Source organism: Micromonospora parva, assembly GCF_040649675.1.
Lineage (GTDB): Bacteria > Actinomycetota > Actinomycetes > Mycobacteriales > Micromonosporaceae > Micromonospora > Micromonospora parva.
Genome location: NZ_JBEZFX010000011.1, coordinates 166,659 through 222,665 on the forward strand (window position 1 = coordinate 166,659; position 56,007 = coordinate 222,665).

Sequence of the window (56,007 nt, forward strand, 5' to 3'; positions counted from 1 at the left end):
CGGTCCCGGCCGTGATCGAGCGGTCCCGGCCGTGATCGACTCGCTTTTCAGGAAGTCGCGGTGTCCGGGAGGCAGGGACAGCGCGGTTTCCAGGAAGCCGAGTCGATCACGACGGGGCGCGCACGGCGCGAGGGCCCGCGCCGGCGGGACCGCCGCACGCGGGGTCAGCGGCCGAGGACCAGCAGCAGCACGGTGGTCAGCAGACCGGCACCGAGGACCACGGTGATCGGCCGGGGACCGAGCACCGCGTGCCGGCGGTCGGCCAGCACCCGCGCCGGCACCAGACCCACCAGCGGGCCGAGCAGCGTCACCACCAGCGCCAGCACCGGCAGACCGACCGCCAGGTCGCCGCCGTAGCCGACACCGAGCGCGCGGGCACCGGCACCCAGCGCGTACGCCAGCACCCCGCCGGCCACCCCGCACAGCACCAGCAGCGGGTTGACCGAGCCCGGCAACTCGCCCGGCTGACCGGCCCGGTCCATCAGGTCACGGGCCTTGGCGAGCAGCGGCACCGGGTCGGTGGCCCCGACGCCGTTCGCCGGGGCGGGCGGGCCGCCGAGGCGACGGGCGCCGAGGCGCGAACGGACCAGCTGCCACAGGTGGGCCACCTCGGCGTCGACCCGTTCCTGCAGCTCACGGGCGGCGACCAGCTCCTCCTCGGCGCTGCGGAGCTGCTCGGCCGCGTCGGCGACGGCCCGCTCGGCGGCGGCGCACTGCCGCTCGTGCCAGGTGTGCGCCTCGGCGCGCTGTTCGCGCACCCGCGCGGTGAGGTCGGCCAGCCGCCGCAGCTGCGCCGCGTACGTCTCGCTGGTCACCGGTTCGTTCATCGCGTCGGTCCATACGGGATGATCACCTGTCCGGTGCGGTGGACCGCCCGGTCGAAGAAGAGGCCCCGCCACGGGCGGGGATACCAGTCCGGGCCGCCGGTGCCCGGGTAGAGCGAGGAACCCAGCTCCCCGCCGTGCGCGTCCAGGGCCACCCACGCGCCGATCTGGTCCGTGCGGGCGGCCGGCCCACCCAGGTCGGCGCGCATCCGGGCGACACCCCGCCACCAGGCCAGCACGTGCGTGCGCCGCTCCGGCCCGTCGTGCAGGATCCGGCGCAGCTGCTCCAGACCGGTCCGCCGACCCGCCCGGACGGCCAGCGCGCCCGCTGCCGCGTCGACTGCGAACAACAGCAGGTAGTGCGGGCTCCCCGGGCCGCCGCTGAGCCCGTCGGCCGTCTCGGCCATCAGCTCGCCGACGGTCTCCTCGTCGTACCAGGCGGCGTCGTCGGCCAGGTCGTCGTAGAGGGCGCGGGCGACCGGGTCGGCGTCCGCGTCGAGGCAGGCGATGGAGAACCGGGCGGTGCCCGGCGGGTGCTGGCGGGCCAGCGACCGGGCCGCCGCGTCCAGCACCGCGCACGCCTCGTCGACCCGGGTGCCGAGCACCGCGAGGTTGCGGCCCGGGGCGCGCGGCAGCCGCAGCGCCGCTGAGCGGGACTGCACGTCGATGATCTCGCCGAGCAGCGCCACCGGGTTACGCGGCGCGCTGCCGTCCGGCGGCGCGGCCAGCGCCCGGAAGTCCGGGGCGTCGGTCAGCCGGGGGATCGCGTCGCCGTCGAAGAGCCGGGCGGGCGCCGCGTCGGGGGCGCGCATCCGCCACAGCCGGTGCTGCAACCCGCTCCAGGTCTCCCAGTCGCTGGCCGACGGGATGCGGGCGACCTCGTTGCCCTCCACCATGCCCGACTCCGCGTTGACCACCGCGTGCCAACGCGGCAGGGACTGCGCGGCGTCGTTGCGCTCGGCCAGGATCCGCAACGCCTTGGGCAGCGCGATCCGCAACGTGAACTGGGCGACCAGCGCCGGACGGCCCCACAGCGCCTCGATGCCCCGCACGTCCTGCGAGGCGAGCACCAGGTGGATGCCCTGGGACCGGCCGCGGCGAGCCAGGTCCTCCAACAGGTCGGCCGCCTCCCGGGCGACCACGTCCCGGCCGGCCAGCAGCATCTGGAACTCGTCGACGACGGCGACGATCCGGGGCCAGTGCCCGGTCGGGTCGACCGCGCGCAGCTCGGCCAGCTTGGTCACCTCGTGCTTCTTGGCCGCGTCGGCGCGTCGGCGCAACTCCTCGGCGAGGAAGCGCAGCAGCGCCAGCCCGAACTCCCGGTCGGTGTTGACGTTGATGCCGACCAGGCGCATGTGCGGCAACCAGCTCGGGTCGCGCCGGCCCTGCGCGAACCGCGCGAAGGAGACCCCCTCCTTGAAATCCAGCAGGTAGAACTCCAGCTCGGCGGGGGAGTAGCGGGCCGCCAGGGCGCCGATCCAGGCGAAGATCAGGTTGGTCTTGCCGGTGCCGGACGGCCCACCGATCAGCGCGTGCGGTGGATAGTCGCCCAGCGTCACCCGCACCGGCCGGCCGTGCGGGCCCTCACCGATCGGCGCGGTCAACCCGTCGGCGGAGTCCTCCCGCCACATCAGCTCGGGCGGGGGCAGCAGGTCGGTGAAGGGGGTCGGCGGCGGGCCCGCGTTCACCCGGGCGGCCACGTCCCGGCAGGTCTCGGTGACCAGCGTCGCCGGTGGCGGTGGGTCCAGCCGGACCGGCAGCCCGGCCGAACCGCCGATCCGCGCGCCGGACGCTTCGGCCACCACCCGGGTCACCGTCGGGTCCTCCGGCAACGGCGCACCGTGCACCACCAGGTGTACGCCGCAGGCGGCGCCGGCACGCACCACCCGGTCCAGTTGCCCGCGCTCGTGCCGGTTCAGCTCCTCCCCGCCGAGCAGCACCGCCACCCGCCACGGTTCGGGTCGTCGGCCGGTCGCCGCCGCCAGTTCGCGCAGCGACGCGTACTCCCCGGCGAGGACCGTCTCGTTGATCCGGCGGATCTGCTCCACCAGGTCGTCCAGCAGCGGACCCAACCCGCCCGGGCCGACGAAGGTGAGCAGCCCCGCCGTGCCCAACGGGGCGAACCCGGCCAGACCACCGCCGAGCTGGTCCGGGTCGTACCCGATCAGTCGTACCGCCCCGGGGTCGGCGCGACCGACGGCCCGCAGCAGCAACGCGGCCACCACCGCGTCGCAGCCGGCGCGGTCGTTTCCGGAGAGGTGGACGTGCCCGGCGTCGAGCAGCGGCACCAGCGCGGGCACCGGGTCGACGCCGTCGATCCCGACCGTGCCGACCCGCAGCGCGCCGGGCGGCTCGGCCCGGCGGGCGGGCGTCGGCGCCCACCCGGCCCAGTCGGCCCCCGCGCAGCCGGGGGCCTCCTGCCGGGCCGCGTCGGCGGCCCGCCGGGCCAGCTCCGCGATCCGGGCCGAGTAGCGGGCGTCGATCTCGGCGATGCGGCGGTCGCGTTGGGCGCCCACCCGCTGCGGTACGGCGGCGGCCGCCCGCTGGACCCGGGCCAGTCGTTCCCTGCCGGCGGTCAGCTCGGCGTGGGCGGCGGACAGCCGGGTACGGGTGGCGCCGAGCGCCTCGGCGAGGGTGTCCCGGACCCGGCTGGCCAGCTGACCGCGCCGGTCAGCCATCAGAGCCCCGACGCGTCGGCGCGTCCCGCCACGGGCTGCCCGAGCGCGGGGGTGGCCCGCCGGGGCGCGGCGACAGCCCGTCCGGGCGCGGCGGCAGGCCACCGGAGCGCTGCGCGGCGGGCGTGCCCGGCCGCTGCACCGCACCGCCGGGGCGGGGAACCCCGACCGCTGGCCGTCCGGTCCCACCCGGTCGCTGCGCGCCCGCCGGTTGCCCGGTGCGCGCCGGTTGTCCCGCGTCGCCTCGCGGACCCGCGCCCGCCGGTTCTCTCGCGCCGCCGGCTTCTCTCGCGCCGCCGGCCGGCAGGTCCCGGCCGAGGCGGGCGAGCAGCAGCCCGGTCGCCACCCCGGCGGTCACCGCGGAGTCGGCGGCGTGCGGTGGCTCGCCTGAGGAGCGCGGCGGCGGCATCCGGCACACCCGGGTCAGCAGCGTCTCCAGCACCGGCGCCGGCAGCCCGGGCAGCAGGTCACGGACGCGCCCGTCCAACTCGCCGCGCAGCCGACCGAGGTCGCTGGCGCGGGGCGGGTGACCGAGCAGCTCACCGGCCAGCTCGCGCAGCAGCGGTGGCGCCAGCGCCGCCATGCCCAGCCCCACGTCGGCGGAGGCCCGGCGCAGCTCCGTGCGGAGCCGGTCCCGGTCGCCGGAGCGGACCCCACCCGCCACCCGGCGCAGCAACTCCTGGGAGTCGCCCACCCGCTCGTCGGGTTCGTCGTCGGTGCCCTCGCGCCCGCCGGTCAGCTCGGCCACCCGCACCGACCACCAGCGGCGCATGCGCACCTGCTCGGCCGACTCCGGTGCCACGGCGGTCGGCCCGGCCGCCGGTGGCGTGTCGTGTCGGGGAGCGCGTTGCTCGGGTCGGGGGGCCGGGCCGCCGTCCGCGCCGAGCCCGATCGCCGTCAGGTAGGCCGACAGCTGCTCCTGCGCCACCCGCAGCGCGTAGCCGGCGCTCTCGGCGTGCTCGGTGGCGGCGGACAGCTCGGGCACCCCCATCGGGTTGGCCGACTCCTGTCGTACCCAGCGCAGCCGCTCCGCGGCCAGGCCGAACTTCTCCAGCGCCTGCCCGAGCAGGGCGTGCGGGAACTCCTCGGTGGCGGCACGGACCTGCCCGCCGACATCCTCGATGATGGACATGACGGCCTACAGGGTGGAGACGTAGAGCTGCGCCTGCTCCACCGCGACAAGTGTCGCGGCGAGACACTCCTCCAGCTCCTGGCTGGCCTGGGTCAGCGAGGCCTGGGCCGCCTCGACGGTCTCGTGCCCGCTGCCCTCCAGCGCCCCGGCCAGGGTCTGCTGGGCCTCGGACAGTTTCTCGCCGGCCGCCTGCACGGCTGTCTGTCCGTCTCCGATCTGTTGGAGGGCGACATCGATGGCAGCCTTCAGCTCGGCGACGCTCGCCACGGCGAAACCTCCTGGGGGCGGGGAGATCTCCATTAGAGCCTATCGGCGGTCGGGAAAGAACATCCGCCCTGTCGGTGTTCCTGCCCGCCTGTCCGGAAGGCCCTCGGAAGTGCCGGGAGTCCGATCTGTGGGAGTCCCAGTGCGAGAATTTCTCAGTTGCTGGTCGGGTTCTCGCGAAGCCAGCGCGGCCCGTACACCTCCGCGCCCAGCGCCGTCACCCGCCCGCGCAACTCCCGGTCGGCGGTGACCACCAACCGACGACGCCGCGGCTCCGCCTCCACCAGCTCGACCACCGTGTCGTCGCCGGAGCCGGCCGCGGAGACCACCCGTACGCCCTCGGTGCCCGGCACGTCCCGCGCGGCCCCCTCGACCACCAGGACCACCTCCACCGGGGCGGTCAGCCGGGCCGGTAACCCGACGGTCGCCACCGGGGCGAGCGAGTCGCGCAAGCGGGCCGCGGCACCGGCACGGTCACGCCACCACCCGTTCGGGCGGGAGCCGACCACGTTGGCGCCATCCACGATCAGCAGCGGGGTCTCATCCATCCCGCCAGCCTGCCACCACCCGGCGGCAGTGGCCCGACGCCACTCCCGGAATGCCGGTGCACCGCCACCTGCGGCGTTTGTCGGGGCGCGCGCCGGGTAGCCCCTGCCGACCGTGCCGAGCCCTACCGCGGAGGACAGACATGATGGGACCCGGTGACATCGGCTCCGACCCGTGGGACGAATTCCTGGCCAGGTACTTCGGCCGGGGCGAGGGAGGGCGCCGACCGCCGCACCGGGTCGACATCACCCGACTGATGACGGCCGACGCCCGGGAGATGCTGGCCGACGCCGCCCGACGGGCCGCGCAACGGCACAGCAGCGACCTGGACACCGACCACCTGCTCTGGGCGGCGCTGCAACGCGAACCGCTGCGCGACCTGGTACGCCGGGCCGGGGCCGACCCGGACACCCTGCTCAACGCCCTCGGCGGAAAGGGTGACGGCGCGCCGCGCGGGGAGGTGCCGCCCAACCTGTCGTTGACCCCAGCCGCCAAGCGGGCGCTGCTCGACGCCCACCAGCTGTCCCGGGCGATGGGCGCCAACTACATCGGCCCGGAGCACATCCTGATGGCGCTGCCGCTCAACCCGGAGTCACCCGCCGGGCGGATGCTGGCCGCCGGCCGGATCCAACCCGAGTCGTTGCAGGCCGCCAACGCCGAGCGCGGGCCGATGGCCGGGCCGAAGCCGGACCGCGGCACCCCCACCCTGGACCAGTACGGGCAGGACCTCACCGACCTGGCCCGCAACGACCAGATCGACCCGGTGATCGGGCGCGCCGACGAGATCGAGCAGGCGGTAGAGATCCTGTCCCGGCGTACCAAGAACAACCCGGTGCTGATCGGCGAGGCCGGCGTCGGCAAGACCGCCATCGTCGAGGGGCTGGCCGAACGGATCTGCGACGGCGACGTACCGCAGACCCTGCTCGGCAAGCGGGTCGTCCAACTCGACCTGGCCGGCCTGGTCGCCGGCACCCGCTACCGGGGCGACTTCGAGGAGCGGCTGAAGAAGGTGATCGACGAGATCCGGGCGCACCGGGACGAGCTGATCATCTTCATGGACGAGATCCACACCCTGGTCGGTGCCGGCGGCGCCGGCAGCGAGGGCGGGATGGACGCGTCCAACATGCTCAAACCCGCCCTCGCCCGCGGTGAGTTGCGGGTGATCGGCGCGACGACGCTGGACGAGTACCGCAAGAGCATCGAGAAGGACGCCGCCCTGGCCCGACGCTTCCAGCCGGTGCTGGTGCCCGAGCCCAGCGTCGACGACACCATCGCCATCCTGCGGGGGCTGCGCGACCGGTACGAGGCCCACCACCAGGTGCGCTTCACCGACGAGGCGCTGGTCGCCGCCGCCGAGCTGTCCGACCGGTACGTCACCGACCGGTTCCTGCCGGACAAGGCGATCGACCTGATCGACCAGGCCGGCGCCCGGGTGCGGTTGCGCACCCGTACCCCCGCGTCCGACGTGCGGGAGCTGGAACAGGAGCTCGACGAGGTACGCCGGGACAAGGAACAGGCGGTCACCGACGAGCAGTACGAGCGGGCCTCCGCGCTGCGTGACCGGATCGCCGAGCTGGAACAGCAGATCCGCCAGGCCAACGGCGAGGACGGGATGTCCTCCTCGCAGGTGCCCGAGGTGGGCCCGCAGGAGATCGCCGAGGTGGTCTCCCGGGCCACCGGCATCCCGGTCAGCCAGCTCACCGAGGAGGAACGCGACCGGCTGCTGCGCCTGGAGGGTCACCTGCACCAGAAGGTCGTCGGTCAGGACGACGCGGTCACCGCGGTCGCCGAGGCCGTCCGCCGCTCCCGGGCCGGGCTGGCCGACCCGGAGCGGCCGATGGGCAGTTTCCTGTTCCTCGGCCCGACCGGTGTCGGCAAGACCGAGTTGGCGCGGGCGCTGGCCGAGGCGTTGTTCGGCGAGGCGGACCGGATGGTCCGGGTGGACATGAGCGAGTTCCAGGAACGGCACACGGTCAGTCGGCTGGTCGGCGCGCCGCCCGGATACGTCGGCTACGAGGAGGCCGGCCAGCTCACCGAGGCGGTGCGTCGCCGCCCGTACGCGGTGGTGCTGCTCGACGAGATCGAGAAGGCCCACCCGGACGTGTTCAACATCCTGCTCCAGGTGCTCGACGACGGGCGGCTCACCGACAGCCAGGGTCGCACCGTGAACTTCAAGAACACCGTACTGATCATGACGAGCAACCTCGGCTCCGAGCTGATCACCGGCGCCCAACGCTCGGTCGGCTTCGGCACCGGGGACGTGGGCAGCGAGCAGGAGAGCAACGAGCTGCGGGAGCGGCTCATGCGCCGGCTGCAGGAGAACTTCCGCCCGGAGTTCCTCAACCGCATCGACGAGGTCATCATCTTCCGCCGGCTGGAGGCCGAGCAGCTGCGCGACATCACCGCGCTGCTGCTGGAGGAGACCCGCCGCCGCATGCACGCCCAGGACCTCCAGGTGGAGTTCACCACCGCCGGCATCGACTGGCTCGCCGAGCACGGCTACCAGCCGGAGTTCGGCGCCCGCCCGCTGCGCCGGGTGATCCAGCGGGAGGTGGACAACCACCTGTCCCGGATGCTGCTGGAGTCGGCGATCTCGCCCGGGCAGAAGGTCACCGTGGACGTCCGCGACGGCGCGCTCACCTTCGACGTGACAGCGGGCGAGCGGGGGTACACCGCCGCCACGACCACCCACCCGCGATGAGCGGGCCGGCGCGAAGGGACGACCACGAGGACCCGCACGAGCCCGCGGAGGCCGCGAAACCCCGGGACGAGGACGACGAGCATCCCGACCCGATCCTGGCGCCGCCCACCGCCAATCCCCGCCGGACACGGGTGCCCGCGGAGGGCCTGCATCCGAAGACCGACCAGGACGACCCGGAGACGTCCGGGCCGCCACCCGAAGAGGAGACCTGATGGTACGCGAAGCGCGGCTCGACCCCGAGGTGGAAGTGCTCTGGGAGGACTTCCACGCCGAGGTCAACGTCCCGTCGGAGCAGCTGCGGACCTGGCTGCTGACCCGGGGTTCGGGGGAGGACTCGTTCGGCCCGAACCCGAACCTCGACCTGCCCCAACCGGGCCGGGAGATCCTCAAGGTGCTCAACAAGCGCAAGGTGGACCTCACCCCGGAGGACATCGAGGTGATGCGGGAGGCGGTCGAGCGCATCCGCGAGCTGATGGACGCCAAGCCCTCGCGCGGCAACGCCGACGACACCTGGCGGCACTCCCTGCTCGACCTGGGGCACGACCCGCTCGTCGAACGCTGAACGAAGCTCACCCACGACGGTGCCGTCCCGAGCCGGGGACGGCACCGTCGCGGTGGTGCTACTGACCCTTGTCGGACTCCAGGCTGCCGATGGTCAGGCCCGCCGCGTCGGCGGCGGCGTCCCGGTCACCGCGGGTCTGGTCCTCCCGGGTGAGCAGGTTCGCGTACTCGGTCACGTCGGCCGGGTCGGGCACCGTCGGCAGGCGGCGCAGGAACGCCTCCACCGCACGGGTGGCGGCGGTGTGCGCGGCAGCCGCCTGGCGCAGCAGTTCGCGGTCGTCGGCGGGCGGGTAGAGGTCGGTCATGTCCGCCAGATACCCGGCCCACGGCGGTTCGCACCGCCAGCGGCCGGGAATACCGGCAGCTCAGCCCGGTCGGACCCCGGTGGGTTGCCGTACGCCGAACCCCGGGTTGCGCGGCAGCCAGGCCAGGTACGCCGGATGCGGCGCCAACGAGTCGACGTACGCCGCCTTCGCCGTCTCCAGCACCAGCTCCGCGCCCTGGGCGGCGGGGGAGTCCGGATGCCAGCCGAGCAGCAGCCGCCACCGCAGCGGCGTCCCGGCGAGTTGTCGGGTGACCAGGCCGCTCACCGGGCGGAACGTCGCCTGGCACAGGGCCACCGCCACGCCGGCCTCCACCAGGTCGACGCAGCCGCGGATGTCGGTCTCGTACACCTTGCGGGGGGTGAAGCCGGCGCGGGCGCAGGCGGCGGCGAAGCAGTCGGCGAAGCAGCCGTCGCCCGGCGCGGCGACCCACTGCTCGTGGCGCAGGTCCGCCAGGCGTACCTCGTCCTGCGCCGCGAGGGGATGGGTCTCCGGCAGCAGCACCAGCACCGGGTCGACGGCCACCTCCTGCCAGCTCAACCCGAACCCGGCCGACGGGCTGGCGTCGCCACACACGCCGGCCAGCGCGAAGTCCAGTCGACCGCCGGCCACCAGCTGCGCCAACTCGTCGACCGACCAGGACGCGTACGTGGTGATCTGGGCCGGCGGCTGCTCGGCGGCCAACCGGTGCACCAGCCGGCCCAGGATCGGGCTGTTCACCCCGCCGAAGCGGTAGCACGGCGGCGCGTCGCCCGCCCCGGCCAGCCGGGCGGCCTCGTCCTGCAACCCCTTCATCGCCGGCAGCAGCACCCGGGCGCGGGCCAGCACCAACTCACCGAGCGCGGTGGGCCGGGCCCCACGCCGGTCCCGGTCGAACAGCGGGCCGCCCAGCGTCCGCTCGATGCGTTGAAGCTGGGCGGTGAGCGCTGGCTGGGCCAGGCCGAGCGCCGACGCCGCCTTCGTCACACTTCCCGTCTCCGCGATCGCGCAGACCACCCGCAGGTGACGCAGCTCCAGGTTCATAGGGTGACGGTAGGACTACGGGGTCTGCTGGCGGAATAGCCCGAGCGGATCGGTGATAATGAATGCATTGCCGGCGGTCGCCGATCACTGCTCGCGCGGTGCCTCCGGCAGGTCCGCCAGGTACGTCGGGCGTCCGGTCACCGCGTCGAGGACCTTGTCCACCACCCCGACCGCCGGCTCCACGATCCGGTTCCACGGTGGGGTGGCCGGCGTGCCCGGGTGCGGTCGGGTCGGCGCGGCCTCCTCGGCGATCTCCAGCCGGTTGCCGAGCCGGATCAGCTCCTCCTCGGTGGCCACCGCGCGCAGCTCGGTGATCAACCCGCCCACCCCGTCGACGTGCCGGCGAACCCGTTCGGCGACCTCCGTCAGCGACTCGTCGGTGAGCCCCTTCAGGGCGCCGAGCAGCGCCGCATCGGCGTTGATCTCCGCGTCCACCCGCTCGGTGGCCGTCGGCAGCGCCGCCCGGACCGCCGGCAACAGGTACTGCTCCTCGGCGGACAGGTGCCGCGACAGTGCGGCGGTGAGCACCGCCAGCCCCTCCTGCGGCGTGCTGTCCGGGCCGGCCAGCTGATCCAGCAGCGCCAGCAGTTGCCGGTGCTCCCGGTCCACGATGTCGGCGATGCTGCTACCGGCGGGCCGGTAGCCCTCCTCGGGTGCGGGCGTGGGCGGCAGCGGCGGCAGGGGAACAGCGGACATGGTGCCCTCCTCGACTGGCGGGCGGAAGCTCCGGCAGGGACGTACGGTCGTCGGCGGCGGTACCCGAACGCGGCCACGGCGAAACCGACCCGTCGATGCGTCCACCCGCGCCGGCCTGTCCACCGGCTCGGGCTGGTATGAAGAGGCGATGACGAGCGATGCCGCCTCCGCCCGACCCGACCCCACCGCAGAGGTCGTGGACCTCTGCCGCGACCTGCTGCGCATCGACACCACCAACACCGGTGACAACGACACCAGCGTCGGCGAGCGCCGCGCGGCCGAGTACGTGGCGGAGAAGCTCGCCGAGGTGGGCGTGGAGTCCGTCCTGCACGAGTCCGCGCCGGGCCGGGCGAACGTGGTGGCCCGCATCCCGGGCACCGACCCCAGCCGGGGCGCGCTGCTGGTGCACGGCCACCTGGACGTGGTGCCCGCCGACGCCGACGAGTGGTCGGTGGGCCCGTTCTCCGGCGAGCTGCGCGACGGCTACCTGTGGGGCCGGGGCGCGATCGACATGAAGGACTTCGACGCGATGGTGCTCGCCGTGGTCCGCCACTGGCAGCGCACCGGCGTACGGCCCCCGCGCGACATCGTGCTCGCGTACACCGCCGACGAGGAGGCCGGCAGCGACTACGGCGCGCGCTTCCTGGTGGAGAACCACCGCGACCTCTTCGACGGCTGCACCGAGGCGATCGGTGAGGTCGGCGGCTTCTCCTACTCGGTCAACGACAACCAGCGGCTCTACCTCATCGAGACCGCCGAGAAGGGCATCGACTGGCTGCGGCTGCACGCCAAGGGCCGCCCCGGGCACGGCTCGATGGTGCACGACGACAACGCCGTCACCGCGCTCGCCGAGGCGGTCGCCCGGATCGGCCGGCACCGCTTCCCGGTGGTGGTCACCGACACCGTGCGGGCCTTCCTGACCGAGGTCTCCGACCTGCTCGGCATCGAGTTGGACCCGGACGACCCGGAGACGGCCATCGCCAAGCTCGGCCCGATCGCCAACATCATCGGCGCGACCATCCGCAACACCGCCAACCCGACCCGGTTGAGCGCCGGCTACAAGGACAACGTCATCCCCGGCCGGGCCACCGCCACCATCGACTGCCGCAGCCTTCCCGGCCAGTCCGAGCTGCTGGAGCGGCAGCTGCGCGAGCTGGTCGGCCCGGACATCGCGATCGAGTACGTCCAGCGGCAACCGGCGCTGGAGACCACCTTCGACGGTGACCTGGTCGAGGCCATGTCGGCGGCCCTGCGGGCGGAGGACCCGGGGGCGCGGCCGGTTCCGTACATGCTCTCCGGGGGCACCGACGCCAAGGCGTTCTCGCAGCTCGGCATCCGCTGCTTCGGGTTCGCCCCGCTCCGGCTCCCCGCCGACCTGAACTTCTCGGCGTTGTTCCACGGCATCGACGAGCGCGTTCCGGTGGACGGACTACAGTTCGGCGTGCGGGTTCTCGACCGGTTCCTCCGCACCTGCTAGTCGTGTCCGGCCCTGTCCGCCGGCGCGCAATCTCCCCATCGTGAAGGGACTGCCCCACATGACCGACCAGCATGGTGAGCTGGACGCCGCTCTCGAGCGGGTGATCGAAGCGGCCCGCCACCACCTGGCCGCCGTACGCGCCGCCCAGGGCCGCGTCGACGACGACGACGTCTGGCAGGCGTACGTGGCGTTGAACAACGCCTCCTTCGCGTACGACGAGCGGCTGCTCGACGCCTTCGGCGAGGTGACGCCGTGGGATGTCGACTCGATCGACCCGGACGAGGCCGACGAGCGTTTCGGCGGCGGCGAGGGCGCCGAGGCCAGCGACCCGCACCCCCGGGTGATCTCGGTTCGTCAGCGTCGCGACTACCGGGTGCCGAGCGTCTCCGCGCTGCTGCGGGCGGCCGAGGCGGCCCGTCGGGAGGGCACCCCGGAGGACGACGAGCCGGCTCCGGTGGAGGGCGTCGGCGAGGCGGTGCTGGAACTGCTGCAGAGCGGTGACGGCTCGCTCGGCGCGTTGGACGTCCCCGAGTTGGAACCGCTCGACGGGGTGGTCATGGTCAGTGAGGTCGGCACCCCGGTCGACCTGGAGTCGTTCGACGACGACGACGCTGTCGGCCCGTTCCAGCCGGCGGCCGACGACCGGCTGGTCGGTCGGCTCGACGAGCACCCGTTCCTGGAGCTCGACGACGACCACGACCACGCCGGGCACCAGCACTAGGCAGGGTGCCGCCCGGGGCCGAACCCGGCCCTGGGCGGCACCGCCCGGTCGTCAGTACGACAGGCCCGGCTGCGGCTGGTTGATCCGCCGACGGCGCAGCACCACCTGGCGCGTGCCGTCGCGGTACAGCCGCACCCGGGCCAACTCCCATCCGGAGAACTCCGCCTGGATCGCCAACTGCGCCGCGGCGGTCAACCGGTCGACGTTCGGCGGCAGCCGCAGCGGCGCGTACTCGTAGTCCATGCCATCCATGCTGCCCAGCCCAGCGGCCGTTCGCCACCCCCTCCCGAGTGACCAACGACGCCCCCGGGGCGGTTCGTGCCGCCCCGTGCCCCTCTCCCGCCGATCGAGCGGTTCCGGTTGCCGGAATGGGCGAGAAGCCCGCTGTGCCACGACAGCAAGCGCAAGATCGCCGAAGAGGGCCTCGGGGCGTTAGTTCGTGGGGAGGTTGGCGCTCAGGAGAGTGGTGAGGGCTGGCGCGGCCAGGGCTACCGCCCGGGTGCTGCCCGGGTCGACCGCCAGCCCCCAGGACGGGTCCGGCCAGTCCTCGAACAACTCGACGCACGGCAGCGCGATGAACGGCACCCCGTCGCCGGTGAACGCGGCGAGCGCCCCGGGCGAGGTGAAGACCGGCAGCAGCGGCGCGCCGGTCGCGTCGCCGATGACCGCCCACGGGAAGTCGGCATCCGGCGTCGGTTCCCCGGCCAGCGGGACGCACACCGTGGCGCCGGCCAGCACGGCGAGATAGCCGGGCAGGTCACGCCGGTCGGCCGCCGCCGCGAGCACCGCCACCACCGCCGGCTCAGCCACCCCGGCGGGTGCCGCCTCGGCGGGTGCCGCCCCGGCGGGTGCCGCCTCGGCGGGTGCCGCCTCGGCGGGTGTCGCCCCGGCGGGTGTGGCCGCAGATGGCGTCGGCCCGGCTGGCGCCGCCCCGGCTGGTGTCGCCCCGGCGGGTGCCGCCCCGGCCGGTGTCGGCTCGGAATGGATCACAGGGACCGGTGCGGACCCGACCGGTGCGGGCCGGTCGGGCGTCGATCGCGTGGCCGGGCCTGGCCGGGCGGCCGGCGGCACCGCCCGGCAGGAGAGCGCGCCGGGCTCGTTGGTCAGCACCTCGGCGGCGGTACGGGTCACGAAGACACTGAGCCGTTCCAGCTGCTCCGGGGTACGCGGCGCCTCGTACCACCAGCCCTCGTCCCCGCTCGGGCGGTGCCAGCCGAGCGCGGCCAGGCGGGCGTGGTCGGGGCCGGGGCAGACCACCCGTACCACCTGGCGGCGCACCAGCAGCCGGATCCCGCGCGGACCCGCGGTGAGCTCCAGGTCGGTGTCCCGGTCGCAGCGGGCCACGGTGTCCCGCAGCCGGGCGGCGATCTCCGGCCAGGTCGGCGACGGCGACGTCACGCCGGTGCACCCGGCAGGCGGTCGTCCAGCCGTCCGAGCCGGGCCACCGTCTCCTCCAGCCGGCCCAGCGCCGAGAAGTCTCCCGGCGTGCCGAACAGGTCGCCGAGCCCCGCGCCGAGCGCGACGTCCAACCCCTCGGTGTGCTCGTCGACGTGCGCGGAAGCGACCTCGCGAGCCCGCCGGTACGCCTCCAGCACCAGTTCGGCCACGCCCTCCGTGCCGGCGCGCAGGGCGGCGGGCGCGAGGGTGAGGCCGGTCAGCGCGCCGGTGGCGTCGACGGTCGCCGAGACCAGTCCACTCTCGTCGGCGGCGGTGCCGGACAGCTCGGCCAGATCGTCGCGGAGGCCGGCGAACCGGCGCTCGATGTCGGCGATCCGCCCGGCGAGCGCGTCGAACGCCGACGTCGGGTCCGTCATGAGATTCCTCCCCGTGGATCGTGCGACCGGGTGGTGCCCGGCGGCCGGGAGATCGTATCGTCGGTGCGCTCGACTCATGGGGGGAGGAACGGCATGGCACCGGATATCGATGTGGACGTGCTGGCGGTCCGTCGACTGGAGACAGCCGCCAAGCAGGTCGCCAGCTCGCTCGCCGCGCTGGAGGGGCAGATCGTCTCGGCCGGCGACGTGCCGTCGGACGCGTTCGGTCATCTGCCGTTCGCCAGCGACATGCTCCGCGACAAGTACACCGAGCAGGTCACCGGCGGCAAGGAGCTGTTCGCCGCCGCGAACGCCGCGTTCGGCCGGGTCGCGAAGGCGCTGGCCGACACGGTCGAGGCGTACGAGGTCAACGAACGGGACCTGGACGCCGGGTTCAAGGCCATCCAGGCGGGACTGCCCGGATGAGCGGCCCGGCTGGCAGCGCCGTTCAGCTGTGGAACGGTCTCGACAGCGCGCTCTCCGGTGTGCAGGACGCCGTCGACAGTGTCTGCCGGACCCTGGCGTGGCCGCTGATCCAGCTCGTCGACCTGGTCGACGGTGAGCCCGCCGTGTTGCGCGCGAAGGCCGCCGAGTGGGACGCGCTGGCCACCCAGGTGCGCGACCTGGCGCAGGGCCACCGCGGCACCCGGGAGTCCGCGCAGGTCGGGTGGCGCTCACCCGCCGGTGTGGCGTACGGCCAGCGGTTGGCCGATGTGGAGCAGCAGCTCCTCGACGTCGCCGAGCAGTTCGCCGCGACCGCGGAGTACCTGCGCAGTGTCGCCGACGGCCTGCAGACCGTGCACGACGTGCTCGTGGACCTCTGCGTGGAGTTCGTCAACTTCCTGCTGGTGACGCTGGTGACGGCGTTGCTGATGGCGCCGGTCACCATGGGCGCGTCCTGGGCGGCCGGGGTGGGCGTGGCCGTCACCAGGGGCCTGATCGTGGTCACCCGGATGCTGAAGGTCATCCGGCCGCTCGCGGTGCACCTGCAGAAGGTCATCCGCCTGCTCCAGCGGGTCCTGCTGTACCTGCGCAAGCTGCGGACGCACCTGGACAAGCTGGTCGACATGCAGAAGGCGCTGCGCACCGGCAAGAAGTACGCCGACAAGCGCCGCGCCGCCGGCAAGCTCGACAAGTGGCACCACAAGTTCCTCGACCCCACCAAGGGCACCTACAAGCTGGGCAAGTCCGGTTCCCCGTTCGACATGGGCGCCCTCGACCGGGCCGCCGCGTTGCGGGCGCACGGGGTCGCCGACGGCGCCCGGGTGATCGCCCGGGACTGGGCGACCAACCTGCCGTGGAACGTGCCGAACTCGGTCGTCCACGGTGTCACCTGGGGAACTGTCGCGTTGACCAGCGGGCTCTCCGTTCCCGGCAGCGAGCAGGTCGGCGACCAGATCGACCAGGCGGTGCAGAGCGGCGCGGACTGGATCGACCAGAATGTCTTCGGGCAGCCGCCGGCAGACCAGCCGGCGGGCCGCTAGGGAGGCGACGGGTGATGTCAGGGGAGCGCGGGCGGCTGGGTCGGTTCACCGACGCGGTGCTCGGCGGCGCGCGGGCCGCCCGGGACAAGGCCCGCGAGCTGCGCGACGAGTTCCGCACCAGCGACGAGCCGGAGCGCGCCCTGGTGGCGCCGCTGCTGACCGGCCAGGAGCTGCGGTACGTGGGGCTGGGGCCGGTGCGCATGTCGCAGACCCACCAGGCCGGTCGGCAGCTCGCCGACGACGTCGGCGCGGAGCTGGCCGAGGCGCTCGACCCGAAGGTGCTGTTCGGGCTGCTCAACATCGTCAACCCGGTGGTCTGGGTCGACGCGGTGCTCACGCCGGTGCGGCTGGCCGCTGGTGTGCTGATGCTGCCCGGCAGCGCCGGCGTCCTCGCCGCCGGTGTGTCGGAGTCGGCAGCGCCGGAGCCGAACCTGCCGCAGCAACCCGTGCAGCGGGAGCCGATCCCGCTCACCGAGGAGCAGGAGGCGTTCCGGGCGTTGTTCCGGCTGAGCCAGTACCGTCCGCTGGCCGAGCAGCTCGCCGAGATCGCCTACCGCCGCCGGTACGTCTTCAGCGGCGACCTCGCCACCCTCGCCGGCAGCCTGCTGCTGTTCCTGGAGCGCTACAGCGGCACGCCGCTGGCGGTGACCGACACCCACCTGCACCTGCTGCGGATGGGCCCCCGCCCGGACGCCGACCGGCCCGACCGGCGTCAGCCGCGGGTGCTGTGGAGTGTGCGCCGCGACCGGGTGATCCGGGTCGACTCCGAGCGGGGAGCGAGCGGCCTCGTGCAGCTCGCCTCCACCGTCTTCTTCGACGACGGCTCGTGGATCCGGCTCACCCAGCCGGCGCTGCGCGACGACCAGTCGCGTTTCCTGACCGCGATCCAGGACCTCCCCGGCAACCGCCCGACGCCGTGACCCGGCGCGCTGATCAACGGTGACCCGGCCGGCGGGTCAGCAGTGACCCGGGGGCAGGCGAAGCCGGGATTCTCCGGCGCGTCGGGCGCCGGTCAGCCGTCGCGTTCGGGGTAGCCGACCGGCACCGCGGAGACGTCGTCCAGCGCGGTGGTGATCTCCTCGGGCAGTGTGATCCGTTCCACCTGGAGCGCGCCGAGCAGCTGCCCCACCGTCCGGGCGCCGAGGATCGGCGCTGTCACGCCGGGCCGGTCCCGGATCCACGCCAACGCCACCTCCAGCGGCGACACCCCCAGCCCACCGGCCGCGGTCGCCACCGCCTCCACGATGCTGGAGCAGCGCGGCTCCAGGTACGTGGCGACGAATGGTTCGAAGTGCGGCGACGCGGCCCGGGAGTCGGCCGGCCGGCCGTGCCGGTACTTGCCGGTGAGCACCCCCCGGCCCAGCGGTGACCAGGGCAGCACGCCGAGGCCGAGCGCGTCGCACGCGGGCAGGACCTCCCGCTCCACGCCCCGCTCCAGCAGCGAGTATTCGACCTGGGACGCGACCACGGGCGCCCGCCCCGGCCAGGCGGTCTGCCAGGCGGCGGCCCGCGCGGTCTGCCAGCCGGAGAAGTTCGACACCCCCACGTAGCGGACCTTGCCGCTGGCCACCGCGTGGTCCAGGGCGGCCAGGGTCTCCTCCAGCGGGGTGTCCGGGTCGTACCCGTGCACCTGGAACAGGTCGACGTGGTCGGTGCCGAGCCGGCGCAGCGACGCGTCCAACGTCCGCAGCAGGTGCCCCCGGGAGCCGTCGCGGCGTCGGCCACTGCCGGGGCGCAACCCGGCCTTGGTGGCGATCAGCAGCTCGTCACGGGGGACGAGGGAGCCCAGCAGCGAGCCGATCACCGACTCGGCGTCGCCGTCGCCGTACACGTCGGCGGTGTCGATCAGGTTGCCGCCGGCGTCCAGGTAACTCTTCAGCTGGGCGGCCGCATCGTCGGCGTCGGTGTCCCGGCCCCAGGTCATGGTGCCGAGCGCGAGCCGCGAAACCGCCAGCCCGCTTCGGCCGAGCGGTCGCTGTTGCATGGGTGAACCTTATTTCGAACCTGCCGCCACGGATATCCTCGCTCCCGTATCTCTGCCGGTTCTGCCGGTTCCGCCGCCCCGGGCTGCCCCGACGGAGGGGGGATCAAAGGTGTCGAGCCGGTGATCGAGGCCGTTATCGGCATTGCGTAACCTGGTGCGACCTGTGCCACGGATGGGGGAGGACCAGTGCGACTCGGGCTCAGTCTCGGATATCAGACGGCGTGGAGCACACCGGCCGACCACCTGGCGCTGGCCCAGGAGGCGGACCGGCTGGGCTATTCGGTGGTGTGGGCTGCGGAGGCGTACGGCTCCGACTCGCCCAGCATACTGGCGTGGATGGCCGGTCAGACCGAACGGATCGACGTCGGCGCCGCGGTGATGCAGATCCCCGCCCGTACGCCGGCGGCCACCGCGATGACCGCCGCGACCATCGACGCGCTCTCCGGCGGCCGGTTCCGGCTCGGCCTGGGCGTCTCCGGCCCGCAGGTGTCGGAGGGCTGGCACGGTGTGCGGTTCGCCAAGCCGCTCGCCCGGACCCGCGAGTTCGTCGACATCGTCAAGCTGGCCATCGCCCGCAAGGAGGTGGCGTACGACGGCGAGCACTACACGCTGCCGCTGCCGGACGGCCCCGGTAAGGCGCTGCGGCTGGGCTTCCACCCACCCCGCGAGCACATACCGATCTACCTGGCCGCGGTCGGCCCGAAGAACCTGGAGCTGGCCGGCGAGATCGCCGACGGCTGGCTGGCCGTGTTCTACGCCCCGGAGTTCGCCGAGGAGCAGCTCGCCTCGGTGCGCGCCGGGCGGGCCAAGGTCGGCAAGGAGCTGGCCGGGTTCGACGTCGTGCCGTCGGTGCCCGTGGTGATCGGCGACGACGTGGCGTCCTGCGCCGAACTCGTGCGCTGGTACGCCGCGCTCTACGTGGGCGGGATGGGCAGCCGCCAGCAGAACTTCTACAACCAGCTCGCCACCCGGATGGGCTACGGTGACGCCGCCCGCGAGGTGCAGGACCTGTACCTGGCCAAGCGGCAGCGCGACGCCGCCGCCGCGGTGCCGATGGAGTTCATCGACCGCACCTCGCTGCTCGGCCCGAAGGAGCGCGTCGCCGAGCGGATGCGCGAGTACGCCGCCGCCGGTGTCACCACGCTGTCGGTGACGCTGTTCGTGGCCGACCGGGACAGTGGGATCCAGACCCTGCGGACCGTCGCCGAGGCACTTGAACTTTCGGGAGTCGGCGAGTGACCTGGGTCGAAGCCATCGTCCTGGGCATCGTCCAGGGACTGACCGAGTTCCTGCCGGTCAGCTCGTCGGGGCATCTGCGGATCACCTCGGCGATCTTCTTCGACCGTGACGCGGGCGCGTCGTTCACAGCGGTCACCCAGCTCGGCACCGAAGCGGCCGTGTTGATCTACTTCGCGAAGGACATCTGGCGGATCACCCGGACCTGGCTGGTGGGCATCCGGGACAGGTCGGTGCGCTCCAGCCTCGACTACCGGATGGGCTGGTACGTGATCGTCGGCTCGATCCCGATCGGGCTGTTCGGGTTCCTCTTCAAGGATCAGATCAAGACGGCTGGACGCAACCTGTGGTTGGTGGCGACCACCCTGATCGTGTTCGCGTTCGTGCTGGCGTTCGCCGAGTACTGGGGGCGGCAGACCCGGACGTTGGAGAACTTCCGGATGAAGGACGGCGTCGTGATGGGTTTCGCCCAGGCCATGGCGTTGATCCCCGGGGTGTCCCGTTCCGGCGGGACGTTGACCGCCGGTCTGCTGCTCAACCTGACCCGGGAGGCGGCGGCCCGGTACTCGTTCCTGCTGGCCATCCCGGCGGTGGTGATGTCCGGCGTGTTCAGTCTCGGTGACGTCTTCGAGCCGTCCGCGCCGGGCACGTCCACCCCGTCGGTCGCGCAGATGATCGTGGCCACCATCATCGCGTTCGGCATCGGGTACGCGGCCATCGCCTGGTTGCTGCGTTACGTCGCCCACCACACCCTGTACGTCTTCGTGCTGTACCGGGTCGCGCTGGGCACCCTGGTTCTCGCGCTGCTGATGACGGGCACGATCAGCGCCACCTGATCCGCCCGCGCCCGCACCGGCCTCCGATCCCCGCAGTGGGGTCGGAGGCCGGTGCGTGTGCGGCGTCCACCGGATGCTGTCGTACTTCATTGCATTTGGGGTGAATGGTCGTAGAACGCACCTAGTCTTTCCCTGTCGGGGATGACGTCCCGGCCCAGACGCGCGGGAGAGGGGCGACGGTGACCGCCAGCGGCGCGCGGCGCGGGCGGGACCGGCCGCCACGGCGCAACCTCATCGCGGTCCTCGCGATCGTGGCGCTCTCCGGCGCGTTCTTCGGCTACGACCAGGGCGTCATCAGCGGGGCGCTGCGCGACATCCGCCAGACCTTCGACGCGAACACCTTCGCCGTCGAGGTGGCGGCGAGCTGGGTGACCCCCGGTGCGCTGGTGGGTGCGCTGCTCGGTGGTCACCTCGCGGACCGGATCGGCCGCCGGGGAGCACTGTGGGTCGCCGCCGCCGCGTTCGGGGTGGGCACCCTCGTGCAGGCGTTCGCGCCGATGATCGGGGTGATGTTCGGCGCCCGGCTGATCCTGGGTCTGGGCATCGGGGTGGCCTCGGTCGCCGGCCCGATGTACGCGGCGGAGGCGGCGCCGGAACGCATCCGGGGCAGCCTCCTGGCGCTGTACCAGTTCTCCACCACGTTCGCGATCTTCATCGGGTACCTCGCCGACGAACTGTTCGAGGCGGGCAACTCCTGGCGTTACCTGCTCGCCGCCGCGGTGCTGCTGGGGGTGGCCCTCGCCCTGGTCACCACGGTGATCCCCGACTCGGCCGTCTGGTACGTCGGGCGCGGGGACAAACGCCGGGCGGAGGCGTCGCTGAGGGCGACCGTGCCAGCGGAGAAGGTGCCCCAGCGGCTGCACGCCGTGCAGGAGAGCCTGGCGGCCGGCAAGGCGGGTTGGCGCGAGGTGCTCTCGCCCGAGTGGCGGCGTCCGTTGGCGCTGGGCGTGGGTCTGGCCCTGTTCCAGCAGTTGACCGGGATCAACGGGATCATCTACTACGCCGACGAGATCTTCTCCGCCGCCGGATTCCACACCCCGCAGGCGCAGTTGACCGCCACCACCTGGGCGATCGGCGCTGTCGACTCCCTCTTCACGCTGGTCGCCGTCGCCTTCCTGGACCGGCTGGGCCGCCGTCCACTGCTGCTGGTCGGGCTGCTGGGTATGGCGGTCTCGCTCGTGGTGGTCAGCGTCAGCTTCGCGAAGATGGATCCGGGGGCGCAGGCGGCCGGAGCGACCGGGCACCACCCCACCGACGCGGGCATCTTCCTGCTGGTCGGCGTGGTCATGTTCGTGGCGTTCTACGCGATGTCGATCGGCCCCACCGCCTGGACGGTGATCAACGAGATCTTCCCGGGCCGGATCCGGGGCCGATGTGTGGCGATCGCGTCCGCCACGCACTGGGGCACCGAGTACCTCATCACCCAGTTCTTCCTGAGCATGCTCGACGCCCTGGGGCGCTCGGGCGTGTTCGCGCTCTTCGCCGGCACCTGTGTGCTCGGCTTCCTGTTCATCTGGCGGTACCTGCCGGAGACCAGGGGCAGGACCCTCGAAGAGATCCAGCGGATGTGGCAGGCGGACGCCCGTGCTCGGCGTCCGCACCGTGCCGGCGACGGATCCCGCTGATTCGCGGCTTCTGACCCGTGACGCAGGGGCAGGGCGTACGGTCGACCCGAAGCCGCCTAAAAGGGACCTGTTGGACAAACAGCTCATTCGGGGTGACCGTCAGCGCTCCCCGGGAGGCGAACCGTTCGGCGGGATGGCGGCCCCGACCGACCGTCGCAGAAGGACCAGGACAGTGCATCTGACACCACGGGAATTCGACAAGTTGACGATCCTCTCGATGGCGATGGTCGCCAACGCCCGCAAGGCCAGGGGGATCAAGCTCAATCACCCCGAGGCCGTCGCGGTCATCTGCGCCGCCGCCCTCGAGGGCGCCCGCGAGGGCAAGACCGTCGAAGAGGTCATGAACGAGGCCCGCAGCACGCTGAACGCCGACGACGTGATGCCGGGCGTGGCGGACATGGTGCCCATGATCCAGGTCGAGGCGGTCTTCACCGACGGCTCGCGACTGGTCACCGTGCACTCACCGATCCGATAGGGAGCAGGACATGGCCAACCAACATCCCGGCCCCAACTCGAAGCACGTGCGACCCATCGGCGGCTACGTGCTGAGCGACCAGCCACTGGAGTTGAACGCGGGCCGACCGGTCACCGAGGTCGTCGTCCACAACACCGGTGACCGGCCGATCCAGATCGGTTCACACTTCCACTTCTTCGAGGCCAACCGGATGCTCGCCTTCGACCGTGAGGCGGCGTTCGGGCGGCGACTGAACATCCCGGCGACGACGTCCATCCGCTTCGAGCCGGGTGACAAGAAGACGGTGCAGCTCATCCCCTTCGGCGGGCAGCAGCGCGTGTACGGCTTCAACGGCCTGGTGCAGGGGTGGAGCGGCAGTGAGTCGACCCCCAGCTACCGGCCGGACCGGACCGAGGCGATCCACAACGCCAAGACCCGCGGCTTCAAGTTCGGCCCCGAGGAGCAGGACCAGCCCAAGGGCAAGAAGAAGTAGATCGACTAACCCGCAGGGCTGCGTGCCTCGGGCAGGAGAGATGATTCGATGAGCCAGATTTCCCGGCAAGAGTATTCCGGCATGTACGGCCCCACGACGGGCGATCAGATCAGGCTCGGCGACACCGACCTGTACATCGAGATCGAGAAGGATCTCCGTGTCCTCGGCGACGAGGTGATGTACGGCGGTGGCAAGACGCTGCGCGACGGCATGGGCGTCAACAACCAGTACACCAACGCCCAGGGTGGCCTGGACCTGGTCATCACGAACGTGACCATCCTGGACGCGACCCTCGGCGTGGTGAAGGCCGACGTCGGCGTCAAGGACGGCAAGATCGCCGGCATCGGCAAGGCGGGCAACCCGAACGTGATGGACGGGGTCACCCCCGAGCTGATCACCGGTCCGGGCACCGAGGCGATCTCCGGTGAGCACCTCATCCTGACCGCCGGAGGCATCGACACGCACGTGCACCTGGTGACGCCGCTGCAGGCGTACGCCGCCCTGAGCAACGGGGTGACCACCCTGTGGGGCGGCGGGACCGGCCCGACCGACAGCACCAACGGTGTCACCATCACTCCCGGCCCGTGGAACATCCACGCGATGATGCGGGCCTTCGAGACCATCCCGATCAACATCGGTCTGATGGCGAAGGGCAACAGCACCGGCCGCGCGCCCCTGGTGGAGCAGATCATGGCCGGCGCGCCGAGCTTCAAGATCCATGAGGACTGGGGTGCGCCGCCGGCGGTGATCCGGGCCTGCCTGGACGTCGCCGACGAATTCGACGTGCAGGTCAGCATCCACACCGACACCCTCAACGAGAGCGGCTACCTGGAGGACAGCATCGCCGCGTTCGAGGGCCGGACGATCCACACCTTCCACACCGAGGGCGCTGGTGGTGGGCACGCGCCGGACGTCATCAAGGTCGCCGGTCAGATGAACGTGCTGCCGAGCTCGACCACGCCGACGGTGCCCTACGGCATCAACAGCCAGTCCGAGCTGTACGACATGATCATGGTCTGCCACAACTTCAACCCGCAGGTCCCCTCGGACGTGGCCTTCGTGGAGAGCCGGATCCGCACCGAGACCATCGCGGCCGAGGACGTCCTGCTCGACGAGGGCGTCATCTCGATGATGCAGAGCGACTCGCAGGCCATGGGCCGCGTGGGTGAGACCTGGTTGCGGACCATCCAGCTCGCCGGCCAGATGAAGACCGCCCGCGGCAAGCTCGCCGAGGACTCCAGCGCCAACGACAACTTCCGGGTGCTGCGGTACGTCGCCAAGATGACCATCAACCCGGCGATCACCCAGGGAATCTCGCACGTGCTGGGCTCGGTCACGCCGGGCAAGATGGCCGACCTCGTGCTCTGGGAGCCGGCGTTCTTCGGCACGAAGCCGAAGCTGGTCCTCAAGGGCGGCATGATCGCCTGGTCGATCATGGGTGACCCGAACGCCTCCCTGCCGACGCCGCAGCCCGTGTACTACCGGCCGTCCTTCGCCGCGTACGGCAGCCAGCTCGGCAAGACCTGCGTGACCTTCGTGTCCCGGGCCGCGCACGAAGCCGGCATCGCCGAGGAACTCGGCCTGCAACGGCAGGTCATGCCGGTGTACCGGACCCGGGGGCTCACCAAGCGGGACATGGTCCGCAACGACCGGCTGCCCACGCTCGAAGTCGACCCGGAGACCTTCGCCGTGAAGATGGACGGCGTGCACGCGACAGTGCCGCCGGCCCGGAACCTGCCTCTGAGCCAGCTCTACTTCTTCAGCTGACCCCCCCGGACGCCCGCGCCGCCGTGTGCGGCGCCGGCGCACCCATGGAAAGGAGACGCCCGTGCTCGTCGAATCGGTGCTGGGCAACATGAACGAGCCGGACTGGACACTCCGGCTGAAGGAAGCGCGCATCGACGACCTGGTCCTGGACCAGTGGGACGCCCAGAAGAGCCGGATCCGCAAGATGACCAGCTCCGGCGCGGAGCTGTCGGTGGCGCTGGCCCGGGGGGTCCGGCTGCGCGACGGCGACATCCTGGCCTGGGACGACCTGACCGCCACGGCCGTGGTGGCCCGCGTCCAGCTGGGCGAGGTGATGGTGGTCCACCTCGACCAGCTGCGCGGCGAGTCCGCCGAGCTGCTGATCCGCTCGGCCGTCGAACTCGGTCACGCGATCGGCAACCAGCACTGGCCGGCGGTGGTCAAGGGCACCCGGATGTACGTCCCGCTGACAGTGGACCGCAAGGTGATGGACTCGGTGATGCGGACCCACGCGTTCAGCGGGATCACGCACGAGTTCGTTCCGGGCACCGAGATCATCGCGTACCTCGCCCCGCACGAGTCGCGGCGGCTGTTCGGTGGCGCCGACTCGACGCCGCACTCCCACCTCCCCGCCGACCTCAACTGAGCGGGGCCGGGCGGTGCGCACCATGGCCGAGACCCTGAAGCTCCTGCAGTTCGGCGACTCGGTCTTCCCGGTCGGTGCCTTCTCCTTCTCCAACGGGCTGGAGATGGCCGTCCAGCACGGTGTCGTGCACGACCGGAGCACCCTTCAGGACTTCGTCCGGACGGTCACCCGGCTCGCCGCCACGGGGGACGGGGTGGCGCTGCTCGCCGGTCACCGGGCGGCCCGGGCCGGCGACCTCGACCGGATCCGCCAGGCCGACGAGGCCGTGCACCTGCGCAAGATCAACGAAGAGATGCGCACCATGTCGGTCCGGATGGGCCGCAAACTGGCCGAGGCCGCCACCCGGATCGTCGGGGAGACGCTGCTCAAGAAGCGGATCGACGAGTCGGCGAACGGAGTGCCGGTCACCTACCCGGTCGCGCTCGGCGTGGTCTTCGCCGACCTCGGGGTCGACGAGCAGGACGCGTTCGCGGCCCACCAGTACGGCGCGGCGTCGACGGTGCTCAGCGCGGCGATCCGGCTGATGCCGGTGGACCACCTCGACGCGCAGTCGATCCTCTTCGCGGTCAACGAGCGGGTCGCCGACGACTACCGCGAGGTGCACACCGCGAACCTCGACGACATGCAGACCTTCGGACCGCATGCCGACGTGCTGGCCGCCGCGCACCAGCACGTGCACGTGCGGATGTTCATGAGCTGAATCCGCAGTCCGCGCAAACGAACCCAGGAAGGACAGGCACCGCATGAAGTCGGCAAGTCGTATCGGAGTGGGCGGCCCGGTGGGCAGCGGCAAGACCGCGATCATCGAGGCCGTGGTGCCACGGCTCGTGGAGAACGGGCTGCGGATACTGGTGATCACGAACGACGTGGTCACCACGGAGGACGCGAAGCACGTCCGGCGGGCGCTGACCGGGGTCCTGGTCGAGGAGCGGATCATCGGGGTGGAAACCGGGGCCTGCCCGCACACGGCCGTGCGGGAGGACCCGAGCATGAACCTCGCCGCCGTGGAGGACATGGAGTCCAAGTTCCCGGACAGCGACGTGGTGCTGATCGAGAGCGGCGGTGACAACCTCACCCTGACCTTCAGCCCCGCCCTGGTGGACTTCTTCATCTACGTCATCGACGTCGCCGCCGGCGACAAGATCCCGCGCAAGAACGGCCCGGGGATCTCCAAGTCCGACATCCTCGTGATCAACAAGACCGATCTGGCGCCCTACGTGGACGCCGACCTCGACGTCATGGCCCGCGACGCGGAGCTGATGCGCAACGGCAAGCCGGTCGTCTTCACCAACTGCAAGACGGGCGAGGGCGTCGACGAGCTGGTCTCGCTGGTCCGCCGCAACGCGCTCTTCGACGCCGAAGTGGTCGCATGATCTCACTGGACAGTGCCCGTGAGCTGGCGCCGTACCAGGACCAACCGGCGCAGCTGCCGGCCGCCGCCAACGGCAAGGTCGGCATCCTGCGCCTCGGGTTCGAGCGGCGCGGGGACCGCACGATCCTGCACGACCTCTACCGGCAGTCGCCGCTGCTGGTGCAGCGCGCGCTCTACTGGGACGAGGAGATGCCGCAGCTGCCCTGCGTCATGATCCTCACCACCTCCGGGGGCGTCCTGCAGGGCGACCGCCTGCACATGGACGTCACACTGGCGGCCGGCAGCCAGGCGCACCTCACCACCCAGGCCGCCACCAAGATCCAGGAGATGGACGCGAACTACGGGACGCAGGTCCAGCGGTTCACCCTGGACGAGGACGCCTACCTGGAGTTCCTCCCGGAGCCGACGATCCCCTACCGGGCCAGCCGGTTCGCCACCGACAGCCGGGTGCGCCTGCCGGAGAGCGCCACGTTGCTCTACGGCGAGATCCTGCAACCCGGCCGCAAGTACTACCGCGACGGTGAGCTCTTCGCGTACGACCTCTTCTCCTGCTCCCTGCGGGCCGAACGCCCCGACGGCCGGCAGTTGTTCGTGGAGAAGTTCGTGGTGACCCCCCGGCAGTTCGGCGTGGAGAGGGTCGGGGTGATGGACCGCTTCCACATCTTCGGCAACGTCGTGCTGCTCACCAGCCCCGAACGGGCGGCCCGGGTCTTCGACCGGACGTCGACGCCGGTCTGGGACGAGCAGACCCCCCTGGCCAGCGCCGTCGGCCGGCTGCCGAACGACGCCGGGCTCATCTTCAAGGTGCTCGGTCAGGAGACCGAGCCGGTCCGCGCCGCGGTCCGCGCCTTCTGCGTGGCCGCCCGGGAAGAGGTGACCGGCCGGACCTTCCCGCCGGCGTTCAGCTGGCGTTGATCTGGCGAGGAGACGTTCCGTGACCGCAGTGGCGCACCGTTGGGACCGGCTCGGTGACGGCAACCCGCTTGTCGGGTTCGTCGACGCCTGCCTGCGCGGGCCGGCGCAGGTCCTGCTGCAGAACAACCCGCTCACCGGGCTGCTGGTCCTCGTCGCGGTCGCCTGGGGGGCGGTCGAGAACGGGCAGCCACGGATTTTCGGGGGAGGGGTCGTCGGCCTGCTCGTCGGCACCGCCACGGCGGTCGCCCTGCGGGTGGACGAGCCCTCCCTGCGCAAGGGACTGTTCGGCTTCAGCCCGTTCCTCACCGGCATCGCCGTGCCGACGTTCCTCGACGACCGGCCGCTGATGTGGCTCTACCTGGTGCTCGGCGCGATCGGCACGACGGTGGTCACGCTGGCCCTGAACACGATCTTCAAGACCTGGGGCCTGACCGCGTTCACCATGCCGTTCGTGCTGACGACGTGGGTGCTGCTGCTGGCCGCGTACCAGTTCGACCGCTTCACGGTGCTGACCAACCTCAAGCCGATGTTCCCCGGTGAGGGGCAGTTGACCGGTGGTCGTTTCGACTGGGACCTGATCCCCACCTTCCTGCGCGGGGTGTCCCAGGTCTTCCTGATCGACAGCTGGGTCACCGGGCTGATCATCCTGGTCGCGCTGCTGGTCAACTCCCGCTGGTCGGCGCTGTTCGCGGTGATCGGCGCGGTCGGGGCCACCCTGCTGGCGCTCTGGTTCGGCGCCGACTCGGCCTCGCTGGACAAGGGACTGTTCGGCTTCAACGCGGTGCTGACGGCGATCGCCGTGGGCGCGGTGCTGCACCGCCCCGGCGCGCTGGTGACCCTCTACACCCTCTTCGGCATCGCCCTCACGCTCTTCGTCCAGCTGGCCCTGGCGAGCGTGCTCACCCCACTCGCCATCCCGGTGCTGACCGGACCGTTCAACATCACCACCTGGCTGTTGCTGCTGCCCAAACGGCACTTCGCGCCGGTGCCCAACCACGAACGCGTCAAGGAGTCCGTCGTCACCGCGGTGCGACACACCGTCTGACGTCCCGACAGGAGAGGTGAGCCCCCATGCTCGCTCAGGAAGCGGTGAACTCGGGCGACACCGCCTGGGTGCTCGTCTGCACCGGCCTGGTGTTGTTCATGACCCCCGGCCTGGCCGCCTTCTACGGCGGTATGGTCCGCACCCGCAACGTCCTCGCGATGTTGCAGCAGAACATGATCGCGCTGGGCGTCGTCAGCCTGACCTGGGTCCTGGTGGGATACACCATCGCCTTCGGCGACGACGCGGGCAGCGGCCTCTTCGGCAACCTCGAACTCTTCGGACTGACCGACCTCAAGACCCCACCCGCACCCCACCTGCACGTGGTCGCCGGCCAGGTGACCATTCCGACGCTGGCCTTCGTCGCCTACCAGATGATGTTCGCGGTGATCACCCCCGCGCTCGTCACCGGCGCCACGGCCGGTCGGCTGAGGTTCGCCGGCTGGGTGGCGTTCCTGGCGATCTGGTCCATCGTCGTCTACGCGCCGATCGCGCACTGGCTCTGGCACCCGGACGGCTGGTTGGCCGCGTTCGGCACCCAGGACTGGGCCGGTGGAATGGTGGTGCACGCCTCGGCGGGCGCCGCCGTGCTGGGCACGTTGCTGGTCGTCGGACGCCGTCGTGGCTGGCCACGCACCGCCTCCCCACCCAACTCCATCCCGCTGACCATCCTCGGGGCGGGCATCCTGTGGTTCGGGTGGTTCGGTTTCAACGGGGGAGACGGACTCCAGGCCAACGGCCTGGCCGCCCAGGCGCTGATCAACACCCACCTGGCGGCCGCCGCCGGCATGATCGTCTGGCTGGTGGCGGAGCGGCTGAAGGACGGCCACAGCACCGTCGTCGGCGGCGTCTCCGGGGCGGTCGCGGGGCTCGCGACCGTCACCCCCGCCGCCGGGTACGTCAACACGCTCTCCGCCATCGCCATCGGCGCGATCGCCGGGTTCGTCTGCCACTTCGCGCTGCGGCTGAAGTACCTGCTGCGGCTCGACGACGCGTTGGACGTCCTCGCGGTCCACTTCGTCGGCGGCATGCTCGGCTCGCTGCTGGTCGGCTTCTTCGGCGACAGCGGTGTCAACCCGCTCGGCAAGGACGGACTCTTCTTCGGCGGCGGCGGATCCCTGCTCTGGCACCAGGTCGTCGGCGTGGTCACCGTGGTGGTCTTCTCCTTCGTGCTCAGTTGGGCGATCGCCGCCGCCGTGCAGGCCACGCTCGGGCTGCGGGCCCGCGCCGAGGTGCAGGACAACCTCGACCACGCCCAGCAGGACGCCGACGCGTACCACCTGGGCGGTGTGGCGGGTCTCAACGGCAGCGGCGCGCCCCAGCGTCGGCGCGAACCCGAACGCGGGCGCGACGCGCAACGACCGGCCCGGCCGCCGCAGGACGCCCGACTGGTGACCGCGACGGTCAATCCGACCCTGCTGCCGACCACCCGGGAGCTACGCGACGCGCTGGTCGGCGCCGGCGCCACCGCCATCGTGCTCTTCGACGCCACGGTCTCCACCGCCGAGCCGGCCGCCCGTTCGCTGCCCCGAGGGTTCTGGCAGGACCAGGACCTCGTGGGCCGGGCCCGGGTCGAGGTGGTGGTGGAACGCGCGGCGGTGCCCGCGGTACTGGACGTGCTGGTCCGCTACGGCGCGGACCGCTCCGAGTGCTTCGTGCAGGACGTTCAGCTCGCGACGGACGTGCGCTGAACAGGTACGCCCCGGCGCGACACCGACCACCGTCACCGACCGGTACGCAGCAGCAGCGACAGGCTGGCCAGGGTCAGCGTTCCCCAGGCCGGCACCCAGAGCGGCTGTTGCTGTGCCACGGTGCCGAGGCCGCCCCCGGCGGCGTAGCAGGTCAACGCCAGCAGCCCCAGGAAGGTGCCCTGCCGGGCCCGCGATCGGCCGGTGTCCGGTCCGACCAGCCACCGTCCGATGCGTTCACCGAGCTTGGCCACCGTGCCCGACTGGTAGGTGACGGCAGTGGTGATCCCGGCGGTACGGGCGAACAGCGTCGCCAGCGCGCCCATGGCGAGACCGCCGGCGGCGGCCAGCCCGACCCGCGCCGGCCCGCCCTGCCGGCCGTAGTCGAGCAGCACGTTGAGCGCCGTCCAGAGGGCCATGGCGAGCACGGCGCAGGCGAGCCCCCGCGAGGACTGCGACCACCGGCCCGGTGCCGTTCGGACCTGCGAGACGACGCCCGTCCCGACGGCGAACGCGACCAGCGAGGCCGCGGACTCGGGCCAGGCGGCGTGTCTGCCGGCCAGGCCGATGCCCAGCAGGACGGCGTTGCCCGACTGGTTGGCGACGAAGGCCCCGTAGTGCAGGAAGGCGAAGGCGTCGACGAAGCCGGCGGTGCCGGTGGTGAGGGCGAGGACCAGCAGCGGATGGCGGAACTCCCGGTACACGTCCTGGGGGTCCGCGGTGAACGACGGCCGCGCGGATGCCGAGTCGCCCATCGCGTTGCGCACCCTCCGACAGCGGCCCCGGACACGCCAGGCACAACGCACTGTACCGAACCGGTCACGCGGCTCAGCCCGTTTCACGGCGGATCGACGGTTTCACGCCTGGTCGGCGCTCTCGCGCCGGGTCGGCCTGGGCGACGCGAACCCGGTCGGGGCGGCGGGCGACGACCCCGGTCGGGCGCAGGTCATAGGGTGGTCCCCGTGGCGACCCTCCTGCTTCTGCGACACGGCCGGACGACAGCGAACGCGGACGGCGGTCTGGCCGGCCGCCAGCCGGTCGAGTTGGACGACACCGGGCGCGCCCAGGCCAGCGCGGTCGGCGAGCGGCTGCGGCAGGTGCCGTTGGCCGCCGTGGTGACCAGCCCGCTGATCCGCTGCCGGCAGACCCTGGAGTTGGCGCTCCCGCAGGCCACCCCGGTCGTCGAGGACGGCCTGATCGAGTGCGACTACGGCAGTTGGGAGGGTCAGCCGCTGAAGAAGCTCGCCAAGGAGCCGCTCTGGCCGGTGGTGCAGCAGCACCCCAGCGCGGCCGTCTTCCCGGGCGGGGAGGCGATGGCGGCGATGGCGGCGCGGGCCGTGGCGGCGGTGCGCTCCTGGGATGCCCGGGTGAACGCCGAACACGGGCCCGAGGCGGTCTGGTTGGCCTGCAGCCACGGCGACGTGATCAAGGCCATCGTGGCGGACGCGCTCGGCGTACACCTGGACGCCTTTCAGCGGATCGTGGCCGACCCGGCGTCGGTGACGGCGATCCGGTTCACGCCGCTGCGTCCGTTTCTGGTGCGTCTCAACGACACCGGCGGCGACCTGACGGCGCTGGTGCCGCCCCCGGCCAAGCGGCGTCGGCGCGCGAGCCGGGTGGCCGACTCGGACGCGGCCGTCGGCGGCGGGGCGGGTGCGTCGCGGTGAGGCGGGTCACCACCCCACCTCCGGCCGCTGCGTCAACGCCCGCCACGCCCGGGTGCAGCCCCTGGTACGCCGGGCGCGCCGCCACTGCGGCGATTCGCGTCGGTGGGGTGCGCGGTGCCCAGGCGGGCCGGATAGGGTCGTGGGTATGACCCACCAGGTGCACGCCTTCGAACCGCCGGAGCGGTTCGTCGCCGGGACTGTCGGGCCGCCGGGGGAGCGCACGTTCTTCCTGCAGGCCCGCGGCGGCGGCAGGCTGGTCAGCGTCGCGCTGGAGAAGGTCCAGGTGTCCCTGCTCGCCGAGAAGCTGGAGGAGCTGCTCACCGAGGCGCAGCGTCGCTTCGGGGTGGACCTCCCCGAGCTGGCGCCGGTGATCGGCGACAACGAGCCGCTGGACACTCCGGTCGACGAGGAGTTCCGGGTCGGGACCCTCGGGCTGGCCTTCGACGTGGACACCGCGACCGTGGTGATCGAGGCGATCGCGGCGGGCGAGGTGGAGCCCGAGGTCGAGCTCGGCGACGAGGACGACGACGAAGACGACGAGGACGACGACGAGCCGGACGAGGACCTCGATCGCCTCCGGGTCCGGCTCACCCCGCAGGCGACCCGCCAGTTCATCGAGCGGGCCCGGCGAGTGGTCAACGCGGGCCGGCCACCGTGCCCGCTCTGCGGCCAACCGTTGGACCCCGCCGGGCACCTCTGCCCGCGGCACAACGGTTACCACCGGTGACCTCGTCCGGCCTCCAGCCTCGCCAGGACGGCGACGCCGCGCTGCGGCTGCTGCGTGACGGCGTCCTCGACCTGGAGGGTCGGCTGGTCGACGCGTCGAACACGACGCTGCGCGGCATCCTGACCCTGGACGGGATGACCGCCCGCTGCGTCTACAAGCCGGTCCGTGGCGAGCGCCCCCTCTGGGACTTTCCCGACGGCACCCTGGCCGGTCGGGAAGTCTCGGCGTACCTGGTCTCCCGGGCCACCGGGTGGGGTCTGGTGCCGCCCACCGTGCTGCGTGACGGCCCGCTCGGCCCCGGCTCCTGCCAGCTCTGGATCGACGAGCCGGAGGACGCCGAAGCGCTCGTCGGTTTCCTGCCCGCCGGGGAGCTGCCGCCGCGCTGGATCCCGATCGCCGCGGCCCGGGACGACGACGGCGCCGCGTACGCCCTGGCCCACGCCGACGACCCACGGCTGGCCCGGCTCGCGGTGCTCGACGCGGTGCTCAACAACGCCGACCGCAAGGGCGGTCACGTGCTCGTCGGCGCCGACGACCGGATCTACGGCGTGGACCACGGGGTGAGCTTCCACGTGGAGGACAAGCTGCGCACGGTGCTCTGGGGTTGGGCCGGCAAGCAGTTGCCCCCGGACGCCGTGGAGATGCTCGACGCGCTGGCCGGGCAGGTCGCCGGGCCGCTCGGCGCGGAGCTGGCCGACCACCTGACGATCAGCGAGGTGGCCGGGGTGGCCGCCCGGGTCGACCGGCTGCGCGAGACCGGCAGCTTCCCGCTGCCACCGGAGGACTGGCCGGCGATGCCCTGGCCACCCATGTGAGCCGCTGTCATCTTGATCACCCGTGGGGTGCTCCGGCGTCGTCGCCGGGCTGGCTAGGCTGATCCCATGGAGTCTTGGGCGGGACACGAGGTGCCACGGCTGCCGGGCAGGGGCGAGCCGCTGGCGTTGTACGACTCGGCGCGGCAGGGTGTCCACCCGAGTGAGCCGGCCGACGCGGGAAGCATGTACGTCTGCGGCATCACCCCGTACGACGCCACCCACCTCGGCCACGCCGCCACCATGATCACGTTCGACCTGGTGCAGCGGATGTGGCGCGACTCCGGCCGCCCGGTGCGCTACGTGCAGAACGTCACCGACATCGACGACCCGCTGCTGGAGCGGGCCGCCCGCGACGGCGAGGACTGGGTGGTCCTGGCGATGCGCGAGACGGCGCTGTTCCGGGAGGACATGGAGGCGCTGCGGATCATCCCGCCGGCGCACTACGTGGGCGCCGTCGAGTCGATCCCGGACATCGTCGAGAAGGTCGAGGTGCTGCTCAAGGACGGCGCCGCGTACCGGCTCGACGACGGCACCGGCGACGTCTACTTCGACATCTCCGCCACGCCCCGCTTCGGCTACGAGTCGAACCTGACCCGCGAGCAGATGCTGGAGATCTTCCCGGAGCGCGGCGGCGACCCCGACCGGGCCGGCAAGCGGGACCCACTGGACCCGCTGCTGTGGCGCGGAGCCCGCGAGGGCGAGCCGTCCTGGCCGGGCGGCGAGCTGGGCCCGGGCCGCCCCGGCTGGCACATCGAGTGCGCGGTGATCGCGCTCAACCTGCTCGGCGACCGGATCGACGTGCAGGGCGGCGGCAACGACCTGCTCTTCCCGCACCACGAGGCGTCCGCCGCGCACGCCGAGCGGCTCACCGGTCAGGCGCCGTTCGCCGAGCACTACGTACACGCCGGGATGATCGGCCTGGACGGCGAGAAGATGTCCAAGTCCCGGGGCAACCTGGTCTTCGTGTCCCGGCTGCGCGCCGACAAGGTCGACCCGATGGCGATCCGGCTGGCGCTGATCTCCGGGCACTACCGCAGCGACCGTACCTGGACCGACGAGCTGCTCGCCGCCGCGTACGAGCGTCTGGACCGTTGGCGGCGGGCCGCCGCCGCGCCCGCCGGGCCGTCCGGGGCTGAGCTGCTGGCCGAGGTACGCGCCCGACTGGCCGACGATCTCGACACCCCCGGCGCGCTGGCGGTGGCCGACCGCTGGGCCGAGGCGGCCCTGGCCGGCGCCACGGACGACCCGGAGGCCCCCGCGCTCTTCGCGAACACGGTGGACGCTCTCCTGGGCATCCGCCTCTAGCCCCCCGCCCCCGGCGGCGGACACCCGCCCGCCCGCACGCCGCGCGTCGGTTGCGGGAGGATGATCGACTCGGTTTTCAGGAAGTCGCGGCGTCCCGACCAGTGCGATGCCCCGACTTCCACAAAGCCGAGTCGATCACCCCAAGACACCCGATCGATCCCGACAAGACGCCGCACAGTTAACCCAGACCGCGTTGATCATGAGGTTGGCGGGCATTTCGATCTCTGCCGGATCCGTCAACCTCATGATCGACCGGGGTGCGCGCGGGGTGCGCGCGGGGTGCGCGCGGGGTTGTGGTCCGTGGGGACCGTCAGCCCAGGATTAGGCCGGGGTCGGGTTCTGGGTCCGGGCTTGGGCCGGGGATCTTGTACTCCTCGGTGAGCGTGGTCATCGGGCCGGGCCAGGTCGCCTGGGACACCTCGATCGGCTTGCGGTGCGCGTCGTACGCGACGTGCAGCAGGTGCAGCACGGGGGTGTCGGGTCGGATCTGGAGGATCTCGGCCTCCTCCCGGCTCGGCTGGCGGGCGCTGATCGTGTCGGTGGCCGAGACGTAGCGCCGCCCGGTGGCTTCCTCGGCCTCCTGGTAGAGCGGTCGGCCGAACGCCTCGGTGCGCTCCAGGGAGGTGCCCGCGGTGTCGCGGGGCAGGAACCAGGAGGCGCCCACCTCGACGGGGGAGTCGTCGGTGCGTACGAGGTGCCGGCGGCACAGCAGGCTGGTGCCGTCGGACACGCCGAAGGCGTCGGCCACCTCGGCGGGGGCGGGGGCGGGCCCGACGGAGACGAGCTGCTGCCGGTACCGGGCGGCCAGGTCGGTGTGGTAGCCGCGGAAGCCGCCGTAGCGGCCCCGGGAGAGGCGGTTGAGTCGGCGGCGGGTGCCCCGGACGTACGTACCGGAGCCGGGTTTGGTGATCAGGATGCCCTCGACCCGCAGCTGGTCGACGGCGCGTTGCACGGTCTGCTTGGCGACGCCGAACATCTCGGCGATGGCCGGGATGGACGGCAGCCGCTCGCCCGGCCCCCAGTCGCCGCGGCGGACCTGGGCCTTGAGCTGCGCGGCGATCTGTCGGTGCGGGAACTCGGCGGCCCCGGGGTTGATCTGCACACCCGCCTCCTTGATCACATCTAGGTTCCTAGGATGCCCTAGCGGGTGTGACGGCGCCACCCCGGACACGCCAAAACGGGCCCCCGGACCACAAAGGTCCGAAGGCCCGCAGAGGAGCGGCGGCTACCAGGAACCGGCGGTGGGGCCGGCGGAACCGCCCCGGCGGCGCAGGTACTTCTCGAACTCCTGGGCGATCTCGTCACCGGTCAACGGGGTGATGCCCTCGTCGCCGACCCGTTCCTCCAGCTCGCGGACGTACTCGCCCAACTCGGCGTCCTGCTCGGCGGCGCTGCGCACCCGCTGCTCCCACTCGGCGGACTCCTCGGCCAGGTCGGCCATCGGCACCGGCAGGTCGACGACCTCCTCGACCCGGTGCAGCAGGGCGAGGGTGGCCTTCGGGCAGGGCGGGTTGTTGGCGTAGTGCGGCACGTGCACCCAGAACGAGACGGCGTCCACCTCGGCGCGGGTGCACGCGTCGTGCAGCACGCCGACGATGCCGGTCGGGCCGTCGTACCGGGTGGGGGTGAGCTGGTAGCGCTCGGCGGCCTGCGCGTCCGAGGCGCTGCCGCTGATCGGCAACGGCCGAGTGTATGGAACGTCGGCCAGCAACGCGCCGAGCAGCACCACCCGTTCCACCTCCAGGCTGTGGCAGATCTCCAGCACCTGCTCGCAGAACGTCCGCCAGCGCATGCTCGGCTCGATGCCGCGGATCAGCACCACGTCGCGGTCGGTGCCCTCCGGGCTGGCCACCATGAACCGGGTCGTCGGCCACTCCACCCGCCGGGTCTCCCCGTCGGCCATGGTGATGGTGGGCCGGCTGACCTGGAAGTCGTAGAAGTCCTCCGGATCCAACTCGGCGATCTGCCGGGCGTTCCAGACCTGCTCCAGGTGCTCGACAGCGGCGGTGGACGCGTCGGCGGCGTCGTTCCAGCCCTCGAACGCGGCGATCGCCACGGGGGACCGCAGCACCGGCAGTCCGTCGAACTCGGTCACGCCGTCACCTCACCCTGCTCGTCGCGGCTGGCGCCGGGACCGCGCCCGGTCGTCATGCCGTGGTGCACGGTGGCGTCCCTGTTGTCCTTCACGTCCGTCAGCCTACGTGCAGGGCGGGGGCACGGCCCGTCGGCCGCGCCGGTCGGCCGCTCCGACAGCAGGTCATACCCGAACGAACCAGACAGGGTGATCCCCGTGACACAATAGGGGATCGCTCGAGGATGGTCGTGGAGTCCGGCCGAATCGCACTAACCTGAACGGGTGCGGACTTCATTGATGGATGTGCTGGCTGAGCGGGTTCTCATCGCCGACGGTGCGATGGGCACGATGCTCCAGGCCGCGGACCTCACGCTCGACGACTTCGACGGGCTCGAGGGGTGCAACGAGATCCTCAACGTCACCCGCCCGGACGTGGTGCGAGGGGTGCACGACGCCTACCTGGCCGCCGGTGCGGACTGCGTGGAGACCAACACCTTCGGCGCCAACCTCGCCAACCTCGCCGAGTACGACATCCCGCAGCGCATCCGCGAGTTGTCCGAGGCGGGCGCCCGGATCGCCCGGGAGGCCGCCGACGCGGCCAGCACCCCGCAGCGGCCCCGGTTCGTGCTCGGCTCGATCGGGCCGGGCACCAAGCTGCCCACCCTCGGGCACGCCGACTACTCGACCCTGCGCGACGCCTACCAGGAGAACGCCGCCGGTCTGATCGCTGGCGGCGCGGACGCGCTGATCATCGAGACCTGCCAGGACCTGCTCCAGGTCAAGGCGGCGGTGGTCGGGTCGAAGCGGGCGATGGCCGAGCTGGGCCAGTCGGTGCCGATCATCTGTCACGTCGCCGTGGAGACCACCGGCACGATGCTGGTCGGCAGCGAGATCGGTGCGGCCCTGGCCGCGATCGAACCGCTGGGCGTGGACCTGATCGGGCTCAACTGCTCGACCGGCCCGGCCGAGATGAGCGAGCACCTGCGGTACCTGTCGCAGCACTCCCGCATCCCGCTGTCGGTGATGCCGAACGCCGGCCTGCCGGTGTTGACCGCCGACGGGGCGTACTTCCCGCTGACTCCCGTGGAGCTGGCCGAGGCCCTGGAGCGGTTCGTCACCGAGTACGGCGTGGGGCTTGTCGGCGGCTGCTGCGGCACCACCCCGGAGCACATCCAGGTGCTGTCCGAGCGGCTGCACGGCGTGACCGCCCCGGCCCGTGAGCCCCGACACGAGGCGGGTGTGTCCTCGGTGTACCACCCGGTGCCGTTCGCCCAGGACGCGTCGGTGCTGATGGTGGGGGAGCGGACCAACGCCAACGGCTCGAAGGCGTTCCGGGAGGCGATGCTCGCCGGTGACTGGCGGGCCTGTGTGGAGATCGCCCGCAGCCAGGCGCGCGACGGCTCGCACCTGCTCGACCTCTGCGTGGACTACGTCGGCCGCGACGGCACCCAGGACATGCGGGAGCTGGCCGGCCGGTTCGCCACCGCGTCGACCCTGCCCATCATGTTGGACTCCACCGAGCCGGCGGTCGTCGAGGCCGGGCTGGAGATGCTCGGCGGGCGGTGCGTCGTCAACTCGGTGAACTTCGAGGACGGCGACGGCCCCGAGTCCCGGTACGCGCGGGTGATGCCGATCGTCCGCGAGCACGGCGCCGCGGTGGTGGCGCTGCTCATCGACGAGGAGGGCCAGGCCCGTACCCAGGAGTGGAAGGTCCGGGTCGCGACGCGGTTGATCGACGACCTGACCGGCCGGTGGGGCATGGACCGCTCCGACATCCTGATCGACGCGCTGACCTTCCCGATCGCCACCGGGCAGGAGGAGACCCGCCGCGACGGCCTTGAGACGATCGAGGCGATCCGCGAGATCGCCCGCCGCTACCCGGGCGTCAACTTCACCCTGGGCATCTCGAACATCTCCTTCGGCCTCAACCCGGCGGCCCGGCAGGTGCTCAACTCGGTGTTCCTGCACGAGTGCGTGCAGGCCGGCCTGACGTCGGCGATCGTGCACGCCAGCAAGATCCTGCCGATGTCGAAGATCCCCGACGAGCAGCGCGAGGTCGCCCTGGACCTGGTCTACGACCGGCGTCGCGAGGGATACGACCCGGTGCAGCGGTTCCTGGAGCTCTTCGAGGGCGTCGACGTGACCAGCGCCCGGGCCAGCCGGGCCCAGGAGTTGGCCGCGCTGCCGCTGGACGAACGGCTCAAGCGGCGGATCATCGACGGTGAGCGCAACGGCCTGGAGGCCGACCTGGACGACGCGATGGCCGGCGGCCGATCCCCGCTGTCGATCATCAACGACATCCTGCTGGACGGCATGAAGGTGGTCGGTGAGCTGTTCGGCTCCGGCCAGATGCAGCTGCCGTTCGTGCTCCAGTCCGCCGAGGTGATGAAGACCGCGGTGGCCTACCTGGAACCGCACATGGAGACCGCGGAGGACGGCGGCAAGGGCCGCATCGTGCTCGCCACAGTGCGCGGCGACGTGCACGACATCGGCAAGAACCTGGTCGACATCATCCTGTCCAACAACGGCTACGAGGTGGTGAACATCGGCATCAAGCAGCCGATCAGCGCCATCCTGGATGCCGCCGAGCAGCACCGCGCCGACGCGATCGGCATGTCCGGGCTGCTGGTGAAGAGCACCGTCATCATGAAGGAGAACCTGGCCGAGATGGCCACCCGCGGGGTCGCCGAGCGGTGGCCCGTCCTGCTGGGTGGGGCGGCGCTGACCCGCGCGTACGTGGAGGACGACCTGCGCGCGATGTTCCCCGGGCAGGTGCACTACGCGCGGGACGCGTTCGAGGGTCTGTCCCTGATGGACAGGGTGATGACCGCCAAGCGTGGCGGCGCGCCGGTGATCGACCCCGAGCGGGAGGCGGCCCTCGCGGCCCGGCGGGCGCGCCGGGAACGGCAGCGCTCGGTGGTCAGCACGTCGCTGCCGGAGCTGCACGACTCCTCGGTCCGCTCCGACGTCGCCGCCGACGTGGCGGTGCCCACCCCGCCGTTCTTCGGCACCCGGGTGGTCAAGGGCGTGCCGATGGCCGACTACGCGGCACTGCTCGACGAGCGGGCCACCTTCTCCGGGCAGTGGGGCCTGCGCGGCGCCCGGGGCGGCAGCGGACCCTCCTACGAGGAGCTTGTCGAGACCGAGGGCCGCCCGCGCCTGCGGTACTGGCTGGACCGGTTGATCGCCGACCAGGTCCTTGAGGCAGCCGTGGTGTACGGCTACTTCCCGGCGTACTCCGAAGGCAATGACCTGGTGGTGCTCGACGAGAACGGGCACGCGGAGCGCGCCCGGTTCTCGTTCCCCCGGCAGCGGCAGGAGCGGCGGCTCTGCCTGGCGGACTTCTTCAAGCCCCGGGGCGAGCAGCTCGATGTGGTCGCGTTGCAACTGGTCACCGTCGGCCAGCCGGTCAGTGAGTACGCGGCGAAGCTGTTCGCCCGCAACGAGTACCGCGACTACCTGGAGGTGCACGGGCTCTCCGTGCAGCTCACCGAGGCGCTCGCCGAATACTGGCACCAGCGCATCCGCGCCGAGATGACCCTGCCCGACGGCCGCCCGCTGGGGCACGACGACCCGGCGGACCTGGCCGGCATCCTGCACAACGACTACCGGGGTTGCCGGTACGCGTTCGGCTACCCGGCCTGCCCCGACCTGGAGGACCGGGCGAAGATCATGGATCTGCTGGGCGCGGACCGGATCGGGGTCGAGCTGTCGGAGGAGTTCCAGCTGATGCCGGAGCAGGCCACCGACGCGATCGTCGTCCACCACCCGGAGGCCAACTACTTCAACGCCAAGTAACGGTGCAAGTGCCCTGACCTGCATGTGAGGTCGTCCGAACGGCGGCTGAGTCATGATCATGCCGCGGTCAGATGTGCTGGTCCGTTTGCCGCGATCGATGCTGCTCGCACCACGGCAGCTGAGGCAAGGCCCTAGCATCGGCCCCATGATCGAGGACTTCGCGGGTCGGCTCCTGCGCGACATGGCCGGCCTCGACCCGTGCACAGCGGTCGTCGACGCCGGCGAGCAGGATGTCGACGGGCTTACCGACTACAGCCCGGAGGGCCACCAGGCCCGCGCCGACCTCGCGGCCCGCGCCCTGCACGAACTCGAGACCGTGGGTGACGCACTGCCGGCCGCGACCGCGCTGCACGCCCACCTCGCCGAACGGCTGAGTGCGCGGATCGCCGTGCATGACGCCGGGGAGGACCTGCGCGAACTGCACGCGGCGGCCACCGGTCCGCTCCAGCTCATCCGCCAGGCCGTCGAGGCCGCGGTTCCGGGCCACGGCGCCGAGGGCGCGGCCTTCGAGGAGGGTTGGGCTCGTGTCTGCGCACGCCTGGCCGCGATCCCCACGGCCCTGGACGGGTACGCCCGCAGCCTCCTGCTTTCCGCGGAGCGCGGCAATGTGCCGGCCCGGCGTCAGGTGGAGCTGGTCACGCAGCGCTGTCGCACCTGGATCGACGACGATGTCGCCTTGGTGGATCGCTACGGCGATGGGCGTCAGCGGGCGTCGTTGCAGGCCGCAGCGACGGGCGCGCGAGCGGCGTACCAGAGACTGGCCGAGATGCTGACCGCAGACCTGGCACCACGGGCCGTTGAGGAGGAGGCGTTCGGTCAGCAGCGGTACGCACTCTGGGTGCGTACCTTCCTCGCGGCCCGCCCTGATCTGCGCGAGTTGTACGACTGGGGCTGGGACGAGTTCCGAGCGACAGAGGCAGAACTGATCGCGGAAGCGAAGGCCCTGGGCGGGAGCGTGCCCGAGGTGCTCGCCTGGCTCGCCAGCCCCGACGCGCCTGGCACGCTGCACAGCAGGGAGGCATTCGGCGGGTGGTTGCAGGAGCTGTTGGAGGCCACCACCGAGCGACTGGACGGCGTACATTTTGACATTCCCGCCCCGCTGCGGCGCATCGAGTCGCGGTTGACCACGTCGTCCGGTATTGCCTACATCGGGCCGTCGCGGGACGTGGCGCGGCCGGGCCGGGTCTGGTGGTCCGTCCTCGAGGACGCGACGAGTTTCCCCACCTGGTACGCGTACAGCACCGCCTATCACGAGGGCGTTCCCGGGCACCACCTCCACCTCGGCTCCGAGGTCTGCCGGGGAGGCCTTGGGCAGCGGTTGAACCTGCTCGGCGGCCTTGCCGGCAGCCAGGAGGGCTGGGCCCTGTACGCCGAGCGGTTCATGGACGAGCTCGGGCTCTACGACCAGCCGGGTGCTCGACTGGGCTATCTGTACATGCAGCTCCTGCGGGCGGCACGGGTCGTGCTCGACATCGGTCTGCACCTGCGGCTGCCGGTGCCGTCTGGTGACGGAGCAGTGTGGACGCCGGATGCTGCGCTGCAGCTGCTGCGGGACCGCTGTCATCAGGGGCCGTACGCGTCCGCCGAGCTTGCGCGTTACCTGGGCCGGCCAGGGCAGGCGCTGGCTTACAAGGTGGGTGAGCGCGTGTGGCTGGCAGGCCGCTCGTCCTTCCCCGGCGACCGGCGCGCATTCCATCGCTACGCGCTGGGGCTGGGTTCGCTGGGGCTGGATCAGTTGACGGCGGCCCTTGAGGTTGGCCGTGCGCCGTAGGGCGATCGCCAGGGGTGGTCAGGTGGTGTGCACGCCGCGCGCTCTGGCATTGTGATAGGTACCTTGCCATGACAAGGTAGTGGTATGCAGCCCGATCCGAAGCTCGTTGCGTTGCGGCGCGGCCTGCTCGAACCACTCGTCCTGGCTGCCGTCGAGTCCCAGCAGCGGTACGCGGCCGAGATCCTCGCCGCTCTACAGCAGGCAGGTTTTCCCGCCCAGGAGGGCACGCTGTATCCGCTGCTGAGCAAACTCCGTCGAGACGGGCTCGTGCACCACGAGTGGCGTGAGTCGCCGTCCGGGCCACCCCGGAAGTACTTCTCCCTCACGGATGCCGGCAGGGGGCAGCTCACCGCGTTCCGCGACTACTGGGGCGAACTGACCCTCATGATCAACACGATTGGACGATGATTCGTGAACGAGCCGGTATCCATCCGCCTCGTGCTGCCCGTCGTCCCGACGGTCACCGACTACGAGCGCCAACGGGACGCACCGCGATACCCGTGAACCGACAGCGCACAGCCGGAAGGGACAGTCCCGCCCGGGCATGCGGCGCCGGCCCTTCAGGTGCGACGCTGCCGAGATGCGACAGGTCACAGTGCTCGGAAGTTGCGGTGGCTTCCCCGAACCCGGCCGCGCCTGCAGCGGTTTCGCAATGGACTGGGACGGCTACCGCTTGGTGCTGGACCTGGGCTATGCCACGCTGCCGCGGCTGCTCAGACACTGGCCGGACGGCGTGCTGGACGCTGTCGTCGTCACCCACGAGCACCCGGATCACTGCGTCGACCTGCACGGTCTGTTCAGGATGCGGTTCTACGGTCAACCCGGGGGACCACGGCTGCCGTTGTTCTGCCCGCCCGGCGTGCTCGACCGGCTCAGCGGCTTGGAGCCCGATGTCGATCTACAGGCGGTCTTCGACCTGCACCCGTTACCCGGCGGGTACCGGGTCGGGCCGTTCGACCTGACCGGGCTGTCTCTCCCGCACTTCGTGCCCAACGCCGGCGTCCGGATCGCGGCCGACGGGATTGTCCTGGCCTACTCCGGGGACACCGGGCCGACTCCCGCGCTGGCCGAGCTGGGACGTGACGCTGACCTGTTCATCGTCGAGGCGACGGACCGCGACGGCGAGACGAGCCGTCCCACCCGAAACCTGTTGACCTCCACCGAGGCTGGTCGGTGGGCTCGTCGGGCGGGCGCCCGCCGCCTGATGCTCACCCACTTCTGGCCGGGCAACGACCGGGAGGTGGCGGTGTCGGCCGCGCAGGTGGAGTTCGGCAGTGCCGTTATGGCGGCTGAGGAAGGGCTCACGCTGACGCTCGGGACGCCAGACAGCGGATGCGCCTGTCGCCGCTGCGGCTGATCAGCCGCGATTGTCGCTTGAAGGTCAAGGGGTCGCCGGGCCACACGGGCACCGGCAAGATGGTGGCGTGGAGACTGAGCCCGTCACAGCTGGCCGGGCGGTGTTCGTGGACGGGCTGGAGGGCTTGCCTGGCAGCTCGAGCGGCTGTCGCCTTGCCCTGGCGTTGGCATGTCCGGTTCTTCTTCGTGCCGCTGACGTCTGGTGGGTTGAGGATGAGGTGCTGTACGTCCAGCGCGGTGACGCCCCGGCGGTGGCGCATCGGGGTGGCCTCGAATGGCGTCGGCGCTGGTAGCGCGCAGGGGCCTGGTTCCCGCTACGGTGTCGCTGTGTCTCGATTCAGCATGATGGCCCGCGTCGACATCCCCGGCGAGGTGGTCGACGCCGAAGCCTGGATCGCGCGATATCGCGAGTCGTTGACCTCAATCGCGGAGAGCGGCTGCGGCTGCTGCGTACGTGCGTGGCAGATCGAGGGACCGCAAGAGTTGGTCGACACGATCCCGCTGGTGCTCACGGCCTCGACGGAGTGGGACCGGGACTAGTCACCGCAGGGTCGCAGCTCGGCCAAGGGCCACAGGTTTGCGGCGTACTGGTCGACGTCGAACGTCAACGTGCCACGATCTCCAACGTCGGGCAGCTGGCGACCGATGTCGGTCCACTGCACTTGCCGCTCCCTCGCAGCAGCCGGGCAGACAGCACGCCGCAGCCCCCAGTTTCGCAACTGGGGCAGGATGTTAGAGCCCTGGGATGCCGTAATCGGGGGTGTCACGCTCACGGTTCGGTGGATCGTGCCTCTCCCCGTGCTCATCGGACGGCATCATTCTATCTATTTCTTCTAAGAGTTCTTGGTAGGGCGGGCGTTCCGTCGGCACCTGTGTAAATCTTATCTCCGGACCCATCAGTAATTGTTTGCCGCGCGTCGACGGTGTCTCGCCTGCGGGGACAGTGGGGTCAGGAGTGTCACCGGGAGGCGGTGGGGACTCTTCCGACGCTGAAGGCATTGAGGACAGGTTGCCAGGTTCTCTGCCCGCTGGTTCCGGTGCGTGCGCGCGGTCTTTCTCGGGTTGCGCGATTGACCGTTGACGTGGAGAGTCGCCGTCGGATCGTTTCGGTGGTCGCGGCGCTGGCGGGACATGTCGTGGCTGGGCGGGTCTTGTCCACTGTCGTCCGCTGATGTCCGGGCCTCGCTTCCTGCGCGATTCGTTCCACGCCGAGGGCAGGATCGACAGGATCATCTCGATCAGGCGCAGGATGTGCGCGAGCAGCGCAGGGGTTTCCACATCACGTCCGTTCCTCCTCGCCTCTTCGGTTTGGAGGTGATAAATATGATAAGTTACGAAAATTGCTGCCAGGCTCATCAGAAGGCCGCCCGCGGTGCCTGCCAGGGCTATCCAGTCGGATATCTGCATGGATCGATTCTGCACGCCGGCCGCAACTGCCGATCTTGCGGTATCTCCCTGGTCGACAGCCCGGTTGCTGTGGCACACCAGATGCGGTGACCGCACGTCACCCGGCGAGCGTGCCGTCCGCATTCATGATCTGGTCCCGTACCAGCGGTGCGACAGCCGCGACGCGGCAGACGGTCTGCTCTGAATGTCGAAGACCGCCGGGTGGCTCCGTCCTCGGGGAGGATGCGGTCATCGTGATCGCAGCAGAGCAGGGAGATCCGGCATGGCGATCCAGCGGATGGACAACGTCCTCATCGTGGTCGAGGACCTTGACGCGGTCATCGCGTTCTTCGTCGAACTCGGCATGGAGGTGGAGGGGCGGGGGCCGGTCGAGGGGCGGTGGGTGGAGCGGGTCATCGGGATCGACGACGTCCGGCAGGAGGTGGCGATGCTGCGGACCCCGGACGGCCACGGCAAGGTCGAGTTGGCGATGTTCCACCGACCAGCGGCGATCATCACGGCACCGAGGGACGCGCCGGCGAACACGCTGGGCATTCGGCGGATCATGTTCGCCGTCGACGACATCGAGGACGTGGTCGCCCGGCTGCGCGGCCACGGCGCCGAACTGGTCGGCGAGGTGGAGCGGTACGAGGACATCTTCCGGCTCTGCTACGTCCGCGGCCCCGAGGGCATCGTCGTCGGCCTGGCCGAACAGCTCCGCTGACGCCGCCGCCGGTCGGTCCCACCCGCACCACTTCACTGTTGTCGGGGCCTCGCGAGCGGCGCAGACCACTACATCAGTGAAGTAGTGCGGCCCTTGGCGACGCCACGCCACCGCCGACGGCGGGCTCAGGAGATCAGGGTGCCGCCGTCCACCGTCACCACGGTGCCGGTGGCGTAGGTCGCCCGCAGGAGGTAGACGAACGCCTCGGCGACCTCCTCGGGCTCACCCACCCGACCGAGCGGAAGGGACTCGCTGAGCTGCGCGTACATCTGCTCTCGGGTTTCTTCGGGCAGGGAGTCCCACAGCGGTGAGCGGATCACGCCGGCGGAGACGGCGTTGACCCGGATCGGGGCGAGTTCGACGGCGAGCGCGCGGACCAGCGCGTCGATCGCCCCGGTGATGCTGGCCGCTACCGACCAGCCGGCGTTGGGCCGGTGGTTGGCGGTGCCGGTGGTGAGGGTGATCGACCCGCCGGGGCGCAGGTGCGGCAGTGCCGCGTTGACCGCCGACAGGGAGCCGAAGTAGCGCAGGTCGAAGGCGGTCCGGGCGGCGTCGAGGTCGAGGGCGTCGACGGCCATCAGCGCGAGGGGTTCCCCGGCGGTGTAGACGAGGTGGTCGAACGAGCCGAGGTCGCGGAACAGCCGGGACACGGCACCCGGGTCGGTGAGGTTGGCGACGTACCCCTGGGTGGTGGTCGGCAGAGTCGTCAGGGCGCGGTCCACGCTGCGCTGGTTGCTGGAGGCGACCACGACCTGGGCGCCCTCGCGGGCGGCGCGGGCGGCGGTGGCGAGGCCGATCCCCGAGGTTCCGCCGAGTACGACGACGCGCTTGTCGATGAGGGTCATGATCGTGTCCTTCCGGGTCGGGTGGTGGAGACGGCTACCACCGTGCTCCGCCGGGAACGTCCGCGTCCAAGACCTCTTTCACCTCCTGTGATGCCCGTTGGGCATCACTCCACTCATACCCGTCGGGTATCGTGGAACCGCCCGGAGCGGCAACCGGACGGGGGCGCTGTGGACGTCGATCTGCGCAAGCTCCGCTACTTCGTGGCGGTCGCGGAGGAGCTGCACTTCGGTCGGGCCGCCGCCCGGCTGCACATCGCCCAGCCGGTCCTGTCACGGCAGATCCGGGCGTTCGAGCACGAACTGCGCGCCGAGCTCTTCGTTCGGGACCGCCGCTCCACGGTGCTGACCGAGGCCGGTCGGCAGCTGCTGACCGACGCCCGTGCGCTGCTCGCCTCGGCGGAGGCCCTACGGCGGCGGGTGCAGCGGGCCGCCCACGGCAGGCCGACGTTCACCATCGCGTTCATGCCCGGCCTGCTCGTCACCGCCGACGCCCGCGCCATCGGCCAGCGACACCCCGACCTGGCCGTCAACGTCGTCCGGACCTCCTACGACGACCAGGCCGACATCGTCCGTGACGGGCGCGCGGACGTCAGTTACGTCCGGCTTCCGGTCGACCAGCGCGGCCTGCGCCTGCGGCCACTGTTCAGCGAACCCCGCGTCGTCGTCCTGCCCACCGATCACCGGCTGGCCGGCAAGGAGTCGGTCGACCTCGCCGAGCTGGCCGGGGAACGGCTCTTGCAGGACCCGGACGCGGTGCCGGAGTGGCGGGACCTGCCGAACCGTCCCATCGACAGCGACCCTCGCCCTCGGCCCGCGCTGAACTCCGTCGAGGAGAAGCTGGAGCATGTCGCCGCGTACGTCGGGACGGTGATCCTGCCGCTGTCGACGGCGACGTTCTACACCAGACCGGACGTCGTTCACGTGCCCGTCGCCGACCTCGGCCACAACCAGGTGTGCCTGGCCTGGGCCGAGGACAACCGCTCACCGCTGGTGCACGAGTTCGTCGACCTCGCGGCGCCACCACCGGGTGATCGGCGCCAAGGAGGGTCAGGCGCTCCGGAAGGTCTCGCGTAGCGCCGGGTCCAGCGGGCGGCCACTCGTCGGCTCGATGAACAGGTTGGCGAGCAGGAGATCGCCCAGGTAGGTCGGGTTCACTCCGGACTCCTTGCGGCCGAGGGCCTGCGCCGCACCGCCGAGTCGCAGGGCGGCCCGCGCCGCGCCGGCCGGCAGGCGGCCGACCCGGCGGGGCCGGCCGACCGCCGCGGCGATGCGCGCGAGCATGTCGTGCCAGCTGAGGTTCTCGTCGGCGACCGGGAGGTCCGCGCCGCTGGCCTGCTCCAGGGCGTCGACGGCGACCTCGGCCACGCTGCGCGCGGAGGCCGCGGCGCTGCCGCCGACCGGGGCGACCAGCGGGGTACGCGAGCGCGCCCACCGGTTCAGCGGACCGGCCCAGTTGGGCAGCCGGTCGCCGGCCCGACCGAAGACGAAAGGCAGTTCGAGGACGGCGACCGGCAGGCCCTCGCCGGCGGCGGCCCGCCCCTCCCGGGCCTGCTCCAGGCGACACCGGATGTACGTGTGCCGCTCGGCCAGGCGCCACTGGGGGTGGAGCCGGTCGAAGTAGGTGTAGTAGGAGCCCATCACCACGCCCCGGGTGAGACCTTCCAGGCGGGCGGCGGTGAACAGGCGTACCACCGGGTCGACGTTGTCGCGGCGGAACTCCGGATAGATCGGCTTGGGCAGCGGCCGTTGCTCGTCGGTGCGGGTGGCGTACACGACACCGTCGTGACCGGCGAGCACCTGCCGCAGGTCCTCGATCGAGGCGGACCCGACATCGAGCAGATGGTCGACGCCCGGCTGGGCGGTACGCGCCACAGTTGTCGCGGCGTGGCCACGCTCCCGCAGGACGTCCACCACGTGAGCGCCGATCAGGCCGCTGCCACCCACCACGAGAATGCGCACGGTGCATCGTCCACTCTGGAACCCACTCCTTGTCAAGCGTCTGCCGCTGCGGCGGCGGCAGCCGACGGGCTGCTCCGGCGCGGGGTCGACAACCGGCGAGGATGCCGTCCACACCCCGACATTCGCCTAGATTCGAGGGTGCGGGACACCATCACTGGCGAAACGGGGTTGAGGATGCCGGATCCGCGCGCTTTCTGGCTGGACGAGCAGTTCGACCGCGAGCACGGCGTCGAGGGGCGCGGCCGGTACGAGGCCGAGGTGCTGCGGCGGATCGACGACTTCGCCGACACCTGGGGCGACTTCGCGCCGGTGGCGTTCGCGGTGACGGCCTGGCGGCTGGCCACCGAGCTGTCGCCGGGCTTCGTCCGCTGGCACCGGCGGATCATCTCGGCGACCTGCGCCCGCAGCCCCTGGGACGGCAGCCTGGTCTGTGCGGTGACGGTGGCCTCCCGCTGGCCGGCCGAGCTGACCTGGACCAAGCAGTGGCAGCGCGACCGTGGTTGGCAGGACTGGCCCCAGATGTTCGGCCAGTTCACCACACCCACCGAGCAGGACCAGACGCGCCGCCCGCACCTGCGCGCGCTGCTGCAGGTGGAGGCGCCGGTTCCACTCGACGATCTGCCGCCGACGCCCGACGGTCCGGACGACGACGTCGCCGCGGCGGCACGCCGGGCCGTGGTGGTGCTGGCCCGGGAACTCAACGACCTCCTCGCGCCGATGATCGGGCAGCTGGACGCCGGAGTGCCGGCGGACTCCTGAGATGCCCGTCGGGCGGTAGGTTCGTCGGCGTGGATCTGGACGACATCGCTGCCCGGCTCGGCGTGCCCGTCGAGGAGGTCGACCGCGTGCACCGGCTCGCCGGTGACGGGCCGTCCGCCCCGTTGCCGCCGAAGGCGGACGCGCCCGCGATCCTCGACCGGCTCGCCGTGCCGCCGGACGACGCCGCCGAGATCATGGCGGGCTGGCCGGAGCCGGGCTCACCGCTGTGGACGGCGGAGCTGCGCTGGCTGCTCGACCGTTCGATCGCCGCGGTCCGCGCCGACCTCGGGGGCTACGACTGGCTGCCGCCCGGCCCGGAGCTGCCGCGTGAGCGGGGGCCCGCCTGGCGGCACCTCTACGTGTACGCGTACCTGGCCCTGGTCGACGTGGTGCGGGGGTACCACAGCGACCACGGCGTCCCCGATGCCGTGTCCTGGGTGACCCTCGCCGACCTGGGCCGCAACCTCGCCGTCGACCGACGGATGCGCGGTGACGGCTGGCCGGTCATGCAGAGCTGGCTGACGCTGCACTCGCGCGGTGGCCTCTACGAGCTGGGCCGGTTGCAGTACCAGCGCGGCGACGGCGCCCTCGGCCTGCACGTCCCCGAATCGGGGCCGTTGACCCCGCAGGCGGTGACGGCGTCGCTGGACGAGGCCCGCGCGTTCTTCCCCCGGCACTTTCCCGACGAGCGCTACACGGTGTTCTCCTGCGGATCGTGGCTGCTCGACCCGCAGCTGCGGGAGTACCTTCCGGAGGACTCCAACATCCTGCGGTTCCAGCGCCGGTTCGAGCTGGAACCCCACCAGGAGTCGGAGGGGCCGGACGCCGACATCGAGATGCTGCGGTTCGGGTTCCGCACCCTGACCACGCCGCTGGACGAGCTGCCGCGCCGCACCGTGCTCCAGCGCGCGATCATCGACCACCTGCGGGACGGCGGCCACTGGCACTGGCGTCGCGGCCACTTCCCGATCTAGACGGCCGGGTTCCACCACGTCCCGTTGGCGGTCGCGTGGGCCGCCGGTTCGATGACCTCCCACGCCTCCACGATGGCCCCGTCGGCGATCCGCAGGACGTCGACCACGACGATCTCCGGCCCCGCGTCGGGTAGGCGGCGTCGCGAGTGCACCACGACGTGGTCACCGTCGGCCAACAGGTGCAGGATGTCGACCCGCATGCCGGCGGTCGGGCCCAGCGCGGCGCGGACGGCGGCGAGCCACTGCGTCCTGGTCGAGGTCGTCGAATCCGACCGGTGGTGGATGAAGTCCTCGCTCAGGAACGAGGCGAGCGTGTCGACGTCGCCCGTGTCGACCAGCCCTGCCAACGCGCGTGCGACGATGCTCTTGTTCTCGGTGGTCATGGGCGCAAGTGTTTCCCCGGCCCGGGTGGTTGTCGATGACATCGCACTTCATGGCGTCCGCACCGACGATGAGTAGGCTCATGATCGTGTATGCGGTCGGGGAACTCCTACGGCAGTGGCGCAAGCGCCGGGGGCTCAGCCAACTCGACCTGGCGATCGCCGCGGATGTCTCGGCCCGGCACGTCAGTCTGGTCGAGACCGGCAAGTCCACGCCGAGCGCCGACATGATTCTGCGGCTCGCCGACCAGCTGCACGTGCCGCTGCGTGATCGCAACCAGTTGCTGCTCGCCGCCGGCTTCGCACCCCGGTACGCGCAGCGTCCGCTCGACGACATCGCCCTGTCCGGTGCCCTCGACGCGGTCCGCCGGGTGCTGCGGGCGCACGAGCCGTATCCGGCGCTGGTCTTCGACCGCCGGTGGAACATCGTGCTGACCAACAGTGCTGTGGACCCGTTCTTCGCGTACGTGGCCCCCGACCTGTTGCGGCCACCGGTGAACCTGATCCGGCTGGGCCTGGACCCGCGCGGGCTGGCCCGCCTGGTGGTCAACCTGGCCGACGTGCGGGCGGTGTTCCGCAGCCGGATCTCGCGTCAGCTCGCCGCCGCTCCCGACGCGGAACTGGCAGCGCTCTACCACGAACTGCTGGCTCCGCTGCCGGAGGAGCCGACGGGTCAACGGGTCGACGCCGACGTGGTGCTCCCGATGATCCTGCGGATCAACGGGCGCGAGCTGCGGCTGTTCTCGACCATCACCACGTTCGGCACCCCGACGGACATCACGATCGAGGAGATCGCTGTGGAGTCCTACTACCCGGCGGACGCGCAGAGCGCCGCCTACTTCACGACGTAGGGCCCGACCTGGTCGGTCACCAGGCCGGGCCCCACCGTGCACTCACCCCCCGGTCAGCCGGTGGTCAGGGTGAATTTCTCCCAGGCCCCGACCGACGTACGGTTGGCGATCAGGGATCCGGCCCCGGCGTTCTCGGCGCACACGATCTGGTTGTTGACAGTGGCCCGCAGACTCACCGTCCCGTCCGTGTTGGTGATGAGCTGGAATCTCTCCCACGACCCGATCGCCGTGGCGTTGGCGACCAAAGCTGCGGCGCCCGCGTTCGTGGCCGAGACGTAGAGCCCGTTGGCGCGCGACCGCAACGCGATGTCGCCGTTGCCAGCGTCCACCCGGTCGAACTGCTCGGTGCTGCCGACGCTGGCCTTGTTGGCGATCAGCGCGGTGCTGCCGACCGCCGACACGTACTGGCTGTTGATCTGCGCCCGCAGCGTGCTCACCGGCGTGCTGCCACCGGTGCCGGTGGTGAAGGTGAACGCGTCGACATCGAACAGGTAGCCGGACCCGCCCTTGAACACCAGGTACAGCGTCGTCGACGCGGTGGGCGGGTTGCTGATCGTGCCGGACACCTCGGTGAAGGTCTCCCAGTTGCCGGTCACCGGCACCGAGACGGTGCCCAGCAGCGTGCCGGTGGCCGACCCGGCCCGTACCTCGATGGTGCCGCCGGCACCGGCCGACGACGCCCGCACGGTGATGCGGTTCGCGTTGGTCAGGTTGTACGGCTGGTACGAGATCCAGTCGTTGTTCTCGATGAACCCGGCCGTGCGGCCACCCTCGGCGTTGGTATGGTCGGTGGCCTGGACGCCGGACTGCGCGCCGAAGTGCTCACCCTGGCGGTGCTTCGGTTGCAGGGTCTTGATGCTGTGCGTGGTGAGCCCACCGTTGTCGGTGTAGGCGGCGTCGAAGACCCCGTAGATGTTCGCCGCGGAGTCGTGCTCACCGTCGGTCGGGAGTGTGATCGAGCCGCTGCACCCGTTCTTCGAGGTGATCTGGTGGGCGTGACTGTCGTGGCCCAGCGCGTACGTCAGGCTGACCTTGGAACAGTCGATCGTGCCGTCCTGCGGGTCGCTCACGCTGATCTGGTACGACACCGTGTCACCGAAGCTGAACAACTGCCCGTCGGCGGGGGACGTGAGCGTCACCGTCGGGGCCGTGTTGCCGACGGTGATGACCAGGCTCGCCGTGCCGGTCAACCCATTCGGGTCGGTGACCCTCAACGTGGGGGAGTACGTGCCGTTCGTGGTGTACGTCTTGGTGGGGTTGGCCGCCGTCGACGTGGTGCCGTCCCCGAACGTCCACAGGTAGCTCAGCGCCCCACCCTCCGGGTCCGAGCTGCCGGCCGACGAGAAGTTGACTGTCAGCGGGTTGGCCCCCGACGTCGGGTTAGCCGAGGCGACAGCGATCGGGTTGCGGTTGCCGCCGCCGATGTACTCGATCCGGAACAGCGCCTGGTTGTTCGAGCCGGTGCCGTAGTCCAGCACGTACAGCGCCCCGTCCGGGCCGAAGGCCATGTCCATGACCTGGGTGCCGGACCACGGGAAGTTGGAGATCTCCCCGCGCGAGCCGTCGGAGTTGACAGCGATCGCCTTGATCCAGCGGCGGCCGTACTCGCCGGCGAAGAACTGGCCGTTGAGTGACTGCGGGAACTTGATGCTGGAGTTCAGCGACGCGTCGTACCGGTAGACCGGTCCGCCCATCGGCGATTCGGAGCCGCTGCCGAACTCCGACGGTGAGCCGGAGTCGCCGGCGTACTTGATCCAGGCCGGCTTCGCCGCGGGCAGCGTGCCGAGGCCGGTGTTGCGGAACGAGTTGTTGGTCGGCCCGCCCGTGCAGTTGTACTTCGACTGCGACGGCCCGGACGGGAAGGTGTATTCGTTGTATGTTTCCGTGCTGGTGTTGGTGCCGGTGCAGTACGGCCAGCCGAAGTTGCCCGGCGCGGTGATGCGGTTGAACTCCACCTGACCCTGCGGGCCCCGGCTGGAGTTGGTGCTCCCCGCGTCGGGGCCGTAGTCACCGAGGTAGACCACGCCGGTGGCCTTGTCGACGCTCATCCGGAACGGGTTGCGCAGCCCCATCGCGTAGATCTCGGGGCGGGTGTTGGCCGTGCCGGGCGCGAACAGGTTGCCCGACGGGATGGTGTACGTCCCGTCCGCCTGCGGCTTGATCCGCAGCAGCTTGCCCCGCAGGTCGTTGGTGTTGCCCGCCGTGCGCTGGGCGTCGAACTGCGGGTTGCGGTTGGTCCGCTCGTCCAGTGGGGCGTAGCCGGACGACTCGAACGGGTTGGTGTCGTCGCCGGTGGTCAGGTACAGGTTGCCGGCGGCGTCGAAGTCCAGGTCACCGCCGACGTGGCAGCACTGCCCACGGTCGTTGGCGACCTGCAGCACGATCTTCTCGCTGCTCAGGTTGAGCGTGTCGTCGGAGTTGAGGGTGAACCGGGACAGCCGTAGGTGCCCCTTCCACCGGTCCCAGTCGGACTGCGAGCCGGTGGTCGGGGCGTCCCCGGACGGGGTACTCAACGTGGGCGAGTAGTACAGGTAGACCCACCGGTTGGTGGCGAAGTTGGGGTCGACGGCGACGCCCTGCAACCCCTCCTCGTCGTGTGTGTAGACGGACAGGGTGCCGGAGACCTTCGTGTTGCCGGCCACGTCGGTCACCCGCAGCACGCCGTTTCGGGCGGTGTGCAGGACCGAGCGGTTGGGCAGCACGGCCAGGGACATGGCCTCACCCAGCTCGGCGGAGCCGGTGGCGAGCTTGACCTGTTGATAGTCGGAGGCGGGAATCACCACCGCTTGGGCGGTGGACGGTGCAGCCACAGCGAGGGCCGCGCTCGCGACGGTGAGCACCGCCGCGAAGAGCGCCCGGGGCCAGCGCCGGGGGTACGAGGGCATGATCGTCCTTTCTCGACGACCGGGGGACGGGCGCGCGGGGGCGCACCACGACCAGGTGGGGTGGTGGAGAGCGAGCGGGGGATCAGGTCAGTTGGTGGTGACCAGGTCGAACTTCTCCCACTGGCCGATGGAGGTCCGGTTGGCGATCAGCGGGGAGGACCCACCGTTGTCGGCCGCGACGTAGCGGTTGTTCACAGTGGCCCGCAGGCTCACGGTGCCGTCGGAGTTGCGGACGAGCTGGAACGTCTCCCAGGCACCGGCGGTGGCCCGGTTGGCGATCAGCGCGGCAGCGCCCGCGTTCTCGGCCGCGACGAACTGCCCGTTGCCCTTGGCGCGCAGCGCCACGTTGCCGTTGGCGAGGTTGACCAGGTCGAACCGCTCGGTGGTGCCGACCGAAGCCTTGTTGGCGATCAGCGCGGTGGTCGAGTTGGGCGCGCTCACGTACTGGTTGTTCGCGCGGGCCCGCAGGGTCGAGCCGGTGGCGGTGGGCGGCGGGGTGGTCGTACGCGGCGAGCAGTCGGCGGTCACCGAGCCCGCGGCGACCTGGAGGCCGCCGAGCAGCATCCGGGTGAAGTTCGGGTCGGTGTACGACGCCTCGGTGTGCCCCAGGCCCGTGTACCAGGCGCGTCCGCCGCCGTACGCCTTGCACCAGGTGATCGGGTGGTCGCCGTTCATGTTGCCGCCGCTGTAGGACGACTCGTCGAGGCTGGCGAGAACCCGTGCGCTGGAGCGGGGGTTGGTGCGGTAGTTGTACCACTCGTCGGAGCGGACCCAGGTGGTGCCGAGGTGCGCGGTCGACGGGTTGGTCTGGTCCTCGATCTTCACCGTGGCGTTCTGGATCGCCGGGTGCGAGTCGAACCACGCGCCGACCAGCGCGCCGTACCACGGCCAGTTGTATTCGGTGTCGGCGGCGGCGTGCACGCCGACGTACCCGCCACCGGCGGCGATGTACGACTCGAAGGCGGTCTGCTGGCTGGCGTTGAGGACGTCGCCGGTCGTCGACAGGAAGACCACCGCCTGGTACTGGGCCAGGTTGGAGGTGGTGAACTGGGCCGCGTCCTCGGTGGACGTCACGGTGAAGCCGTTGGCGGAGCCGAGCTGCTGGATCGCGGCGATGCCGTTGGGGATCGACGAGTGCCGGAAGCCGGCGGTCTTGCTGAACACCAGGACCTTGGTCAGTGGTGCCGCCGATGCGGGGGTCGGCAGGGCGACCAGGCTGGCCAGCATGACGGCCAGCCCGGTGACGAGTGCCAACAGGCGGGGACGGGAACGCATGATCTTGCTCCTCTGCTGAGCGTCGGCCCAGGCGCGCGTCACGGATCTGTGGGCTCGCCGGGCCGAGGTTGGCGGTGGTACGGAGCCGGGCCGCCGACGCTCGGCTGAGATGGTTCGGGGTGGTGCCGTACCTGTGGGGATCGTCCTGCGGGGAGCGCGACGCTGCGCCGTGCGGGTT

At 71.5% G+C, this 56,007-nt stretch carries 54 protein-coding genes; 34 read left to right on the top strand and 20 right to left on the bottom strand.

Going from position 1 to position 56,007, the window contains the following annotated elements; translation table 11 throughout:
• Positions 1–164: 164 nt before the first annotated feature.
• The 5 genes from AB0C03_RS26160 to AB0C03_RS26180 form a co-directional block, all read right to left on the bottom strand.
• A complete protein-coding gene (locus AB0C03_RS26160; RefSeq protein ID WP_357639458.1) occupies positions 165–827 on the bottom strand; it encodes a hypothetical protein in 663 nt (220 codons plus the stop codon).
• Positions 824–3,502 (bottom strand): FtsK/SpoIIIE domain-containing protein, encoded by a 2,679-nt coding sequence (locus AB0C03_RS26165; RefSeq protein ID WP_357639460.1) that lies wholly within the window; start codon positions 3,500–3,502, stop codon positions 824–826. The genes AB0C03_RS26160 and AB0C03_RS26165 overlap by 4 nt, the downstream gene beginning before the upstream one ends.
• On the bottom strand, positions 3,495–4,631 hold the full coding sequence (locus AB0C03_RS26170) for a hypothetical protein (RefSeq protein WP_357639462.1): 1,137 nt from the start codon (positions 4,629–4,631) through the stop codon (positions 3,495–3,497). Before AB0C03_RS26170 ends, AB0C03_RS26165 begins: the two co-directional genes overlap by 8 nt.
• A 6-nt stretch (positions 4,632–4,637) precedes the next feature.
• A complete protein-coding gene (locus AB0C03_RS26175) occupies positions 4,638–4,898 on the bottom strand; it encodes a hypothetical protein (RefSeq protein ID WP_030332749.1) in 261 nt (86 codons plus the stop codon).
• Between the two features lie 152 nt (positions 4,899–5,050).
• Entirely contained in the window at positions 5,051–5,443 is a 393-nt protein-coding gene (locus AB0C03_RS26180) for a PIN domain-containing protein (protein WP_357639465.1), read from the bottom strand.
• Positions 5,444–5,583: 140 nt separating this feature from the next.
• Here AB0C03_RS26180 and AB0C03_RS26185 point away from each other — a divergent pair, with 140 nt between their 5' ends.
• Genes AB0C03_RS26185 through AB0C03_RS26195 form a run of 3 tightly spaced genes read left to right on the top strand, consistent with a single transcriptional unit; the run spans position 5,584 to position 8,704 of the window.
• Complete coding sequence (locus AB0C03_RS26185) at positions 5,584–8,142, top strand: ATP-dependent Clp protease ATP-binding subunit (RefSeq protein ID WP_030332753.1); 2,559 nt, start codon at positions 5,584–5,586, stop codon at positions 8,140–8,142.
• Positions 8,139–8,354: a hypothetical protein gene (locus tag AB0C03_RS26190; protein ID WP_030332755.1), complete on the top strand. Its 216-nt coding sequence runs from the start codon at positions 8,139–8,141 to the stop codon at positions 8,352–8,354. The genes AB0C03_RS26185 and AB0C03_RS26190 overlap by 4 nt, the downstream gene beginning before the upstream one ends.
• The gene (locus AB0C03_RS26195) at positions 8,354–8,704 is read left to right on the top strand and encodes a DUF3140 domain-containing protein (protein ID WP_030332757.1); all 351 of its coding nucleotides are present in this window, start codon (positions 8,354–8,356) and stop codon (positions 8,702–8,704) included. The genes AB0C03_RS26190 and AB0C03_RS26195 overlap by 1 nt, the downstream gene beginning before the upstream one ends.
• A 58-nt stretch (positions 8,705–8,762) precedes the next feature.
• Here AB0C03_RS26195 and AB0C03_RS26200 read toward each other — a convergent pair whose 3' ends face one another.
• The 3 genes from AB0C03_RS26200 to AB0C03_RS26210 all read right to left on the bottom strand — a co-directional run bounded on the left by AB0C03_RS26200 (position 8,763) and on the right by AB0C03_RS26210 (position 10,745).
• Positions 8,763–9,008, bottom strand: coding sequence for a hypothetical protein (locus AB0C03_RS26200; RefSeq protein ID WP_030332759.1), 246 nt, complete (start codon positions 9,006–9,008; stop codon positions 8,763–8,765).
• A 60-nt stretch (positions 9,009–9,068) separates the two neighbouring features.
• Positions 9,069–10,049 carry a LysR family transcriptional regulator gene (locus tag AB0C03_RS26205; protein WP_030332761.1) on the bottom strand — a complete coding sequence of 327 codons (981 nt, stop codon included), beginning with the start codon at positions 10,047–10,049 and terminating at the stop codon, positions 9,069–9,071.
• 84 nt (positions 10,050–10,133) lie between these two features.
• The gene (locus tag AB0C03_RS26210) at positions 10,134–10,745 is read right to left on the bottom strand and encodes a hemerythrin domain-containing protein (RefSeq protein WP_030332763.1); all 612 of its coding nucleotides are present in this window, start codon (positions 10,743–10,745) and stop codon (positions 10,134–10,136) included.
• Between the two features lie 148 nt (positions 10,746–10,893).
• On the opposite strand from AB0C03_RS26210, the gene AB0C03_RS26215 reads away from it, so the two are divergent.
• Together AB0C03_RS26215 and AB0C03_RS26220 are read left to right on the top strand one after the other, a co-directional pair.
• Positions 10,894–12,222 carry a M20/M25/M40 family metallo-hydrolase gene (locus AB0C03_RS26215; RefSeq protein WP_030332765.1) on the top strand — a complete coding sequence of 443 codons (1,329 nt, stop codon included), beginning with the start codon at positions 10,894–10,896 and terminating at the stop codon, positions 12,220–12,222.
• 58 nt (positions 12,223–12,280) lie between these two features.
• Positions 12,281–12,943 carry a hypothetical protein gene (locus AB0C03_RS26220; protein WP_030332766.1) on the top strand — a complete coding sequence of 221 codons (663 nt, stop codon included), beginning with the start codon at positions 12,281–12,283 and terminating at the stop codon, positions 12,941–12,943.
• Positions 12,944–12,994: 51 nt separating this feature from the next.
• On the opposite strand, the gene AB0C03_RS26225 is transcribed toward AB0C03_RS26220, so the two are convergent.
• From AB0C03_RS26225 to AB0C03_RS26235, 3 genes are all read right to left on the bottom strand, one after another.
• Entirely contained in the window at positions 12,995–13,186 is a 192-nt protein-coding gene (locus tag AB0C03_RS26225) for a DUF5703 family protein (RefSeq protein ID WP_030332768.1), read from the bottom strand.
• Positions 13,187–13,375: 189 nt separating this feature from the next.
• Positions 13,376–14,341, bottom strand: coding sequence for an SseB family protein (locus tag AB0C03_RS26230; protein WP_357639472.1), 966 nt, complete (start codon positions 14,339–14,341; stop codon positions 13,376–13,378).
• On the bottom strand, positions 14,338–14,757 hold the full coding sequence (locus tag AB0C03_RS26235; protein WP_030332772.1) for a YbaB/EbfC family nucleoid-associated protein: 420 nt from the start codon (positions 14,755–14,757) through the stop codon (positions 14,338–14,340). The genes AB0C03_RS26230 and AB0C03_RS26235 overlap by 4 nt, the downstream gene beginning before the upstream one ends.
• Positions 14,758–14,850: 93 nt before the next feature.
• Here AB0C03_RS26235 and AB0C03_RS26240 point away from each other — a divergent pair, with 93 nt between their 5' ends.
• The 3 genes from AB0C03_RS26240 to AB0C03_RS26250 are packed head-to-tail and all read left to right on the top strand — an operon-like array spanning position 14,851 to position 17,161.
• On the top strand, positions 14,851–15,183 hold the full coding sequence (locus tag AB0C03_RS26240) for a hypothetical protein (RefSeq protein ID WP_167337304.1): 333 nt from the start codon (positions 14,851–14,853) through the stop codon (positions 15,181–15,183).
• Positions 15,180–16,241 (top strand): WXG100 family type VII secretion target, encoded by a 1,062-nt coding sequence (locus AB0C03_RS26245; protein ID WP_030332776.1) that lies wholly within the window; start codon positions 15,180–15,182, stop codon positions 16,239–16,241. Before AB0C03_RS26240 ends, AB0C03_RS26245 begins: the two co-directional genes overlap by 4 nt.
• Before the next feature lie 14 nt (positions 16,242–16,255).
• Positions 16,256–17,161, top strand: coding sequence for a hypothetical protein (locus tag AB0C03_RS26250; RefSeq protein ID WP_357639475.1), 906 nt, complete (start codon positions 16,256–16,258; stop codon positions 17,159–17,161).
• 92 nt (positions 17,162–17,253) lie between these two features.
• Here AB0C03_RS26250 and AB0C03_RS26255 read toward each other — a convergent pair whose 3' ends face one another.
• The gene (locus tag AB0C03_RS26255) at positions 17,254–18,225 is read right to left on the bottom strand and encodes an aldo/keto reductase (protein ID WP_030332779.1); all 972 of its coding nucleotides are present in this window, start codon (positions 18,223–18,225) and stop codon (positions 17,254–17,256) included.
• 186 nt (positions 18,226–18,411) lie between these two features.
• Here AB0C03_RS26255 and AB0C03_RS26260 point away from each other — a divergent pair, with 186 nt between their 5' ends.
• The 12 genes from AB0C03_RS26260 (at position 18,412) to AB0C03_RS26315 (ending at position 30,281) form a co-directional block, all read left to right on the top strand.
• On the top strand, positions 18,412–19,464 hold the full coding sequence (locus AB0C03_RS26260; RefSeq protein ID WP_357639478.1) for an LLM class F420-dependent oxidoreductase: 1,053 nt from the start codon (positions 18,412–18,414) through the stop codon (positions 19,462–19,464).
• On the top strand, positions 19,461–20,297 hold the full coding sequence (locus AB0C03_RS26265) for an undecaprenyl-diphosphate phosphatase (protein ID WP_210860214.1): 837 nt from the start codon (positions 19,461–19,463) through the stop codon (positions 20,295–20,297). Before AB0C03_RS26260 ends, AB0C03_RS26265 begins: the two co-directional genes overlap by 4 nt.
• 179 nt (positions 20,298–20,476) lie before the next feature.
• Positions 20,477–21,922 (top strand): sugar porter family MFS transporter, encoded by a 1,446-nt coding sequence (locus AB0C03_RS26270; protein ID WP_357639482.1) that lies wholly within the window; start codon positions 20,477–20,479, stop codon positions 21,920–21,922.
• Positions 21,923–22,094: 172 nt separating this feature from the next.
• Entirely contained in the window at positions 22,095–22,397 is a 303-nt protein-coding gene (locus AB0C03_RS26275; RefSeq protein ID WP_210860212.1) for an urease subunit gamma, read from the top strand.
• 10 nt (positions 22,398–22,407) lie between these two features.
• Complete coding sequence (locus AB0C03_RS26280) at positions 22,408–22,869, top strand: urease subunit beta (RefSeq protein WP_030332786.1); 462 nt, start codon at positions 22,408–22,410, stop codon at positions 22,867–22,869.
• 48 nt (positions 22,870–22,917) lie between these two features.
• On the top strand, positions 22,918–24,636 hold the full coding sequence (locus tag AB0C03_RS26285) for an urease subunit alpha (protein ID WP_030332788.1): 1,719 nt from the start codon (positions 22,918–22,920) through the stop codon (positions 24,634–24,636).
• 61 nt (positions 24,637–24,697) lie between these two features.
• Positions 24,698–25,261, top strand: a complete 564-nt coding sequence (locus tag AB0C03_RS26290) for an urease accessory protein UreE (protein ID WP_051708532.1) — start codon at positions 24,698–24,700, stop codon at positions 25,259–25,261.
• A 22-nt stretch (positions 25,262–25,283) separates the two neighbouring features.
• Positions 25,284–25,961: an urease accessory protein UreF gene (locus tag AB0C03_RS26295; protein ID WP_357639487.1), complete on the top strand. Its 678-nt coding sequence runs from the start codon at positions 25,284–25,286 to the stop codon at positions 25,959–25,961.
• Positions 25,962–26,004: 43 nt separating this feature from the next.
• Positions 26,005–26,634: an urease accessory protein UreG gene (gene ureG, locus AB0C03_RS26300; protein ID WP_030332796.1), complete on the top strand. Its 630-nt coding sequence runs from the start codon at positions 26,005–26,007 to the stop codon at positions 26,632–26,634.
• Complete coding sequence (locus AB0C03_RS26305; RefSeq protein ID WP_210860805.1) at positions 26,631–27,548, top strand: urease accessory protein UreD; 918 nt, start codon at positions 26,631–26,633, stop codon at positions 27,546–27,548. The genes ureG and AB0C03_RS26305 overlap by 4 nt, the downstream gene beginning before the upstream one ends.
• 19 nt (positions 27,549–27,567) lie before the next feature.
• Complete coding sequence (gene yut, locus AB0C03_RS26310; protein WP_210860803.1) at positions 27,568–28,593, top strand: urea transporter; 1,026 nt, start codon at positions 27,568–27,570, stop codon at positions 28,591–28,593.
• A gap of 26 nt (positions 28,594–28,619) precedes the next feature.
• Complete coding sequence (locus AB0C03_RS26315) at positions 28,620–30,281, top strand: ammonium transporter (protein ID WP_210860800.1); 1,662 nt, start codon at positions 28,620–28,622, stop codon at positions 30,279–30,281.
• Between the two features lie 32 nt (positions 30,282–30,313).
• On the opposite strand, the gene AB0C03_RS26320 is transcribed toward AB0C03_RS26315, so the two are convergent.
• Positions 30,314–31,033, bottom strand: coding sequence for a YoaK family protein (locus AB0C03_RS26320; RefSeq protein ID WP_210860798.1), 720 nt, complete (start codon positions 31,031–31,033; stop codon positions 30,314–30,316).
• A 198-nt stretch (positions 31,034–31,231) separates the two neighbouring features.
• Here AB0C03_RS26320 and AB0C03_RS26325 point away from each other — a divergent pair, with 198 nt between their 5' ends.
• From AB0C03_RS26325 to mshC, 4 genes are all read left to right on the top strand, one after another.
• A complete protein-coding gene (locus AB0C03_RS26325) occupies positions 31,232–31,945 on the top strand; it encodes an MSMEG_4193 family putative phosphomutase (RefSeq protein ID WP_030332804.1) in 714 nt (237 codons plus the stop codon).
• Between the two features lie 145 nt (positions 31,946–32,090).
• Positions 32,091–32,672, top strand: coding sequence for a DUF3090 domain-containing protein (locus AB0C03_RS26330; protein ID WP_030332806.1), 582 nt, complete (start codon positions 32,091–32,093; stop codon positions 32,670–32,672).
• Entirely contained in the window at positions 32,669–33,487 is an 819-nt protein-coding gene (locus AB0C03_RS26335; RefSeq protein WP_030332808.1) for an SCO1664 family protein, read from the top strand. Before AB0C03_RS26330 ends, AB0C03_RS26335 begins: the two co-directional genes overlap by 4 nt.
• Positions 33,488–33,553: 66 nt before the next feature.
• Positions 33,554–34,792 carry a cysteine--1-D-myo-inosityl 2-amino-2-deoxy-alpha-D-glucopyranoside ligase gene (mshC, locus tag AB0C03_RS26340; RefSeq protein WP_357639494.1) on the top strand — a complete coding sequence of 413 codons (1,239 nt, stop codon included), beginning with the start codon at positions 33,554–33,556 and terminating at the stop codon, positions 34,790–34,792.
• Positions 34,793–35,102: 310 nt separating this feature from the next.
• Here the strand turns inward: mshC and AB0C03_RS26345 are convergent, their stop codons facing one another.
• On the bottom strand, positions 35,103–35,894 hold the full coding sequence (locus AB0C03_RS26345) for a GntR family transcriptional regulator (RefSeq protein WP_210865973.1): 792 nt from the start codon (positions 35,892–35,894) through the stop codon (positions 35,103–35,105).
• 123 nt (positions 35,895–36,017) lie between these two features.
• Positions 36,018–36,887: a PAC2 family protein gene (locus AB0C03_RS26350; protein WP_030332815.1), complete on the bottom strand. Its 870-nt coding sequence runs from the start codon at positions 36,885–36,887 to the stop codon at positions 36,018–36,020.
• A 276-nt stretch (positions 36,888–37,163) separates the two neighbouring features.
• On the opposite strand from AB0C03_RS26350, the gene metH reads away from it, so the two are divergent.
• From metH to AB0C03_RS26380, 6 genes are all read left to right on the top strand, one after another.
• Positions 37,164–40,664 (top strand): methionine synthase, encoded by a 3,501-nt coding sequence (gene metH, locus AB0C03_RS26355; RefSeq protein ID WP_247680778.1) that lies wholly within the window; start codon positions 37,164–37,166, stop codon positions 40,662–40,664.
• A gap of 145 nt (positions 40,665–40,809) precedes the next feature.
• Positions 40,810–42,435 (top strand): DUF885 domain-containing protein, encoded by a 1,626-nt coding sequence (locus AB0C03_RS26360; protein ID WP_210865919.1) that lies wholly within the window; start codon positions 40,810–40,812, stop codon positions 42,433–42,435.
• Positions 42,436–42,519: 84 nt separating this feature from the next.
• Complete coding sequence (locus tag AB0C03_RS26365) at positions 42,520–42,843, top strand: PadR family transcriptional regulator (protein ID WP_210859510.1); 324 nt, start codon at positions 42,520–42,522, stop codon at positions 42,841–42,843.
• A 244-nt stretch (positions 42,844–43,087) separates the two neighbouring features.
• Positions 43,088–43,792 carry an MBL fold metallo-hydrolase gene (locus tag AB0C03_RS26370; protein ID WP_357639498.1) on the top strand — a complete coding sequence of 235 codons (705 nt, stop codon included), beginning with the start codon at positions 43,088–43,090 and terminating at the stop codon, positions 43,790–43,792.
• Between the two features lie 326 nt (positions 43,793–44,118).
• A complete protein-coding gene (locus tag AB0C03_RS26375; RefSeq protein ID WP_357639501.1) occupies positions 44,119–44,331 on the top strand; it encodes a hypothetical protein in 213 nt (70 codons plus the stop codon).
• 1,129 nt (positions 44,332–45,460) lie between these two features.
• On the top strand, positions 45,461–45,901 hold the full coding sequence (locus AB0C03_RS26380) for a VOC family protein (RefSeq protein ID WP_030332827.1): 441 nt from the start codon (positions 45,461–45,463) through the stop codon (positions 45,899–45,901).
• Positions 45,902–46,026: 125 nt separating this feature from the next.
• On the opposite strand, the gene AB0C03_RS26385 is transcribed toward AB0C03_RS26380, so the two are convergent.
• A complete protein-coding gene (locus AB0C03_RS26385; protein ID WP_030332830.1) occupies positions 46,027–46,746 on the bottom strand; it encodes an SDR family oxidoreductase in 720 nt (239 codons plus the stop codon).
• Positions 46,747–46,914: 168 nt separating this feature from the next.
• On the opposite strand from AB0C03_RS26385, the gene AB0C03_RS26390 reads away from it, so the two are divergent.
• On the top strand, positions 46,915–47,820 hold the full coding sequence (locus tag AB0C03_RS26390) for a LysR family transcriptional regulator (protein WP_357639505.1): 906 nt from the start codon (positions 46,915–46,917) through the stop codon (positions 47,818–47,820).
• Here the strand turns inward: AB0C03_RS26390 and AB0C03_RS26395 are convergent.
• Positions 47,794–48,705: an NAD-dependent epimerase/dehydratase family protein gene (locus tag AB0C03_RS26395; RefSeq protein WP_357639508.1), complete on the bottom strand. Its 912-nt coding sequence runs from the start codon at positions 48,703–48,705 to the stop codon at positions 47,794–47,796. The two genes, AB0C03_RS26390 and AB0C03_RS26395, sit on opposite strands and share 27 nt — an antisense overlap.
• 174 nt (positions 48,706–48,879) lie before the next feature.
• Here AB0C03_RS26395 and AB0C03_RS26400 point away from each other — a divergent pair, with 174 nt between their 5' ends.
• The gene (locus tag AB0C03_RS26400; protein ID WP_030332835.1) at positions 48,880–49,464 is read left to right on the top strand and encodes a hypothetical protein; all 585 of its coding nucleotides are present in this window, start codon (positions 48,880–48,882) and stop codon (positions 49,462–49,464) included.
• Between the two features lie 29 nt (positions 49,465–49,493).
• A complete protein-coding gene (locus tag AB0C03_RS26405) occupies positions 49,494–50,438 on the top strand; it encodes an acyltransferase domain-containing protein (protein ID WP_210865925.1) in 945 nt (314 codons plus the stop codon).
• Here AB0C03_RS26405 and AB0C03_RS26410 read toward each other — a convergent pair.
• Entirely contained in the window at positions 50,435–50,821 is a 387-nt protein-coding gene (locus AB0C03_RS26410) for a nuclear transport factor 2 family protein (protein WP_030332840.1), read from the bottom strand. The two genes, AB0C03_RS26405 and AB0C03_RS26410, sit on opposite strands and share 4 nt — an antisense overlap.
• Positions 50,822–50,901: 80 nt before the next feature.
• Here AB0C03_RS26410 and AB0C03_RS26415 point away from each other — a divergent pair, with 80 nt between their 5' ends.
• Entirely contained in the window at positions 50,902–51,669 is a 768-nt protein-coding gene (locus tag AB0C03_RS26415) for a helix-turn-helix domain-containing protein (protein WP_357639511.1), read from the top strand.
• Between the two features lie 53 nt (positions 51,670–51,722).
• Here AB0C03_RS26415 and AB0C03_RS26420 read toward each other — a convergent pair whose 3' ends face one another.
• The gene (locus tag AB0C03_RS26420; protein WP_357639514.1) at positions 51,723–54,554 is read right to left on the bottom strand and encodes a PQQ-dependent sugar dehydrogenase; all 2,832 of its coding nucleotides are present in this window, start codon (positions 54,552–54,554) and stop codon (positions 51,723–51,725) included.
• An 87-nt stretch (positions 54,555–54,641) separates the two neighbouring features.
• Positions 54,642–55,781: a ThuA domain-containing protein gene (locus AB0C03_RS26425; RefSeq protein WP_435823384.1), complete on the bottom strand. Its 1,140-nt coding sequence runs from the start codon at positions 55,779–55,781 to the stop codon at positions 54,642–54,644.
• Positions 55,782–56,007 lie beyond the last annotated feature (226 nt).

Coding starts and splice junctions, on each gene's coding strand:
- AB0C03_RS26420 (WP_357639514.1), bottom strand. CDS start 54,554: ATGCCCTCGTACCCCCGGCGCTGGCCCCGGGCGCTCTTCGCGGCGGTG.
- ureG (WP_030332796.1), top strand. CDS start 26,005: ATGAAGTCGGCAAGTCGTATCGGAGTGGGCGGCCCGGTGGGCAGCGGC.
- AB0C03_RS26425 (WP_435823384.1), bottom strand. CDS start 55,781: ATGCTGGCCAGCCTGGTCGCCCTGCCGACCCCCGCATCGGCGGCACCA.
- AB0C03_RS26330 (WP_030332806.1), top strand. CDS start 32,091: ATGACCCACCAGGTGCACGCCTTCGAACCGCCGGAGCGGTTCGTCGCC.
- AB0C03_RS26370 (WP_357639498.1), top strand. CDS start 43,088: ATGGACTGGGACGGCTACCGCTTGGTGCTGGACCTGGGCTATGCCACG.
- AB0C03_RS26220 (WP_030332766.1), top strand. CDS start 12,281: ATGACCGACCAGCATGGTGAGCTGGACGCCGCTCTCGAGCGGGTGATC.
- AB0C03_RS26240 (WP_167337304.1), top strand. CDS start 14,851: ATGGCACCGGATATCGATGTGGACGTGCTGGCGGTCCGTCGACTGGAG.
- AB0C03_RS26195 (WP_030332757.1), top strand. CDS start 8,354: ATGGTACGCGAAGCGCGGCTCGACCCCGAGGTGGAAGTGCTCTGGGAG.
- AB0C03_RS26380 (WP_030332827.1), top strand. CDS start 45,461: ATGGCGATCCAGCGGATGGACAACGTCCTCATCGTGGTCGAGGACCTT.
- AB0C03_RS26185 (WP_030332753.1), top strand. CDS start 5,584: ATGATGGGACCCGGTGACATCGGCTCCGACCCGTGGGACGAATTCCTG.
- AB0C03_RS26235 (WP_030332772.1), bottom strand. CDS start 14,757: ATGACGGACCCGACGTCGGCGTTCGACGCGCTCGCCGGGCGGATCGCC.
- AB0C03_RS26320 (WP_210860798.1), bottom strand. CDS start 31,033: ATGGGCGACTCGGCATCCGCGCGGCCGTCGTTCACCGCGGACCCCCAG.
- AB0C03_RS26255 (WP_030332779.1), bottom strand. CDS start 18,225: ATGCAACAGCGACCGCTCGGCCGAAGCGGGCTGGCGGTTTCGCGGCTC.
- AB0C03_RS26180 (WP_357639465.1), bottom strand. CDS start 5,443: ATGGATGAGACCCCGCTGCTGATCGTGGATGGCGCCAACGTGGTCGGC.
- AB0C03_RS26245 (WP_030332776.1), top strand. CDS start 15,180: ATGAGCGGCCCGGCTGGCAGCGCCGTTCAGCTGTGGAACGGTCTCGAC.
- AB0C03_RS26165 (WP_357639460.1), bottom strand. CDS start 3,502: ATGGCTGACCGGCGCGGTCAGCTGGCCAGCCGGGTCCGGGACACCCTC.
- AB0C03_RS26225 (WP_030332768.1), bottom strand. CDS start 13,186: ATGGACTACGAGTACGCGCCGCTGCGGCTGCCGCCGAACGTCGACCGG.
- AB0C03_RS26200 (WP_030332759.1), bottom strand. CDS start 9,008: ATGACCGACCTCTACCCGCCCGCCGACGACCGCGAACTGCTGCGCCAG.
- AB0C03_RS26305 (WP_210860805.1), top strand. CDS start 26,631: ATGATCTCACTGGACAGTGCCCGTGAGCTGGCGCCGTACCAGGACCAA.
- AB0C03_RS26205 (WP_030332761.1), bottom strand. CDS start 10,049: ATGAACCTGGAGCTGCGTCACCTGCGGGTGGTCTGCGCGATCGCGGAG.
- AB0C03_RS26210 (WP_030332763.1), bottom strand. CDS start 10,745: ATGTCCGCTGTTCCCCTGCCGCCGCTGCCGCCCACGCCCGCACCCGAG.
- mshC (WP_357639494.1), top strand. CDS start 33,554: ATGGAGTCTTGGGCGGGACACGAGGTGCCACGGCTGCCGGGCAGGGGC.
- metH (WP_247680778.1), top strand. CDS start 37,164: ATGGATGTGCTGGCTGAGCGGGTTCTCATCGCCGACGGTGCGATGGGC.
- AB0C03_RS26315 (WP_210860800.1), top strand. CDS start 28,620: ATGCTCGCTCAGGAAGCGGTGAACTCGGGCGACACCGCCTGGGTGCTC.
- AB0C03_RS26285 (WP_030332788.1), top strand. CDS start 22,918: ATGAGCCAGATTTCCCGGCAAGAGTATTCCGGCATGTACGGCCCCACG.
- AB0C03_RS26410 (WP_030332840.1), bottom strand. CDS start 50,821: ATGACCACCGAGAACAAGAGCATCGTCGCACGCGCGTTGGCAGGGCTG.
- AB0C03_RS26160 (WP_357639458.1), bottom strand. CDS start 827: ATGAACGAACCGGTGACCAGCGAGACGTACGCGGCGCAGCTGCGGCGG.
- AB0C03_RS26190 (WP_030332755.1), top strand. CDS start 8,139: ATGAGCGGGCCGGCGCGAAGGGACGACCACGAGGACCCGCACGAGCCC.
- AB0C03_RS26250 (WP_357639475.1), top strand. CDS start 16,256: ATGTCAGGGGAGCGCGGGCGGCTGGGTCGGTTCACCGACGCGGTGCTC.
- AB0C03_RS26280 (WP_030332786.1), top strand. CDS start 22,408: ATGGCCAACCAACATCCCGGCCCCAACTCGAAGCACGTGCGACCCATC.
- AB0C03_RS26385 (WP_030332830.1), bottom strand. CDS start 46,746: ATGACCCTCATCGACAAGCGCGTCGTCGTACTCGGCGGAACCTCGGGG.
- AB0C03_RS26415 (WP_357639511.1), top strand. CDS start 50,902: ATGATCGTGTATGCGGTCGGGGAACTCCTACGGCAGTGGCGCAAGCGC.
- AB0C03_RS26215 (WP_030332765.1), top strand. CDS start 10,894: ATGACGAGCGATGCCGCCTCCGCCCGACCCGACCCCACCGCAGAGGTC.
- AB0C03_RS26400 (WP_030332835.1), top strand. CDS start 48,880: ATGCCGGATCCGCGCGCTTTCTGGCTGGACGAGCAGTTCGACCGCGAG.
- AB0C03_RS26295 (WP_357639487.1), top strand. CDS start 25,284: ATGGCCGAGACCCTGAAGCTCCTGCAGTTCGGCGACTCGGTCTTCCCG.
- AB0C03_RS26365 (WP_210859510.1), top strand. CDS start 42,520: ATGCAGCCCGATCCGAAGCTCGTTGCGTTGCGGCGCGGCCTGCTCGAA.
- AB0C03_RS26170 (WP_357639462.1), bottom strand. CDS start 4,631: ATGTCCATCATCGAGGATGTCGGCGGGCAGGTCCGTGCCGCCACCGAG.
- AB0C03_RS26360 (WP_210865919.1), top strand. CDS start 40,810: ATGATCGAGGACTTCGCGGGTCGGCTCCTGCGCGACATGGCCGGCCTC.